This window comes from Nocardioides sp. (assembly GCF_004803405.1).
Classification (GTDB): Bacteria; Actinomycetota; Actinomycetes; order Propionibacteriales; family Nocardioidaceae; genus Nocardioides; species Nocardioides vastitatis.
Genome location: NZ_SSXI01000013.1, coordinates 1 through 55,925 on the forward strand (window position 1 = coordinate 1; position 55,925 = coordinate 55,925).

The 55,925-nt window shown below is 70.6% G+C and carries 54 protein-coding genes, 1 pseudogene and 1 riboswitch (1 of these 56 running past the window's edge); of the genes and pseudogenes, 15 read left to right on the forward strand and 40 right to left on the reverse strand.

Going from position 1 to position 55,925, the window contains the following annotated elements; all coding sequences use genetic code 11:
- Nucleotides 1-330: 330 nt before the first annotated feature.
- The 6 genes from E7Z54_RS00990 to E7Z54_RS01015 form a co-directional block, all read right to left on the reverse strand.
- Nucleotides 331-2,694 (reverse strand): ATP-binding cassette domain-containing protein, encoded by a 2,364-nt coding sequence (locus E7Z54_RS00990; protein ID WP_136430957.1) that lies wholly within the window; start codon nt 2,692-2,694, stop codon nt 331-333.
- 37 nt (nt 2,695-2,731) lie between these two features.
- Complete coding sequence (locus E7Z54_RS00995) at nt 2,732-3,142, reverse strand: VOC family protein (protein ID WP_136430958.1); 411 nt, start codon at nt 3,140-3,142, stop codon at nt 2,732-2,734.
- Entirely contained in the window at nt 3,139-3,609 is a 471-nt protein-coding gene (locus E7Z54_RS01000) for a helix-turn-helix transcriptional regulator (protein ID WP_136430959.1), read from the reverse strand. The genes E7Z54_RS00995 and E7Z54_RS01000 overlap by 4 nt, the downstream gene beginning before the upstream one ends.
- A gap of 88 nt (nt 3,610-3,697) precedes the next feature.
- Entirely contained in the window at nt 3,698-4,894 is a 1,197-nt protein-coding gene (locus E7Z54_RS01005; RefSeq protein ID WP_136430960.1) for an RNA polymerase sigma factor, read from the reverse strand.
- Entirely contained in the window at nt 4,891-5,232 is a 342-nt protein-coding gene (locus E7Z54_RS01010) for a YciI family protein (protein ID WP_168798098.1), read from the reverse strand. Before E7Z54_RS01010 ends, E7Z54_RS01005 begins: the two co-directional genes overlap by 4 nt.
- Nucleotides 5,229-5,645: a VOC family protein gene (locus tag E7Z54_RS01015; RefSeq protein ID WP_136430961.1), complete on the reverse strand. Its 417-nt coding sequence runs from the start codon at nt 5,643-5,645 to the stop codon at nt 5,229-5,231. The genes E7Z54_RS01010 and E7Z54_RS01015 overlap by 4 nt, the downstream gene beginning before the upstream one ends.
- A gap of 160 nt (nt 5,646-5,805) precedes the next feature.
- On the opposite strand from E7Z54_RS01015, the gene E7Z54_RS01020 reads away from it, so the two are divergent.
- Both E7Z54_RS01020 and E7Z54_RS01025 read left to right on the forward strand, forming a co-directional pair.
- Nucleotides 5,806-6,186, forward strand: a complete 381-nt coding sequence (locus E7Z54_RS01020; protein WP_136430962.1) for a hypothetical protein — start codon at nt 5,806-5,808, stop codon at nt 6,184-6,186.
- A gap of 42 nt (nt 6,187-6,228) precedes the next feature.
- A complete protein-coding gene (locus tag E7Z54_RS01025; protein ID WP_136430963.1) occupies nt 6,229-6,615 on the forward strand; it encodes a DUF1304 domain-containing protein in 387 nt (128 codons plus the stop codon).
- A 25-nt stretch (nt 6,616-6,640) separates the two neighbouring features.
- Here E7Z54_RS01025 and E7Z54_RS22790 read toward each other — a convergent pair whose 3' ends face one another.
- From E7Z54_RS22790 to E7Z54_RS01045, 5 genes are all read right to left on the reverse strand, one after another.
- On the reverse strand, nt 6,641-6,814 hold the full coding sequence (locus E7Z54_RS22790; RefSeq protein ID WP_168798099.1) for a hypothetical protein: 174 nt from the start codon (nt 6,812-6,814) through the stop codon (nt 6,641-6,643).
- A gap of 152 nt (nt 6,815-6,966) precedes the next feature.
- On the reverse strand, nt 6,967-8,169 hold the full coding sequence (locus tag E7Z54_RS01030) for an MFS transporter (RefSeq protein ID WP_136430964.1): 1,203 nt from the start codon (nt 8,167-8,169) through the stop codon (nt 6,967-6,969).
- Nucleotides 8,170-8,243: 74 nt separating this feature from the next.
- Nucleotides 8,244-8,468: a hypothetical protein gene (locus tag E7Z54_RS01035; protein ID WP_136430965.1), complete on the reverse strand. Its 225-nt coding sequence runs from the start codon at nt 8,466-8,468 to the stop codon at nt 8,244-8,246.
- A 10-nt stretch (nt 8,469-8,478) separates the two neighbouring features.
- The gene (locus E7Z54_RS01040) at nt 8,479-9,111 is read right to left on the reverse strand and encodes a PAS and ANTAR domain-containing protein (protein ID WP_136430966.1); all 633 of its coding nucleotides are present in this window, start codon (nt 9,109-9,111) and stop codon (nt 8,479-8,481) included.
- A gap of 106 nt (nt 9,112-9,217) precedes the next feature.
- Nucleotides 9,218-10,234 (reverse strand): zinc-dependent alcohol dehydrogenase family protein, encoded by a 1,017-nt coding sequence (locus E7Z54_RS01045; protein WP_136430967.1) that lies wholly within the window; start codon nt 10,232-10,234, stop codon nt 9,218-9,220.
- Between the two features lie 122 nt (nt 10,235-10,356).
- Here E7Z54_RS01045 and E7Z54_RS01050 point away from each other — a divergent pair.
- The 4 genes and pseudogenes from E7Z54_RS01050 to E7Z54_RS01065 form a co-directional block, all read left to right on the forward strand.
- A pseudogene (locus tag E7Z54_RS01050) lies at nt 10,357-11,892 on the forward strand (UDP-N-acetylglucosamine 1-carboxyvinyltransferase); the annotation flags it as partial.
- Nucleotides 11,893-12,753: a glycerophosphodiester phosphodiesterase family protein gene (locus tag E7Z54_RS01055; RefSeq protein WP_136430969.1), complete on the forward strand. Its 861-nt coding sequence runs from the start codon at nt 11,893-11,895 to the stop codon at nt 12,751-12,753.
- Nucleotides 12,753-14,147, forward strand: a complete 1,395-nt coding sequence (locus E7Z54_RS01060; protein WP_136430970.1) for an MFS transporter — start codon at nt 12,753-12,755, stop codon at nt 14,145-14,147. The genes E7Z54_RS01055 and E7Z54_RS01060 overlap by 1 nt, the downstream gene beginning before the upstream one ends.
- A gap of 150 nt (nt 14,148-14,297) precedes the next feature.
- Nucleotides 14,298-14,693, forward strand: coding sequence for an RNA polymerase-binding protein RbpA (locus tag E7Z54_RS01065; RefSeq protein WP_136430971.1), 396 nt, complete (start codon nt 14,298-14,300; stop codon nt 14,691-14,693).
- A 2-nt stretch (nt 14,694-14,695) separates the two neighbouring features.
- Here the strand turns inward: E7Z54_RS01065 and E7Z54_RS01070 are convergent, their stop codons facing one another.
- The 4 genes from E7Z54_RS01070 to E7Z54_RS01085 all read right to left on the reverse strand — a co-directional run bounded on the left by E7Z54_RS01070 (nt 14,696) and on the right by E7Z54_RS01085 (nt 18,405).
- Nucleotides 14,696-15,154: an FxsA family protein gene (locus E7Z54_RS01070; protein WP_136430972.1), complete on the reverse strand. Its 459-nt coding sequence runs from the start codon at nt 15,152-15,154 to the stop codon at nt 14,696-14,698.
- Complete coding sequence (locus E7Z54_RS01075) at nt 15,151-15,906, reverse strand: polyprenol monophosphomannose synthase (RefSeq protein WP_206055944.1); 756 nt, start codon at nt 15,904-15,906, stop codon at nt 15,151-15,153. Before E7Z54_RS01075 ends, E7Z54_RS01070 begins: the two co-directional genes overlap by 4 nt.
- Nucleotides 15,907-15,910: 4 nt before the next feature.
- Nucleotides 15,911-17,518 (reverse strand): apolipoprotein N-acyltransferase, encoded by a 1,608-nt coding sequence (gene lnt / locus E7Z54_RS01080; RefSeq protein WP_240769445.1) that lies wholly within the window; start codon nt 17,516-17,518, stop codon nt 15,911-15,913.
- 425 nt (nt 17,519-17,943) lie between these two features.
- A complete protein-coding gene (locus E7Z54_RS01085; protein ID WP_240769446.1) occupies nt 17,944-18,405 on the reverse strand; it encodes an Lrp/AsnC family transcriptional regulator in 462 nt (153 codons plus the stop codon).
- A gap of 49 nt (nt 18,406-18,454) precedes the next feature.
- Between E7Z54_RS01085 and E7Z54_RS01090 the strand changes: the two genes are divergently transcribed.
- On the forward strand, nt 18,455-19,402 hold the full coding sequence (locus tag E7Z54_RS01090; RefSeq protein WP_136430974.1) for a 5'-3' exonuclease: 948 nt from the start codon (nt 18,455-18,457) through the stop codon (nt 19,400-19,402).
- Here E7Z54_RS01090 and E7Z54_RS01095 read toward each other — a convergent pair.
- The 8 genes from E7Z54_RS01095 to pafA form a co-directional block, all read right to left on the reverse strand.
- Entirely contained in the window at nt 19,399-22,179 is a 2,781-nt protein-coding gene (locus E7Z54_RS01095; protein ID WP_136430975.1) for a DEAD/DEAH box helicase, read from the reverse strand. The genes E7Z54_RS01090 and E7Z54_RS01095 overlap by 4 nt on opposite strands.
- Nucleotides 22,176-23,048 (reverse strand): diacylglycerol kinase, encoded by an 873-nt coding sequence (locus E7Z54_RS01100; protein WP_136430976.1) that lies wholly within the window; start codon nt 23,046-23,048, stop codon nt 22,176-22,178. The genes E7Z54_RS01095 and E7Z54_RS01100 overlap by 4 nt, the downstream gene beginning before the upstream one ends.
- Before the next feature lie 26 nt (nt 23,049-23,074).
- On the reverse strand, nt 23,075-23,926 hold the full coding sequence (gene tatC, locus E7Z54_RS01105; RefSeq protein WP_136430977.1) for a twin-arginine translocase subunit TatC: 852 nt from the start codon (nt 23,924-23,926) through the stop codon (nt 23,075-23,077).
- A 26-nt stretch (nt 23,927-23,952) separates the two neighbouring features.
- On the reverse strand, nt 23,953-24,246 hold the full coding sequence (gene tatA, locus E7Z54_RS01110) for a twin-arginine translocase TatA/TatE family subunit (protein WP_136430978.1): 294 nt from the start codon (nt 24,244-24,246) through the stop codon (nt 23,953-23,955).
- A 54-nt stretch (nt 24,247-24,300) separates the two neighbouring features.
- Nucleotides 24,301-25,308, reverse strand: coding sequence for a helix-turn-helix transcriptional regulator (locus E7Z54_RS01115; protein WP_136430979.1), 1,008 nt, complete (start codon nt 25,306-25,308; stop codon nt 24,301-24,303).
- Nucleotides 25,305-26,264 carry a helix-turn-helix transcriptional regulator gene (locus E7Z54_RS01120; RefSeq protein ID WP_136430980.1) on the reverse strand — a complete coding sequence of 320 codons (960 nt, stop codon included), beginning with the start codon at nt 26,262-26,264 and terminating at the stop codon, nt 25,305-25,307. The genes E7Z54_RS01115 and E7Z54_RS01120 overlap by 4 nt, the downstream gene beginning before the upstream one ends.
- Nucleotides 26,265-26,291: 27 nt before the next feature.
- The gene (locus E7Z54_RS01125; protein WP_136430981.1) at nt 26,292-27,374 is read right to left on the reverse strand and encodes an FKBP-type peptidyl-prolyl cis-trans isomerase; all 1,083 of its coding nucleotides are present in this window, start codon (nt 27,372-27,374) and stop codon (nt 26,292-26,294) included.
- A gap of 89 nt (nt 27,375-27,463) precedes the next feature.
- Nucleotides 27,464-28,825, reverse strand: coding sequence for a Pup--protein ligase (pafA, locus tag E7Z54_RS01130; RefSeq protein WP_136430982.1), 1,362 nt, complete (start codon nt 28,823-28,825; stop codon nt 27,464-27,466).
- Between the two features lie 44 nt (nt 28,826-28,869).
- On the opposite strand from pafA, the gene E7Z54_RS01135 reads away from it, so the two are divergent.
- Nucleotides 28,870-30,294 (forward strand): FAD-dependent oxidoreductase, encoded by a 1,425-nt coding sequence (locus tag E7Z54_RS01135; protein WP_136430983.1) that lies wholly within the window; start codon nt 28,870-28,872, stop codon nt 30,292-30,294.
- Nucleotides 30,295-30,300: 6 nt separating this feature from the next.
- On the opposite strand, the gene prcA is transcribed toward E7Z54_RS01135, so the two are convergent.
- Genes prcA through dop form a run of 4 tightly spaced genes read right to left on the reverse strand, consistent with a single transcriptional unit; the run spans nt 30,301 to nt 33,753 of the window.
- Nucleotides 30,301-31,164 (reverse strand): proteasome subunit alpha, encoded by an 864-nt coding sequence (prcA, locus tag E7Z54_RS01140; protein ID WP_136430984.1) that lies wholly within the window; start codon nt 31,162-31,164, stop codon nt 30,301-30,303.
- Nucleotides 31,161-32,024, reverse strand: coding sequence for a proteasome subunit beta (gene prcB / locus E7Z54_RS01145; protein ID WP_136430985.1), 864 nt, complete (start codon nt 32,022-32,024; stop codon nt 31,161-31,163). Before prcB ends, prcA begins: the two co-directional genes overlap by 4 nt.
- Before the next feature lie 5 nt (nt 32,025-32,029).
- Complete coding sequence (locus E7Z54_RS01150) at nt 32,030-32,227, reverse strand: ubiquitin-like protein Pup (RefSeq protein ID WP_136430986.1); 198 nt, start codon at nt 32,225-32,227, stop codon at nt 32,030-32,032.
- 17 nt (nt 32,228-32,244) lie between these two features.
- On the reverse strand, nt 32,245-33,753 hold the full coding sequence (gene dop, locus E7Z54_RS01155) for a depupylase/deamidase Dop (protein ID WP_136430987.1): 1,509 nt from the start codon (nt 33,751-33,753) through the stop codon (nt 32,245-32,247).
- 79 nt (nt 33,754-33,832) lie between these two features.
- Between dop and E7Z54_RS01160 the strand changes: the two genes are divergently transcribed.
- The gene (locus tag E7Z54_RS01160) at nt 33,833-34,669 is read left to right on the forward strand and encodes a DUF1206 domain-containing protein (protein WP_168798100.1); all 837 of its coding nucleotides are present in this window, start codon (nt 33,833-33,835) and stop codon (nt 34,667-34,669) included.
- 16 nt (nt 34,670-34,685) lie between these two features.
- On the opposite strand, the gene E7Z54_RS22795 is transcribed toward E7Z54_RS01160, so the two are convergent.
- From E7Z54_RS22795 to E7Z54_RS01185, 5 genes are all read right to left on the reverse strand, one after another.
- Nucleotides 34,686-35,345 carry a hypothetical protein gene (locus tag E7Z54_RS22795; protein WP_168798101.1) on the reverse strand — a complete coding sequence of 220 codons (660 nt, stop codon included), beginning with the start codon at nt 35,343-35,345 and terminating at the stop codon, nt 34,686-34,688.
- On the reverse strand, nt 35,346-37,403 hold the full coding sequence (locus E7Z54_RS01170) for a hypothetical protein (RefSeq protein ID WP_136430990.1): 2,058 nt from the start codon (nt 37,401-37,403) through the stop codon (nt 35,346-35,348).
- A gap of 98 nt (nt 37,404-37,501) precedes the next feature.
- Entirely contained in the window at nt 37,502-39,256 is a 1,755-nt protein-coding gene (arc, locus tag E7Z54_RS01175; RefSeq protein WP_240769450.1) for a proteasome ATPase, read from the reverse strand.
- A 124-nt stretch (nt 39,257-39,380) separates the two neighbouring features.
- On the reverse strand, nt 39,381-40,322 hold the full coding sequence (locus E7Z54_RS01180; protein ID WP_136430992.1) for a tRNA (adenine-N1)-methyltransferase: 942 nt from the start codon (nt 40,320-40,322) through the stop codon (nt 39,381-39,383).
- Between the two features lie 25 nt (nt 40,323-40,347).
- Nucleotides 40,348-41,484: a site-2 protease family protein gene (locus E7Z54_RS01185; RefSeq protein ID WP_240769447.1), complete on the reverse strand. Its 1,137-nt coding sequence runs from the start codon at nt 41,482-41,484 to the stop codon at nt 40,348-40,350.
- 50 nt (nt 41,485-41,534) lie between these two features.
- On the opposite strand from E7Z54_RS01185, the gene E7Z54_RS01190 reads away from it, so the two are divergent.
- Nucleotides 41,535-42,422, forward strand: coding sequence for a RecB family exonuclease (locus tag E7Z54_RS01190; RefSeq protein ID WP_136430993.1), 888 nt, complete (start codon nt 41,535-41,537; stop codon nt 42,420-42,422).
- Here the strand turns inward: E7Z54_RS01190 and E7Z54_RS01195 are convergent.
- Nucleotides 42,406-43,104: an HAD family hydrolase gene (locus E7Z54_RS01195; protein ID WP_240769448.1), complete on the reverse strand. Its 699-nt coding sequence runs from the start codon at nt 43,102-43,104 to the stop codon at nt 42,406-42,408. The genes E7Z54_RS01190 and E7Z54_RS01195 overlap by 17 nt on opposite strands.
- A complete protein-coding gene (gene metH / locus E7Z54_RS01200) occupies nt 43,097-46,846 on the reverse strand; it encodes a methionine synthase (RefSeq protein WP_136430994.1) in 3,750 nt (1,249 codons plus the stop codon). Before metH ends, E7Z54_RS01195 begins: the two co-directional genes overlap by 8 nt.
- Nucleotides 46,847-46,860: 14 nt before the next feature.
- Nucleotides 46,861-46,941: riboswitch (S-adenosyl-L-homocysteine riboswitch) on the reverse strand.
- Between the two features lie 41 nt (nt 46,942-46,982).
- On the opposite strand from metH, the gene E7Z54_RS01205 reads away from it, so the two are divergent.
- Complete coding sequence (locus E7Z54_RS01205; protein ID WP_378527281.1) at nt 46,983-47,828, forward strand: PAC2 family protein; 846 nt, start codon at nt 46,983-46,985, stop codon at nt 47,826-47,828.
- Nucleotides 47,829-47,868: 40 nt separating this feature from the next.
- On the opposite strand, the gene mshC is transcribed toward E7Z54_RS01205, so the two are convergent.
- From mshC to E7Z54_RS01225, 4 genes are read right to left on the reverse strand one after another with little or no spacing between them, the layout of a single operon-like run.
- Nucleotides 47,869-49,104, reverse strand: coding sequence for a cysteine--1-D-myo-inosityl 2-amino-2-deoxy-alpha-D-glucopyranoside ligase (mshC, locus tag E7Z54_RS01210; protein WP_136430996.1), 1,236 nt, complete (start codon nt 49,102-49,104; stop codon nt 47,869-47,871).
- A 30-nt stretch (nt 49,105-49,134) separates the two neighbouring features.
- Nucleotides 49,135-49,878 (reverse strand): SCO1664 family protein, encoded by a 744-nt coding sequence (locus E7Z54_RS01215; RefSeq protein WP_136430997.1) that lies wholly within the window; start codon nt 49,876-49,878, stop codon nt 49,135-49,137.
- Nucleotides 49,875-50,447 carry a DUF3090 domain-containing protein gene (locus E7Z54_RS01220; protein WP_136430998.1) on the reverse strand — a complete coding sequence of 191 codons (573 nt, stop codon included), beginning with the start codon at nt 50,445-50,447 and terminating at the stop codon, nt 49,875-49,877. The genes E7Z54_RS01215 and E7Z54_RS01220 overlap by 4 nt, the downstream gene beginning before the upstream one ends.
- 9 nt (nt 50,448-50,456) lie before the next feature.
- Entirely contained in the window at nt 50,457-51,185 is a 729-nt protein-coding gene (locus E7Z54_RS01225) for an MSMEG_4193 family putative phosphomutase (protein WP_136430999.1), read from the reverse strand.
- Nucleotides 51,186-51,236: 51 nt separating this feature from the next.
- Between E7Z54_RS01225 and corA the strand changes: the two genes are divergently transcribed.
- Entirely contained in the window at nt 51,237-52,217 is a 981-nt protein-coding gene (corA, locus tag E7Z54_RS01230) for a magnesium/cobalt transporter CorA (protein WP_136431000.1), read from the forward strand.
- Between the two features lie 6 nt (nt 52,218-52,223).
- Here corA and E7Z54_RS01235 read toward each other — a convergent pair whose 3' ends face one another.
- The gene (locus E7Z54_RS01235) at nt 52,224-53,057 is read right to left on the reverse strand and encodes an undecaprenyl-diphosphate phosphatase (protein ID WP_136431001.1); all 834 of its coding nucleotides are present in this window, start codon (nt 53,055-53,057) and stop codon (nt 52,224-52,226) included.
- Between the two features lie 72 nt (nt 53,058-53,129).
- Between E7Z54_RS01235 and E7Z54_RS01240 the strand changes: the two genes are divergently transcribed.
- Nucleotides 53,130-54,080: an aldo/keto reductase gene (locus tag E7Z54_RS01240; RefSeq protein WP_136431015.1), complete on the forward strand. Its 951-nt coding sequence runs from the start codon at nt 53,130-53,132 to the stop codon at nt 54,078-54,080.
- On the forward strand, nt 54,077-54,310 hold the full coding sequence (locus tag E7Z54_RS24125; protein WP_136431002.1) for a DUF5703 family protein: 234 nt from the start codon (nt 54,077-54,079) through the stop codon (nt 54,308-54,310). Before E7Z54_RS01240 ends, E7Z54_RS24125 begins: the two co-directional genes overlap by 4 nt.
- A gap of 54 nt (nt 54,311-54,364) precedes the next feature.
- Here E7Z54_RS24125 and E7Z54_RS01250 read toward each other — a convergent pair whose 3' ends face one another.
- The gene (locus E7Z54_RS01250; RefSeq protein ID WP_136431003.1) at nt 54,365-55,690 is read right to left on the reverse strand and encodes a M20/M25/M40 family metallo-hydrolase; all 1,326 of its coding nucleotides are present in this window, start codon (nt 55,688-55,690) and stop codon (nt 54,365-54,367) included.
- Nucleotides 55,691-55,751: 61 nt separating this feature from the next.
- On the opposite strand from E7Z54_RS01250, the gene E7Z54_RS22800 reads away from it, so the two are divergent.
- A protein-coding gene (locus E7Z54_RS22800) for a hypothetical protein (RefSeq protein WP_168798103.1) crosses the window boundary here: on the forward strand, nt 55,752-55,925 show its beginning. Its footprint extends 495 nt past the window's final position; only the first 174 of its 669 coding nucleotides appear in the window; it begins with the start codon at nt 55,752-55,754; its stop codon lies beyond the right edge, outside the window.

A 55,925-nucleotide genomic window follows, 5' to 3' on the forward strand; every position in this document is an offset into this window, starting at 1 on the left:
AGGCGGTGGCGGCGGAGGTGCTGGTTCGGTCCTGGGCCGCGCCTCCCCCGCAGCCGCCGCATCCGGCGCGGTCCCGGGCGCGGTCGTGCTGCCGGCGGTCTGGCCGATCAGCGCGATCAGCATGAGGAACACAGCCAGCGCCGAGATAGCAAGGACAAGAGGTGATGGCGGCTGAAGGCCACGAAGACTCATGAGATATCAATCAGGAGAGTGCCGGGCCGACGAATCCTACAAGCCCATCAGGATTTCGTCGCGTTTCCGGGCAGCAGAGTCTCCCTGTCCTCGCTCCGACGACCGCTCCGTCGCGGACCACTGGCCGTCGGGTGACCCTCAGCCGCTGACGTACGCCGCCAGGTGCTCGCCGGTGAGCGTGGATCGGGCCGCGACCAGGTCGGCCGGCGTGCCTTCGAAGACGACGCGGCCCCCGTCGTGCCCGGCGCCCGGGCCGAGGTCGATGATCCAGTCGGCATGAGCCATGACCGCTTGGTGGTGCTCGATCACGATGACCGACTTGCCGGAGTCGACGAGTCGGTCGAGCAGACCCAGGAGGTTCTCGACATCGGCCAGGTGCAGGCCGGTGGTCGGCTCGTCGAGGATGTAGACCTCGCCCTTGTCGGCCATCTGGGTCGCCAGCTTGAGCCGCTGGCGCTCGCCGCCGGAGAGGGTGGTCAGTGGCTGGCCGAGGGACAGGTAGCCGAGCCCCACGTCGGCGAGCCGGTCGAGGACCCTGTGGGCGGCCGGCGTACGTGCCTCGCCCTCGGCTAAGAACTCCTCAGCCTCGGTCACCGACATCGCGAGGACCTCGGCGATGTTGCGACCACCGAGCGTGTACTCCAGCACGGACGCCTGGAACCGCCTGCCCTCGCAGTCCTCGCACGGGGACTCGACGGTCGCCATCACGCCAAGCTCGGTGTAGATGACGCCGGCGCCGTTGCACGTCGGACAGGCGCCCTCCGAGTTCGAGCTGAACAGTGCCGGTTTGACGCCGTTCGCCTTGGCGAAGGCCTTGCGGATCGGATCCAGCAGCCCGGTGTAGGTCGCCGGGTTGCTGCGTCGCGAGCCCTTGATCGCTCCCTGGTCGATCACGACCACGCCGTCGCGGCCGGCGACCGAGCCCTGGACCAGGGAGCTCTTGCCGGATCCGGCGACGCCGGTGAGCACGCACAACATGCCGAGTGGGATGTCGACGTCGAGGTTGTGGAGGTTGTTGGTCGAGGCGCCCCGGACCGCGAGCGTGCCGGTGGCGTCCCGCACCGACCCCTTCAGCGTGGCCCGGTCATCCAGGTGCCGGCCGGTGACGGTGTCGCTCCCCCGCAGCCCCCTGACCGTGCCCTCGAAGACGACCTCGCCGCCGCCGGTCCCGGCGCCCGGGCCGAGGTCGATCACGTGGTCGGCGATCGAGATCGTCTCCGGCTTGTGCTCCACGACGAGCACCGTGTTGCCCTTGTCGCGCAGCTGGAGCAGCAGGTTGTTCATCCGCTCGATGTCGTGGGGGTGCAGCCCGATCGTGGGCTCGTCGAAGACGTAGGTGACGTCGGTGAGCGAGGACCCGAGGTGACGGATCATCCTCGTCCGCTGCGCCTCGCCGCCGGACAGCGTGCCCGCCGGCCGGTCGAGGGAGAGATAGCCCAGACCGATCTCCGTGAACGCCTCGAACAGGTGCTGGAGGCCGGTGAGGAGCGGCGCGACCGACGGCTCGTCGAGCTCCCGAACCCACTCCGCCAGGTCGCTGATCTGCATCGCGCAGAGGTCCGCGATGTTCTTGCCCTTGATCCTCGAGGCGAGCGCCTCCTTCGTCAGACGCGTGCCGGCGCAGTCGGGACAGGTCTGGAACGTCACGGCCCGCTCCACGAACGCGCGGATGTGGGGCTGCATCGCCTCGACGTCCTTGGACAGGAACGACTTCTGGATCTGCGGGATCAGGCCGAGGTAGGTCAGGTTGATGCCGTCGACCTTGATCTTCGTGGCCTCGCGGTACAGGAGGTCGTCCCGCTCCTTCTTCGTGTACTTGCCGATCGGCTTGTCGGGGTCGAAGTAGCCGCAGCCGCGGAAGATCCGCCCGTACCACCCGTCCATGCTGTAGCCCGGGATGGTCAGCGCGCCCTCGTTGAGCGACAGGCTCTCGTCGTACAGGGCGGTCAGGTCGATGTCGCTGACGCTGCCGGTGCCCTCGCAGCGGGGGCACATCCCACCGAGGTAGACGGCGTCCCGTACGACGTCCTTCGCCACGCGCCCGCCCGCCTTCTCGGTGCTCATCACGCCGCTGGCCCTGCGGGTCGGGACGTTGAACGAGAACGCCGTCGGTGGCCCTACGTGCGGCCTGCCGAGCCGGCTGAAGAGGATCCGCAGCATGGCGTGGGCGTCGGTCGCGGTGCCGACCGTGGACCGCGGGTTCGCACCCATTCGCTCCTGGTCGACGATGATGGCCGTCGTCAGACCCTCCAGGCGGTCGACCTCCGGCCTGGCCAGCGTCGGCATGAACCCCTGCACGAATGCGCTGTAGGTCTCGTTGATCAGCCGTTGAGACTCGGCCGCGATCGTCTCGAACACCAGCGAGCTCTTGCCCGAGCCGGAGACCCCGGTGAACACCGTGAGGCGCCGCTTGGGGATCTCGACGCTGACGTCCTTGAGGTTGTTCTCCCGGGCGCCCTGGACCCGGATCAGGTCGTGGCTGTCGGCGGGGTGGGTGCTCATCGTGTCTCCGTCTTCGGGTTCCTACCGACGCTGCGGCTCAGACCAGTTCCTGGATGCGGATCTGGTTGCCGGCCGGGTCGCGGAAGGCGCAGTCGCGGACGCCGTACGGCTGCTGGGTCGGCTCCTGGACGACTTCGGCGTCGCGAGCCTGGACCCGCTCGAAGGTCGCGTCGAGGTCCCTGGTCGCCAGCAGGATCCAGCCGTAGGTGCCCTTGGCCATCATCTCCACGACGGTGCGGCGCTCGTCCTCCGTCACGCCGGGGTCGGCGGCGGGCGGGGCCAGCAGGATCGACACATCGGGCTGGTCGGCCGGCCCGACGGTGATCCAGCGCATCCTGCCTTCGCCGAAGTCGGTGCGGACCTCGAAGCCGAGGGCATCGCGGTAGAACGCCACGGACGCGTCCGGGTCGTCGTGTGGCAGGACGGTGGTGTGAATGGTGAGGCTCATGTCCGTGACGCTAGCTCCCGTCCTGCCGCCGATGCTTCTCGATTCCTGATCGGTCTGGTGATCTGCTTCGCCACGCACGGTGGCATGCCCTCGGTCGAGTGCGCCCCCTCACGTCGATAGACGCTGGGTGGCACGCCGACGAGCTCGGTGAAGCGGGTGCTGAAGGTTCCCAGGGAGGAGCAGCCGACCGCGAAGCACACCTCGGTGACGCTCAGGTCGCCGCGTCGCAGCAGAGCCATCGCACGCTCGATGCGCCGAGTCATCAGGTAGGAGTACGGCGACTCGCCGTACGCCTGCTTGAACTGGCGGCTGAGGTGCCCGGCGGACATGTGTGCGTCCCGTGCGAGAGCCTCGACGTCGAGCGGTTGGGCGTACTCCCGGTCGATGCGGTCGCGGACCCGACGCAGCCGGGCGAGGTTCTGCAGGTCGAGTGCAGCGGGGGGACTGCTGGCCACGTCTCTGATCATCTCACGATCACCGACAGGTGGGGGCTGAGCGCATCGAGGGGTCGACCTCGAGCTCGAGGCCGGGGCGCAGGACGTGCGAACGCGGTGATCAGGTCCAGTTGAGGCGCTCCCGCAGCAGTGATCGCTCGGCGGGATTCGCGGTCAGCGCGAGGGCGCGGGCGTCAGCCTGCTGGGCGTCGTCCCGCCGACCGAGCTCACGCAGGAGCTCGGCGCGGGTCGCGTGCCAGAGGTGGTACTCCGCGAGTGAGCTCTCGAGCTCGTCGACCGCTGCGAGCGCTTCCGCCGGACCCTGGACGTAGCGCAGCGCGATCGCACGGTGGAGCGCGGTCACGGGCGAGGCGGCCAGGTGGACGAGCATGTCGTAGAGCACGGCGATCTGGGTCCAGTCCGTGTCCTCCCAGCTGGGCGCTTCGGCATGGCAGGCGGCGATGGCGGCCTGCAGCTGGTATGGGCCGGGGCGCCGGTACGACGCGGCGCGTGCAATCGACCGACCCGCCTCGGCGATCGCCGCATGGTCCCAGAGCGACCGGTCCTGCCGCTGCAGCTGCACGATCTCGTCGTTCTCATCGAAGCGGGCCGCGGCTCGCGCTCGATGCAGTCGGATGAGTGACAGGAGGCCGGCAACCTCGGGTTCAGTCGGCATCAGGCGATGCAGCAGCGCGGCGAGGAACTCGGCGTCGTCTGTGAGGTCGCGCGACTGCGCCCGGTCGCCCCCGCTGGAGAGATAGCCCTCGTTGAACAACAGATAGATCACCGTGAGGACCTCGTCGAGCCGCGCCGGCAGTTCGTCGGGACCGGGGATGCGATACGGGATGGCGGCGTCGCTGATCTTCTGCTTCGCGCGGGTGATCCGTCGCGCTACCGCGCTCTCCCGGACGACGAGCGCTTTCGCAATCTGCGCCGTCGTCAGACCGCAGACCACCCGCAGCGTGAGAGCCACCTGCGCTGCCCGCGGAAGAGCGGGGTGACAGCACGTGAAGATGAGGCGCAGGCGATCATCGGGCTCCGGCTCGGTCGGCCAGGAGACTCCAGTCAGCTTCTCCCGGTGCCGCTTCTCGCGGCGGAGCACGTCGAGTCCACGGCGCCGCGCGACGGTGTACAGCCACGCGTCCGGTCGCTCCGGGATGCCCTCCACGGGCCACGTGCGCACCGCTGCCTCGATGGCCTCCTGCACCAGGTCCTCTGCGGCGGAGAAGTCGCCGACGAGGTGCACGAGCGATGCCGCGAGCCGGCCCGCGTGGTCGCGTACCACGCGGGCAAGCTCGGCGTCGACCGGTCCGCTCACGACCCGACCGGGCGGATCTCCACCACCGGGCACGCCGGCCACGACCTCGCGATGGCCAGCGCTTCGTCCAGGTCGTCAACCTCGACCACAGCGAAGCCGCTGATCACCTCCTTGCCCTCCACGAACGGCCCATCGGTGACCAGGGGTTCGCCTCGGTCCAGCCGCACCGTCGTGGCGGTGTTCGGCGGAAGCAGGTGCGTGTGGTGAGTGATCTTGTCTGAGTGGTCGGCGAACCACTGGTTCACCCGGTCGTAGGCGCGTGCGCGCTCGAGCTCGCTCATGCCGGCGAGCTCGGAGGCGAACTCCTCGGTGTCGACGAACATCAGCACATACTTCACTGGCAGGCCCCTCGGTCGTCGGTGTTGAGCGGCGCCCACAGGTCGACGCCGTTGCCGTCCGGGTCCAGCACGGTGGCGTACCGCATGCCCCAGAACGCATTCCACGGCTGGCGCTCGCCCCGGTAGCCGGCCTCCACGAGCCGAGCGTACTGAGTGTCGACCTCTGCGGCCGTGTCCATGCCGAAGCACAGGAAGACCGGTGGGCTTCCGGCGCCGCGGACCCATCCGGGCCGGGCCGCCGAGGTCAGCGTCTCCGCGTCGAGCATCAGGTGAAGGCCGTTCGGCAGGTCGCAGCTGGCGTGGTCGGGCATCGAGGGATCGACCTTGAGCTCCAAGCCGAGGTGGCGGTAGAACTCGATCGACTTGGGCAGGTCCGCGACGATGATGTCGAGGCTGTTCAGCGTCGGGCTCATCTTGGACTCCTTTCGCAGGTGGGCGTGCTGTCACCTACTAGACGTCCGGGCGCGGCGCCGATCGGACACCGCCGGGAGATTTCTCTTCATCCGGCCCATCGGGTGCCGACGCGGGTGCCGAAGCGCCCCGGGAACGCCGCCGGCGACGTACCATTGAGGCATGGCGACGATGCCGGATGACGTCGGGGTCGACGCGTTGCTGGACAGCTCGCCCGAACCGGGCGTCCACACTTCGGCTGCGGCCGAGCTGGCCTTTCTGATGGGCCTCGTCGCGGTGCTCTCGGCGCCGTTCTCGATCACCTCCGGGGTCTCCGTCGGCACCGGCGTCGCGGCGCTGGGACTGGGCGTGGTCGGCATGGTGATGACGAGCAAGAAGTACGTCGCCGGGAAGGCGCTGGTCCCCCTCAGCCTGGTCCTGGCCGTTGTCGCGATCGCGGTGGTCGGCCTGCGTTTCCTCGGCGTCGACACCGCCTTCGGTGACGCCTGGGTGCCGACGATCACGGGTTGGCTGGACGCGCTCAACGCCAAGATGGGCTACTAGCCGCGGCCCCTGCTAGCCTCCGGCGAGAGCCGAGGAGGCGGGATGACGGTCGTCGGACTGGTGCTGGCAGCGGTCGCCGCGGCGCTCCATGTGTACATCTGGGTGATGGAGTCGCTGACCTGGACCACCGAGCGGACCCGCGCCACGTTCGGCACCACCGCGCAGCAGGCCGAGGCGACCCGCGAGCTCGCCTTCAACCAGGGCTACTACAACCTGTTCCTCGCGCTGATCACCTTCGCGGGCATCGCGCTCTACTGGGCAGACGAGACCACGGTCGGTGCGACGATGGTGTTCTGCGGCGCCGGCTCGATGGTCGCCGCCGGTCTGGTCCTGCTCGTCTCGTCGCCGGACAAGGCGCGCGCCGCGCTGACGCAGCTCACTCCCCCGCTGATCGGTGTCGCCGCGCTAGCGATCGCCGTGCTGGACTGAGCGGGGAGCTCGACCGGGTCGCCGGTCAGCTGGCCTCGAGCCAGGACCCGGTACTGGAGATGACCACGAGCCGGTGGACGTCGCACATGCCGGCTTCGGTGACCGGGTCCCGGTCACAGCTCGGGAACGTGCAGGCCTCACCGCCGACGCGTGAGTGACCGGCGGCTCGACCCGCGCCGTGCGAGGGAACTGCGCCCATGGCTGACCTCCGATCCTGGTGGAGCTGATGGTGCTCGCTCCCCGCCGATGCAAACCTCGGCGCCGGTCGATCCACAGTCGCACACAGAGGCGCGCTGCGGAGCGGATCGCCGATGTCCCCGGGGGTTTTCCGGGAAGTGCGCCCGGCGGGGCTCACCCGGTCGGCTCGGTCCGCGGCGTGCGACGCTGCCCCACGACCGCCAGCGCCGACGCGGCGGCGACCAGCGTTCCCAGCCCCAGCAGCGTCGTCGCCCCCACGACCTGCTGGGTCAGCAGCACGAAGAGGTACGGCGCCGCGAATCCCAGGTAGGTGAGGGCGTAGAACACGGCATTGACCGTCGCGCGGTCGTCGGGCTTCGTCAGCACCTCGACCCGGCTCAGCCCTCCGACCATCAGCAGCCCATAGGCCCCGCCCAGCAGCGGTGCCACGAGGAAGAGCATCCACACGTGCGGCGCCACGAACATCACCGCGGTCAGGAGCAACCCGACGGCCGCCAGCGCCATCCCCACCCATAGCGTCCGCCCCCGCGCATGGTGCTCCATCCGCTTCCCGAGGGGCTGGATCCCGACGCCTGCGACGAGCGTCGTCCCGGTCACCACGGCGTTCGTCGCGATCGGCAGCGTCGCGACGTGCACCGCCGTCGGGGCGATCGCGAACGCGGTGGTCGCAGTCCCGAACACCCATGGCGCGGTCAGCGGGACCACGCCCAGGAACTCGCGTTGCCGGAGCACGGCACGCGCGCCCGCCCAGCGGCCCGGTCCCGCCACAGCACGCGGACAAGCGTCCCGCCGGGCGGGTTCGACAGGAGTCGACCACAACAGGGTGCCGGTGACAGCGGCGAGCAGCAGATGCACCGTGTAGGGCAGCACAGCCGGACTCGGCGACCACTGCGCGACCAGGCCAGCCACCAGCGGCCCGCCGCCGAAACCGAGGGACAGGGCGACGGTCGCGCGTCGTGCGCCGGTGCCCGAGCTGTCCGCGGGCGACAGGTCCATGAGCCACGCCGTGCCCGGCGCCAGCACCGCCCCCGTGGCGACACCCGCGACGAAACGACCGAGGAGGACGAGCCAGTCGTGCTCGGCCCCGGCCATGATCAGGACCGAGCCGGCGGCTGAGAGGAGCACCGACCACCGGACCGGAGTCCGCCGGTCGACCCGGTTCGAGATCGCCGCGACGACCAGGAGCGCCGGGATGAGTCCGGCCGCGTAGACCCCCACCGCGCTCGACACGAACGCCTCCGAGCGGTGACCGGTCCCCCGGTAGACCTCCAGCAGACCGGCGAACTGGTTCGCGCCCCACCCCACGCAGGTCATCGCCGACGCGACGCGCAGCCACGGTGCGAGACGGCTCGCCATGCCTCACCTCCTCCGGTCAGACCGGAGGCTACGGCGTGCCGGTGGCGAGCGAGTAGGCGGTCGGGCGGCTCGGTCTAGTCGAGATCGTCGGCCTCGCTCGGACGCTCGTCCGGGCTGGACGTCTGCACCGACCGGGCGCCGGTGCCCTCGGGGTCATCGACCCGCTCGTCGGACTCCCGCAGGATCTGCTCGGCCTGGTCGTGCGGATCCGCGCTCCCGGCAGTGTCCTCCTCGGGCAGCAGCTCGGCACGGGAGTCCACGCGGTCGTCGTCGGCCTTCTCGCCCTGGTGCTCGGTCATGCCCGGGGCATTACCCATTCGGCGGGGCTTCGGTCAGGTCGTGGAGCAATCCGTCCACGCGGAGGCGGAGGTCGGCGAACCCGATCCCGCCCTCCTGGACGACGCCGACGAGCCGGGCGGCCAGCTCCCGGACCTTCACGTTGCGGTTGCGCGACCACCAGCGAAGCATGGCGAACGCGGCGTCGGCGTCCAGCCCGTAGGCCAGCATGATCGCGCCCTTGGCCTGCTCGATGGTGCCCCGCGCCTCCACGGTGGCCTCGACGGCGTCGTGGATCTCGTGGCCGACGATCTGCTCGACGTCCGCGGAGAGGTCGATGTAGTAGCCCTGGACGAGCGTTGACTCGCCCGGGGCGCACACGCCGCCCTCTCCCACCAGCACCACCCGGCGCTCGGTGTCGTCGGCGCCCAGGATCCGGTAGGAGATCGCGAACGGGTCACCGGTGTGGGACGCCCGCTTCAGGTCGGCCAGCACCCGCTCGCGGTCGTCGGGGTGCTTGGCACCCATCACCAGGTCGGTGGTGGGCACGACGGCGCCGGGCGCATAGCCGTGGATCCGGAACACCTCGTCGTCCCAGTCCCATTTGCCGGTGGCTGCGTCGAAGGAGAACCGGCCCGTCGGGCGGCTGGGCAGTGGTGCCTGCATGGACTGATAGTGCCACCAGTCAGCCTGCGTGGGGGGCGATCCGCACGGCTGGCCGGACAAGCCTGGGTTCTGCCGAGTCAGGCCGCTCTGGGCCGACGTCCGCGCGTCAGGGGCGGAGCATCACCTTGATGGCACGGCGCTCGTCCATGGCCCGGTAGCCCTCGGGCGCCTCCTCCAGCGGGAGCGTCAGGTCGAACACCCGGCCGGGGTCGATCCGGCCCGCGACGACGAGCTCGAGCAGCTCGGGCAGGTAGCGACGCACCGGGGCCATGCCACCACGGACGCCGACGTTCTTCTCGAAGAGCTTGCGAATCGGCAGCTCGACGCCGTGCGGGACGCCGACGAAGCCGACCCCGCCGCCCGGGCGGGTCGCGCTGATCGCCGTACGCATCGCGTCGTCGGTGCCGACGCACTCGAGGGCGGCGTCGACACCGATCCCGCCGGTGATCTCGCGGACCTCGGCGACGCCTTCGCGCCCCCGCGCGGCGACCACATGGGTGGCGCCGAAGGCCCGGGCGAGGCTCTGCCGGGGCTCGTGCCGGGACATGGCGATCACCGTCTCGGCACCCATCACCGACGCGGCGAGGACGCCGCACAGGCCGACCGCCCCGTCGCCCACGACCATCACCGTCCCACCGGCTCGCACACCGGCCGCGACGGCCGCGTGCCAGCCGGTGGGCATCACGTCGGTCAGAGCCAGCACGGACGGCAGCTCGTCGGCGGACGGAACGCCATCGGTAACGACCAGGCTTCCGTCGGCCTGGGTGACCCGCGCGTACTCGGCCTGCCCACTGCTCGTGATGCCGAGGTTCACACAGGCCGAGTGCGCGCCGAACCGGCAGTTCGGGCACGAGTTGTCACAGTGGCAGAACGGCACGATGACGAAGTCGCCTGGCTTGACCGATGTCACTGCGCTGCCGACCTCCTCGACCACACCGACGCACTCGTGGCCGATCGTCGAACCGCCCCGAATCGGGTTCTCGCCACGGTAGGGCCACAGGTCCGAGCCACAGATGCACCCGGCCGTGACCTTGACGATGGCGTCCGTGGGCTGCTCGATGGCCGGGTCGGGGACCTCCTCGACGCGGATGTCGCCGGGGGCGTGAATTGTCGTGGCGCGCACGGTGTGCGATCCTGCCAGAGCTCCTCACGGCGCTGCCCACGGCCGCCAGAAACTCTCGACGCTCCTACCGGCTAGCCCGGTTTGCGTTATCTCATATATGAGTTACCGTCGATGGTATGACGCTCGACGACGACACCGGCGACTACAAGGGCCGCATCGGCAACCTGATCCGAGACGCCCGTAAGCACCGCGGGCTGACGCAGGCGCAGCTCGCCGAGCGCCTCGGCACCAGCCAGAGTGCGATCAACCGGATCGAGAAGGGGCATCAGAACCTCTCGTTGGAGATGCTGGCGCGGATCGGCAGTGCCTTGGACTCCGAGATCGTCGCGCTCGGTGCCGGACCGATTCACCTCCGGGTCAAGGGCCCGACGACGCTGACCGGCAGCATCGACGTGAAGACGTCGAAGAACGCCGGTGTCGCTCTGCTGTGCGCGTCCCTGCTGAACCGCGGCCGGACGACGCTGCGCAAGGTGGCCCGCATCGAGGAGGTCAACCGCCTGCTCGAGGTGCTCGCCAGCCTCGGCGTGCAGGCACGGTGGATCAACGCCGACAACGACCTCGAGATCGTCCCGCCCAAGGACCTCGACTTCTCCAAGATCGACGAGGAGGCGGCGCGCCGGACGCGCTCGGTGATCATGTTCCTCGGCCCGCTGCTGCACCGTGCCGAGACCTTCGAGCTGCCCTACGCCGGCGGCTGCAACCTCGGCACCCGGACCGTCGAGCCGCACATGTCGGCGCTGCGGCCGTTCGGCCTCGACGTGAAGGCCTCGGACGGCTGGTACCACGCCCAGGTCAACCGGGCCATCGTGCCGGGTCGCCCGATCGTGCTGACCGAGCGCGGCGACACGGTCACCGAGAACGCACTCATGGCGGCGGCTCTCCATCCCGGCACCACCGTGATCCGGAACGCGTCGTCGAACTACATGGTCCAGGACCTCTGCTTCTTCCTGCAGGCGCTGGGCGTCGAGGTCGACGGGATCGGTACGACGACGCTGACCGTGACCGGACGCGAGACCATCGACGTCGATGTCGACTACTCCCCCAGCGAGGACCCGATCGAGGCGATGTCGCTGTTGGCTGCCGCCATCGTGACCCGCTCCGAGATCACCATCCGCCGGGCGCCGATCGAGTTCCTCGAGATCGAGCTCGCGATGCTGGAGGAGATGGGATTCCGCTACGACCTCTCCGAGGAGTACGTCGCCGCCAACGGCCGGACCCGCCTGGTCGACATCATCACCCGCGCGTCGGAGCTCGTCGCGCCGCGCGACAAGATCCACCCGATGCCGTTCCCGGGCCTCAACATCGACAACCTGCCGTTCTTCGCGGTCATCGCCGCGGTCGCCGAGGGCCAGACCTACCTGCACGACTGGGTCTACGACAACCGGGCGATCTACCTCACCGAGCTCAACAAGCTGGGTGGCCGGGTCACGCTGCTCGACCCCCATCGGGTGATGATCGAGGGTCCGACCTCGTGGACCGGTGCCGAGCTGATCTGTCCTCCGGCACTGCGCCCGGCCGTCGTGGTGCTCCTGGCGATGCTGGCGAGCAAGGGCACGTCGGTGCTGCGCGGCACCTACGTCATCCACCGCGGCTACGAGGACCTCGCCGAGCGGCTCAGCTCCCTGGGCGCGGACATCGAGACGTTCCGGGACATCTAGATGGTCCGGGCGCGCCTGCGGACCGGACGGCGCCGCAAGCCGACGCCGAGTCCTCCCGTCGCGCTGCCCGTCTGGAAGTACCTGCCGGAGGGCAAGGTGCTCGCGTTCGCTCATCGCGGCGGTGCCTACCACCCCGAGATCGAGGGCCTGGAGAACACGCTCGCGGCGTTTCGGCACGCGGCCGAGCTCGGCTACGACTACCTGGAGACCGACGTCCACCTGACGAGGGACGGCGTGCTGCTGGCCTTCCACGACGCCGTTCTCGACCGGGTCACCGACCGCGTGGGCGCCGTGCGGGACCTCACCCTCGCGGATATCCGACGGGCACGGATCGCAGGACGGGAGCAGGTGCCCACCCTGGTCGACCTGATCGACTCGTTCCCGCAGTCCCGGTTCAACATCGACATCAAGTCCGAGGCCGCGGTGGCCCCGCTCGCCGCGCTCGTGCGCGAGCGCCAGCTGTGGGACCGTGTGCTCGTCGGGTCCTTCTCACGGAGCCGGATCCGCCGCTTCCGGCGACTGACCGAGGGCCGGGTCCCCACGGCGGCGGACCCGTGGGAGACGATCATGTTCCGATTCTCCCCCTCTGCCCGGCTCGCGACCCTCCTGGCCGGCGGTTCCTTCGCGGCGTTCCAGGTGCCGCACCGCCGCGGTCCCTTCGTCGTCGTCACCCCGGGCTTCCTCCGGCGGGCCCATGCCACGGGCCACCAGGTGCACGTATGGACCGTGGACGACCCCGCCGAGATGGCCGAACTGCTCGACCGCGGGGTCGACGGCCTCTTCACGGACCGCACCGACCTGCTCAAGGATGTCCTCCAGGCGCGAGGCCAATGGTGGCCGGCGCCGGGAGGGAACGCCTGATGAATCCGACTGATGGTGGTCCGACGGGCATCGCGGACCTCGCGCCGCTGCACCGCTCCAAGGAGCAGCGGGCCTGGTTCTTCTACGACTGGGCCAACTCGGCGTTCGCGACGACGATCGCGGGTGTCCTGTTCGCGCCCTACCTGATCTCCGTTGCCGAGCAGGCCGCGTGCGGCTTCGTCGGCGATGACGACCGGAGGTGCCGCGAGAGTCTCGAGCTGCTCGGGCTGGCCATCTCGCCGGGGTCGCTCCCGTCGTACGTCATCACCCTGTCGACGGTGCTCGGCGCCCTGCTCTACCCCTTGATCGGGGCGATCGCCGACCGCACCGCGAACAAGCCGGGAATGCTCGCCGGCTTCGCCTGGACCGGCGCGCTCGCGGCCGCGATGCTGTTCTTCCTGGTCGGCGACAACTGGCTGTTCGGCAGCCTGGTCTTCATCGTCGCCAACCTCTCGTTCGGCGCCTCGACCGTCATCAACGACTCGATCCTGCCGCTGATCTCCGAGGAGTCGGAGCGGGACCGGGTCTCGTCGATTGGCTGGGCCTACGGCTACGCCGGCGGAGGGCTCCTGCTCGCGGTGAACTTCGCCGTGGTGACGTTCAACGACACCCTCGGGCTGAGCACGGCGACGGCGGTGCGTCTCTGCATGCTGTCGGGCGCGATCTGGTGGGCGGCGTGGACGATCATCCCGTGGCGCGGCATCCGGCCGCGGGACCCCGCCGCTGTCGAGCAGGTCGCGGGTGGACTGCTGGCCCGCTCCTTCGGCCAGCTGTGGGCGACGCTGAAGGACCTGCGCAACTACCCCATGGCGCTGACGTTCCTGGTCGCCTATCTGTTCTTCAACGACGGGATCCAGACCGTGATCGCCTCGGCGGCGATCTTCGGCGAGAAGGAGCTCGGCTTCGCCACCGGCACCGTGTTGGGGGCCTACCTCCTGGTCCAGTTCGTGGCCGTGTTCGGCGCGGTCGGCTTCGGCAGGCTGGCCGGCCGGCTGGGCGCCAAGCGCGTGATCTTGACCGGTCTGGCCATCTGGATGGTCATCGTGACCGTCGCGCTGTGGATCCCCGAGGAGAGCCTGGTCCCGTTCCTGCTGCTCGCGGTCGCCATCGGCATCGTGCTCGGCGGGACCCAGGCGCTGGCGCGCTCCTACTTCTCGCTGTTCATCCCACGTGGCAAGGAGGGTGAGTACTTCAGCCTCTACCACGCGATGGACCGCGGGACATCCTGGCTGGGCACCCTCACCTTCGGCCTGGTCTACCAGTTCTCCGGCTCCTATCGGCCGGCGGTCTTCGCGCTGATCGCGTTCTTCGCGCTGGGTGCACTCCTCCTGCTGCGGGTCGACACCGAGCGCGGGATCCGCGAGGCGGGCAACAAGCGGCCCCCGGTCATCTGAGGCTGCCGATTTACGGTTGGAACCTTTTACCCGCGGGTAGCGTTGATGGGTAAGGCGGCGTCGGTCCTCGACGTCCGGGGAGATCCCTCGGCGACCTGCCGCCTGTCCCCTCAATCATCCGGGGGCAGAGAACGTGAGGGAGAGGTAGCCATGGCCGAACGCACGTTGCGCGGCGCCCGTCTGGGTGGCCAGTCGTTCGAGGACGAGCGGGGGATCGAGTTCGCCGCCCGTCAGCAGGTCGGGTACCGCTGTCCGCAGGGACACGAGTTCGAGATCACCATGTCGATCGAGGCCGAGGTGCCGGCGGTCTGGGAGTGCCCGCGGTGCGGTCTCGAGGCCGAGAGCACCTCGGGGATCGAGCGCGAGGTGAAGGCTGAGAAGCCTCAGCGCACACACTGGGACATGCTTCTGGAGCGCCGCTCGGAGAAGGAGCTCGAGGAGATTCTCACCGAGCGGCTCGAGCTGCTCCGCGGCGGCGAGATCGGCCCGGCGCACCTGCACCGAGCCAACGCCCGCAAGCGGAAGGCCGCCAGCAAGACCTCCTGAGGCTACTCAGGCGGGTCGATGACCTCGCCCCGGACGACGGCTCCCCCGCCCGTCGGTCCGGGGCTGGTCTTTCTCACCACGCTGTTCGTGGCGTACGACGTCAGCAGCCTGCGGAACAGCGGCCGGGTCGCGGGAAGGATGAGCAGGATCCCGAGGCCGTCGGTGACGAAGCCGGGGGTGAGCATCAACGCGCCGCCGAGCACGATCAGGGCCCCGTCCGCGAGCTCCCGGTGCGGCATCCGCCCGGTCTCGATCCGGTCCCGCAGCGCTGCCCATGCGCGCCGTCCCTCGCGTTTGATGAGCCAGGCGCCGATGATGCTGTCGAGGACGAGCAGGAGGATGGTCCACCAGGGCCCGATCACCTGGCCGACCTGGATCAGGACGACGATCTCGACGATCGGCATCACCACGAACGCCACGAAGAGGACGACCGCCCACCGACGACCCCGGCCTCGGCTCATGGCTGGCCCGCGCGGACGTTCCTGTGGAGCAGCTGCTGCCACCGCTCGCGTATGCCCCAGTAGGTGATCCGCTTGAGCGACTCCACGGCGACCTGCCCGCTCATCTTCGACTCGCCGCGGACCCGCTCGACGAACTCGATCGGAACCTCGCGCACGGTCAGCCCGGCGCGGAGCGTGCGCGCCACCAGATCGGTCTGGAAGACGTAGCCGGTGGAGCGCACCTCGTCGAGCTGGATCTTCTCGAGTGTCGCGCGTCGGTACAGCCGGAAGCCCGCCGTCGCGTCCCGGACACCGATGCCGAGCAGCAGACGCACGTAGAGGTTCCCGCCGCGGGAGAGCACCTCACGCTGCCACGGCCAGTTGACCACCGATCCCCCCCGCACCCAACGGGAGCCGATCACGAGGTCGGCCTCGCGCAGCGCGACCCGCAGCCGGCGAAGCTGCTCCGGCTGGTGGGAGCCGTCGGCGTCCATCTCCCCGATCACGTCGTACCCCCGTTCGAGGCACCATCTGAACCCGGTCAGGTACGCGGCGCCGAGCCCGCCCTTGGCGGTTCGGTGCAGCACGTGGACCTGCCCGTCGGCGGAAGCCAGCTCGTCGGCGATCCGACCGGTTCCGTCGGGCGAGCCGTCGTCGACGACCAGCACGTCCACGTCGGGCTCCGTGCGTCGCAGCCGGTCGATGATCAAGGCGATGTTGCCCGCCTCGTTGAAGGTGGGGAGCACCATCACGGTGCGATCGGGGTCGTGCATCTGCTCAGGCAACAGGAGCCTCATTCGGGGTCGGGGACGGCGCGGGCGTCTCCTCGTCCGGTTCGACCCGCGCGGGCCCGGCAAACTCTCGCTCTCGACGGTACGCGACGATGCCAGCGACGAGAGCAGCAAGCGTCAGGACGGTGAACAGGCGTGACGGCCACACGCCCATCCGCATCGCCGGCGTCAGACCCGCGCTGAGCTCCACCCGCTCCACGAGGACGGCGGTGGTCCGCGGGTCCGCGGACGCCACGACGGTGCCGTCCGGGGCGATCACCCCCGTGCGTCCGTTCGTCGAGGCCACGACGAGCCAGCGGCCCGCCTCGATCGCCCGCAGCCGGGTGATCGCGAACTGCTGTTCCACCTGGTGGGTGAAGATGAAGCTCGCGTTGCTGGTCTGCACGGTCAGCAGGTCGGCGCCGGCACGCACCTGCTCGCGCATCACGTCGTCGTAGGCGATGTCGAAGCAGATCGCGTCGGCCACCTCGATCCCAGCCACCCGGAGCGGCGCGGTCCGGGTGCCGCTCTTCATGTCCCGCGTGATGAGGGCGAGCTGGCCGAACTTCGGCTCCCAGTAGCGGCGGTACGGGATGTACTCGCCGTACGGCACCGGGTGCTGCTTGGTGTAGCGGTCGCCGGGACCGGTCACCGGGTCCCAGACGATCCCCTGGTTGAGCACGTGATCGCGGCCCTCGTCGACGATTCCCCCGACCATGACCGGCACCCCGACCGCGGAGACCGCGGTGCGGATGCCGTCGTTGACGGCGACATCGGTGAACGGGTCGACCGCAGTGGAGTTCTCGGGCCACACGACGAAGTCAGGGCGTGGCTGCTCCCCGGTCGCGACATCGAGGGCCAGGCGCACGGTCGCGTCGACGTGGTTCTGCGTCACGCCTCGGTGGTCCCAGAGGATGTCGTTGCCCGGTCCGGGCACGTCGCCCTGCACGGCCGCGACTGTCGCCGTGCCGTCCAGTGGAGGGTCGTAGGGCGCCACCGCCGGGACCATGAGCAGCGCCAGCAGACCGACCAGCGCGGCGCCCGTCGTGCGCGCAGGCCTCGCGTCGACGACCCGACGATCGCCGCCCCGAGGCCGGACGGCCGGTGCGAGGGCCTCGACGAGTCGGGCGACCAGGAAGCCGGTGAGGGCGAGCAGGAAGGAGAGACCGGTCAGGCCGACGTAGGCCGCGGCCGGTGCGACGGGAGTGTCGACCGCGGCGAAGGAGAGCCGCCCCCACGGCATGCCGCTGAAGGGCCAGCCGCTCCGGACGGTCTCCATCGTGGTCCACGCGGCGGCCAGCCACAGCGGCCAGGCGGGGAGCCTTCGGATCACCGGGACGGCGAGTCCGAGCAGCCCGTAGAAGACCGCCTCCACGGCGGCCAGTGCCACCCAGGCGTCCGGCCCGACCGAGCCGCGCATCCACTCGATGTGCGTGAAGTAGAAGCTGACCCCGAAGACGAGCCCGACCGCTCCGGACCGCCAGACGCTGAGACCGCGGGTGGCGAGCGCATACAGGGCGACACCGAACGGCAGCAGCCAGGGCAGGGTGATCGGCTCGAAGGAGGCGGTCACCAGGAGTCCCCCGAGGACCGCGATGAGCGAGCGGATCAGCACGGACAGAGCGTAGTCGCGTCGTGCACCTCGGCGGGGAGTGGAGGTCGATCAGGCGCGGAAGGGTCCGAGCCGCCTTCGGACCATCCCGACTCTCGACCGGGTGCCGACGCCGGGATGTTGTCTAGGGGGACCCGAACCCTTCCGGCTCGCTCTCGAGGAGCGAACCGACCTCCGCGAACCGTTGTCGGGCGGAGCTGGTGCTACTCCCCCATCGGACGGCCACTCGGACGTCGGTCCGCCTGCCACGACCTGCACGAGCGAACGTCTCCGTACTCTGATCAGACGTGGCGCCGCTGTCAACCGCCCGCTGACCTGCGCAGACGTGTGTTGTCGCAGGTCAGGATGGGGCACCGGGAACGGCAAAATGACGAGAAAATCAGCGCGCGCCCGGCGTGTCGCCTGCGGCACGCCGGATCGGGTGTTCGTCAGCTGCTGACGGGTCGGTTCTCGTAGTACGTCGAGAGCACGATCGTGGTGCGCGTGGAGACGTTCGCGACGGTGCGGACCCGTGCGAGCAGCGCTTCCAGCGCGGCCGGGGTCGTGGACCGCACCTTGAGGACGTAGGACTCCTCACCGGCCACCGACCAGCAGGACTCGATCTCCGGCATGTCGACGAGCCGGTCCGGGCAGTCGTCGGGCTGTGAGGGGTCGATCGGGCGGATCGCGATGAACGCGGTCAGCGGCATGCCGATCTCGGCGTAGTTGACGGTGGCGCCGTAGCCGAGGATCAGGCCTCGCTGCTCGAGCCGCTTCACCCGCTGGTGCACGGCAGAGGTGGAGAGCCCCGTGGCCCGGCCGAGATCGGTGTAGGACATCCGCCCGTCCTTGGCCAGGAGCTCCAGGATCTGCCGGTCGATCACCTCGACCGCCTGACTGCTCTGACTCACGCAGTCACACTAGGGCACGCACGGCCCGGGAGCCGTAGGCTGTCTCGCGATGACCGGACGCCTGCTTCTCCTCGACACCGCGAGCCTCTACTTCCGCGCCTACTTCGGCGCGCCGGAGATCCTCGCCCCCGACGGCACCAACGTGAACGCGGTGCGTGGCCTGCTCGACTACATCTCCCGGCTCGTTGAGCAGTACCAGCCCACCGACCTGGTGTGCTGCTGGGACGACGACTGGCGACCCCAGTGGCGGGTGGACCTGCTGCCGACCTACAAGGCGCACCGGGTCGTCGCCGAGGTGGCGGGCGCCCCCGACATCGAGGAGGTGCCCGACCCGCTCGAGGTGCAGGTACCGATCATCCGTGAGGTGCTGAGGGCATTCGGGATCGCGGTCATCGGTGCCCCCGGCTACGAGGCCGACGACGTGATCGGCACCCTCGCCACCGACGCCGGTCAGCCGGTCGACGTCGTCACTGGTGACCGTGACCTCTTCCAGCTCGTGGACGACGAGGCCGAGGTCCGGATCCTCTACGTCGGCCGTGGCGTCGGCCGCCACGAGCGCGTCGACGAGGCGTGGGTCGTCGAGAAGTACGGCGTGCGCCCCGGGCAGTACGCCGACTTCGCGACCCTGCGGGGCGACCCGTCGGACGGGCTCCCCGGGGTCAAGGGCATCGGGGAGAAGACTGCCGCCGCGCTCCTTCAGAAGTACGGCGACATGTCCGGTATCCGCGCCGCCGCGCTCGACCCGACCAGCGACATGGGCCCGGCGCCCCGGCTGCGGATCAACGAGGCCGCTGCCTACCTCGACGTCGCGCCCACGGTCGTCGCCGTGGCCCGTCACCTGGATCTCCCCCGCGACGGCCTGGCGGTCCCGCGGGTCGCCGTCGCGGCCGCGGACCTCGAGGAGCTGGCCGAGCGCTGGGGGCTCACGACGCCGGTCAGCCGGCTCACAGCCGTGCTCGCGGGACTGCCTGCGCCCGAGGAGGTGGACCCGGTCTAGTCGCTCGCGACGATCCCGCGGCGGAGCAGCCTCACCAGGGCGCGCGCGGTGTCGCGGACCGGCGTGCCCGAGGCTGCGTCGGCGATCTGGCCGGCGAAGTCGATCAGCTGCTTCATCTGCCGCACGAAGTCTCCGGCTGTCTGGTCGTTGCGAAGGAGCACCTCGTCGAGGTCCTCCCCGCCGGCCCACCGGAAGGCGGTCCAGGCGAAGCCCGGGTCGGGCTTGCGGAGGAAGTCGAGGCGGTGTGCCCTCTCCAGCGCCTCCAGCTCGCTCCAGAGCCGGATCATCGCGTCGATGGTGGTCGAGATCGCCCCGCCGGGCAGGTTGGCCGGTCCCTCCTCGGGACGTCGCGCCTCGTAGACCAGCGCCGACAGGACCGCGCCGAGCTGCTGCGGCGTCAGGTCGTCCCAGAGGCCGGTGCGCAGTGACTCCGCGGCCACGAGATCGAGGTCGGAGTAGATCCGCATCAGACCGCGGCCGCGATCGGTGACCCTGTCGCCGTCGAGGTACTCGAGGGCCTCCAGCACCTCGCACACCCGGTCGAACGTCCGGGCGACCGTGTTGGTGCGCCGCTCGATCCGCTGCTCCAGGGTCTTCGCATCCTTGTCGAGCTTGGCATGGCGATCGGCCCAGCGTGCATGGTCCTCCCGGTCCGCGCAGCCGTGGCAGGGGTGCTCCCGGATCCGGGTCCGCAGATCGGCGACCTGTCGCGCCGTGTCGGCGTCCATCGTGCCGCGCTCTGCCCTCGGCTTGGTGACCGAGAGCGGCAACGTCCGGACCGCCTCGCGGACCGCCTGCGCGATGTCCTTGCGCTGGTGCGGGTTGCGGGCGTCGACCCGCTTCGGGAGCCGGATCCGAGCGACCGGCTCGACCGGCACTGGGAAGTCCATCATGGCCAGCCGGCGGCCCTGTCGCTCTGCGGTGATCACCAACGGCCGGTGGCCCTGGTCGGAGAGACCGGGGTCGACCACGACGGCCGGGCCAGCGAACTTCCCGACCGGCACCACGATGACGTCTCCCGGCCGCAGCCGCTCGAGCGAGGCCTCGGCCTCGCCGCGGCGGTCGTGCCGTCGTACCTTGCTGGCGGCCTTCTCGAGGTCGGTGACCTGGCGCCGCATCGCGGCGTACTCCATGAAGTCGCCCAGGTGGCACTGGGCCGCCTCGGCGTATCCCTGCAGGGCGTCCTCGGCCTTGCGCAGCTGGCGGGCCAGGCCCACCACCGCGCGGTCGGCCTGGAACTGCGCGAACGACTGCTCCAGGAGCTCACGGGCGGTGTGCCGGCCGTAGGAGTGCACCAGGTTGACCGCCATGTTGTACGACGGTCGGAACGACGAGCGCAGCGGGTACGTGCGGGTCGAGGCGAGCCCTGCCAGCTCCCGCGGGTTCATGCCGGGCTGCCACAGCACGACGGCGTGGCCCTCGATGTCGAGGCCGCGGCGGCCGGCTCGGCCGGTCAGCTGGGTGTACTCCCCCGGCGTGATGTCGGCGTGCGTCTCGCCGTTCCACTTGCTCAGCTTCTCCAGCACGACCGTCCGAGCCGGCATGTTGATGCCGAGGGCGAGCGTCTCGGTCGCGAAGACCACCTTCACCAGTCCACGGAGATACAGCTCCTCGACGCACTCCTTGAACGCCGGCAGCATGCCGGCGTGGTGCGCGGCGACGCCACGCGAGGTCGCGTCGAGGAACTCGTGGTAGCCCAGCACGTGGAGGTCGTCCGGGGGCAACCCTCCCAGAGCGCGCTCGACGATGGCGATCGCCTCGTCGCGCTCCTCGGGTGTGGTCAGGCGGACGTTGGCGTCCAGGCACTGGCGCACCGCTGCGTCACAGCCGGCGCGGCTGAAGATGAAGAAGAGCGCTGGAAGCAGGTTGTCGCGCTCCAGGCGGTCGATCACGTCGAGACGCCCGGGTATCCAGATTCGGCGCCCGCTGCCGACGTTGCGGCTGCCAGGTCCCCCCTGGCGGCTGCCCCGGGGGGTGCGTCGGTCCTTGAGCCGGGACGACGCCCAGTCGTCGCGCGCCAGTCGCATCAGCTCGTCGTTGACCGGCGCACCCTCGCGGACGAAGCCGGCAGCGGCGTCCACGTCGGAGGACGCGAAGAGGTCGAGCAGCCGGCGCCCCACCATGACGTGCTGGAACAGCGGCACCGGCCGCCGCTCCGCGACGATCGTCCGGATCGACCCACGGACGGTCTCGAGCCACTCGCCGAACTCCTCCGCGTTGGAGACCGTTGCCGAGAGCGAGATCACCGACACCGACTCCGGCAGGTGGATGATCACCTCCTCCCACACCGCACCACGCGCGCGGTCGGCGAGGTAGTGCACCTCGTCCATCACCGCGAAGCCGAGCCCGACGAGCGTCCGAGACCGGGCGTAGAGCATGTTGCGCAGCACCTCGGTCGTCATCACGACGATCGGCGCCTCACCGTTGATCGAGGTGTCACCGGTCAGCAGGCCGACCCTGTCGGCACCGTACCGCTCGACGAGGTCGTGGTACTTCTGGTTGGAGAGCGCCTTGATCGGTGTCGTGTAGAAGCACTTCCGGTCCGTCTCGAGCGCCAGGTGGACGGCGAACTCGCCCACCACCGTCTTGCCGGCGCCGGTCGGTGCCGCGACGAGCACCCCGTGCCCCTCCTCCACCGCCCTGCAGCCTTCGACCTGGAACTCGTCCAGGTCGAAGGGGAATCCGCTAGCGAAGTCCCGGAACACCGGATGCCCCTTGTCTCGCTGGTACGCGGCGTACCGCTCCGCGGGCGTCGGCTCGCCGGCGCCGGTCGTCATGCCCACACCTGTGCGGCGCCGGGCACGGACTCGACCGTCAGCGGGAGCGGCCCGAACCGCTCGCCGTCGGCGTACCCGACGATTCCCGCGCACGCGACCGTCACCGTCCGCACCCGGTGTCGCTCGTACTGCGGGTGGGTGACGTGGCTGCCGTCGTACAGCTTCGGAAAGGTCCTCACCAGCTCCATCTTGCCCATCGGCTTGATGAGAACCACGTCGAGGAGGCCGTCGTGCAGGTCCGCGCCGTGCGTGATGCGGAGTCCGCCGCCGAACGACGGACCGTTGCCGACGGCGACCAGCATCGCGTCGACACGGCGTTGGACGCCGTCGAGCTCGAGGACATAGTGGAGCGGCTCGAAGACGCGGAGCTCTGCGAGGGTGGCCAGGTTGTAGCGCATCCGCCCCCGGGGCCAGGACATCCGGTTGGCGCGCTCGTTGACCACCGCGTCGAATCCGGCGGCCAGCACGTTGCCGAAGTAGCGGTCGCCGATCCGGGCGAGGTCGACCGCTCGTGGGGCGCCGCGAATGAGCCGGCCGGCGGCCGCTACGGCGTCGCGCAGCGGGATGTCGAGGACCCGGGCGAAGTCGTTGCCCGTGCCTGCCGGAAGGATCCCGAGCGGCACCGGCGTGCCGGCCACCGCCTGCAGGCCGAGGTTGACCATCCCGTCCCCTCCGCACACGACCAGCAGGTCCGGCTCCTGCCCGACCGCCGTGCGGGCGAGGTCTCCGGCCTCGTCGGCGTCCCGGCCGCTGAGCGACGTCGTCCGCCACCCGGCCCCATGGAGCCGGGGCAGCGCCGCATCCCGCACCCGAGCGCCGCGCCCCTTGCCGGCGGTGGGGTTGGTCAGGACGACGGCGTGGCGAGGCACAGGTGAAGGCTAGGGCAAGGCCGGGCCTACAACGGGCTCGCCTCGTCCGGCGACAGGCCGGCGTTGATCGAGCGGCGCTCGCGCCGGCGGTCGTTGAACCGAGCGATCGCCTCGGAGATGAAGAACAGGATGACCATCGGCCCCGCCATGAACGTCATGGTGAACGGGTCGCCCGACGGGGTCGCAACCGCGGCGAAGATGAAGGAGCCGACGATGATCCACGGGCGGTGAGCGCCGAGGGACTTGCCCTTGACGATCCCGGCCAGGTTGAGCAGGACGACGAAGACCGGGATCTCGAACGCGATGCCGAAGACCAGCAAAGTCCGCGTGAAGAACGTCAGGTACTCGTTGAACTCCACCAGGTTGGTGAGGTCGCTAGGCGTGAACCCGATGAGCAGCTCGAGACCCTTCGGAAGGGTCAGGTAGCCGAGCGCGATGCCGGCGAGGAACAGCGGGCCGGCGATGACCGCGAAGATGCCGGTCCAGCGCTTCTCACTCGCGTGCAACCCCGGGAGGATGAAGGCCCAGATCTGGTAGAGCCAGAACGGGCTGGTGCCGACCAGTGCGGCGAGCCCGCAGAGCTTCAGGTACAGCAGGAAGCCGCCGGCGGCGCCGCTGGTGGTCGCGATCGTCCGCTCCTCGCCGAGCGCCTCACGTGCGAGCGCCTCACGTGCCTGCTGGTAGGGGCTGTTGACGATCGCGAAGATCGGGTCGAAGAAGAAGAGCGCGACCACGAACCCGACGACGAGGACCAGGGCGGCCTTGAGCAGGCGCGCCCGCAGCTCGCGCAGGTGGTCGGACAGCGCCATCCGGCCGTCCGTGCCGATGGGATGGACCGGCTTGCCGACGAAGAGCTGAACGACTCCGGACAGTGACACCGACGAGGACCTTGACGGTGCCGCGATCAGGCGTTGCGCTCGTGGTGCTCGTCGACGATCTCGCCCTCGGCCACCTCGTCACGAGCGGGCGCGTCGGTGCCGGCGTCCGCAGCGGGAGGCAGCTCTGCGGTCGGCGTGGCCTTCTTCGGCTTGTCGTCGTCGTCGCGCAGACCCTTGGTCTCCGACTTGAAGATGCGAAGCGCCTGACCGGTGCCGCGGGCCAGCTCGGGCAGCTTGGCGGCGCCGAAGACCAGCACCACGATCGCCAGGATGATCAGCCACTCGGCGCCCTGGGGCATTCCGATGAGGGGCAGGGACATCGGGGAACCAACTCTCGCTTCGGTGGGTGCTGACTGCTCCATCGTACGCCGCGCTCACTGGTAGAGCGTCAGCGTCTCCTGTGCAGCGGCTGTGAAAGATTCGGTGAACTCCCGGGGACCGACCACCGAGGCGTGGGGTGAGAGCCGCAGGAGGAGCCGGGTGAGCCAGCGCCGGTCGGCCACGACCAGGTCTACCTCGGCAGCGCCGTCCGCCAGGGGCCGCACCGCGCGCACCGGGTAGTACTCCGTCGCCCAGCGCGCCTGGGCGCCCAGCCGGAGGGTCACCAGCGTGCTGCCGTCGTCGCCCGCGGTCGTGAAGAGGCCGTCGCTGAGGTCGCGCGGGGGCCGCGGCTGGCTCGCGATCGGGCTGTCCAGCACGTCGGCACGCGTGATCCGGTCCAGCCGGAACAGGCGGTCGGCCGCGGCGAGGTGACACCAGGCGTCGAGGTAGGTGAAGACCCCGTGGACGACGACGCCACGCGGGTCCACCACGCGCTCGGAGAGCTCGTCCCGGGAGGGGACGAAGTAGGTCAGTCGCACCTGCCGGCGCGCGGCGGCGGCGTCGTTGAGCACGCGGGTCAGCCCGGCGACCCGGAGCAGCTCGGCGTCGCGCGGCGAGGGAGCCACGTCCACCTGGCCGGCACCCGCGGTCGCCGCAGCCGCCTCGAGCTTCGCGAGCACCCGGTCGACCAGCGCGACCGTCTCCCCGGTCGACGCCTCCCGCAGCGTGCGGAGCGCGACGATGATCGCGGAGGCCTCTGTCGGGCTCAGCCGCAGCGGACGGGCCAGGTAGTCGGCGTTCTCCACCCGGATCACCCCGTCGCCGACCGGGCTCCCCTCCGCGCTCTCGATGGCGTCGAGGTCCACGTCGATCAGGTCGTCCGGCAGCCCACCCGGCAGACCGCACATGAAGAGCACCTTGAGGTCGCGCAGCACCTGCTCGGGAGTGGTGCCCAGCAGCTCGGCAGCCTCCTCCAGCCGCACGCCGTCGCGGTGGTGCAGGAACGGCACCAGGGTCAACAGCCGCGCGACCTGGTCGCGCGCGCCGGGCCCGGTGCTCATGCCAGCACCTGCTCGAGCCGGTCCACGATGCGCTTGCGCAGCGCCGCCGGCTCCAGGAGGACGACGTCAGGCCCGTGTGCGAGCACCTCGTCCTCGAGGCCGACCGATGGGCGGATCAGCTCGACGCGGTCCCAACCCGTGCGCGTGTCGGGTCCCGGCACTCCCGGCTCGACGCGCGTCGCACCCCGGCGGAGCGTGTGTCCGGTGCCCTGGCGGATCAGCAGCACGGCGTTCTCCGTGGACGTGGGCGGGGCCAGCCGGCGCGCGATCGCCCGGATGTCGGCGTCCGACGGCACGTCGTAGGCACCGGACGGGCCGATCCTGTGCACCTCCCCGACGACCCGCGACAGCCGGAAGACGCGCTCGTCCTGACGGTCGGTGTCGTAGCCGACGACGTACCACCGACCGGAGTAGCGCACGACGCCCCACGGCTGGAGGTGGCGGGTGCGGGGGACGGAGCCGACGCGCTGGTAGTCGAACTGGATCGCGTTGCGCTCACACACCGCCAGCCAGCAGGTCTCGAAGGCCGGCTCGTCGGCAGTGAGCAGCGGCTGCGCGATCTCCAGCGCCTCCAGATCGACGTCGATGCCCGCGGCCGTCAGCTTTCGCACGGCATCGGAGGTCGCCTGCGCCATCGTCGCGTGCTGCCAGACTCGCGAGGCGAGGCCGACGACGGCAGCCTCCTCGGGCGTGAGCTCGATGTCGGGCAGGGCGAACTGGTCGACCGGCACCCGGTAGCCCACCTCGTCGTCGAAGAAGGGGTCCACCGAGGCGACCTCGACCGGCACACCCAGGCTGCGCAGCTCGTCCTTGTCCCGCTCGAACATCTTCTCGAACGCGTCGGGGCGCGAGTCGGGGTAAAGGAGCTGGCGGATACGGTCCTTGGCGATGGGGCGCCGCTGCACCAGGAGCATGATGAGCAGGTTGAGAAGCCGCTCGCTCTTCGGTACCGGCATGAGGATCGATCCTGCCCGCGACGGGCGCTAGTCGGAGGGTGAAGGAGATGCGGTGTCGCTCGGCGTCTCGGCCGGCGTCTCGGTCGCGGCGGGGGTCGGCTCGGGAGTCGGCTCCGGGTCGGCCGCGTCGAGGATGTCCACCACGAAGTACAGCGTCGACTTCGCCGGAATGTCCCCCTGCGCCTTGTTGCCGTAGCCGAGCTTCGGCGGGATCTGGAGGATCACCCGGCTGCCGACGGGCAGGCCGACCAGGCCCTGCGACCAGCCCTTGACGACGGAGGCCGCCTGCCCGCCCACCACGGCCTCGAGGCCGCGGCCGGTGCTGTAGCTCTCGTCGAAGGGCTTCTTGCCCTTCCACACCTGTCCCAGGTAGCTGGCGAGGATGGTCTGGCCGGAGCGGACGACCGGGCCGTCGCCCTTGACCAGGGTCGCGACCTGCAGAGTGCCGCTAGGGGTGGCGGCGCCGGCGAAGTCGAGCCCGGTCGGCACGCCGTCCTTCTCGACGATGGCCGGTGCCCAGCCCGGAGCCTTCTGTGCGGTGCCGGCAGGCTGGGCGAGCGCGGTGAGGTCGGCGACGAACAGCAACCCGTCCTCGTTGCCGATGTCGAGACTTGCGAGCAGGGTCGCTGCCTGGGTCGCCAGGTAGTCCCCGAACACCACGTCGCTGCCGGCGGTGACCGCGATCCTGCTGCCCAGGGTCTGACCGGGCTTGATCTGGCCGGCGAAGCCGGTCGCGAGCAGGTCCGTCACGCTCTGCGGCTCCTTCTCGGTGCCGACCGTGACCAGGACGCTCAGACCGGTGGCGTCGTAGCTGCTGAAGTGCTCCTCGTGGGTCCAGCCGTTGGCGACGGTGAAGTCCACGCGGACGACGTCGCCCTCCTTCAGTGCCGCGCCGTCGCCCTTCTCGACCACGGTGGACTCGGCCTTCTCCGGCTTGAGGCGGCCCTTCCAGTCCAGGTTCGGCGTCGTGCCGGGCTCGCCGGACACGGTGACGGCGTCCAGGCCCTCCAGCATGTCGTCGTCACCGCCTCCGCACGCGGCCAACGCGAGGCTTGTCGGCAGCAGGGTGGCGATCAGGAGGGTGGCGGGGCGGCGCAGGTGGTCGAGCACGCGCAAACCTTACCGACCGCGTCTGAGCCGCGTCTGAGTCGGGGCTGAGCCCGGTCTGAGCCCGGTCTGAACCGCAGCGGGCCCCGGGGTCACATGCCGTCGATGAGGCGCTGCACGCGCTCGTCGTACGCCCGGAAGGGGTCCTTGCACAGGACGGTGCGCTGCGCCTGGTCGTTCAGCTTCAGGTGCACCCAGTCGACGGTGAAGTCGCGTCGTCGCTCCTGGGCCTTGCGGATGAACTCCCCGCGGAGGCGGGCTCGGGTGTTCTGCGGGGGGACCGACTTGGCCTCGAAGATGCGGAGGTCGGTGGTCACCCGGGCGACCGCACCCCGCTTCTCCAGCAGGTAGTAGAGGCCTCGGCCGCGGTGGATGTCGTGGTAGGCGAGGTCGAGCTGCGCGATCCGCGGGTGACTCAGCGGTAGTCCGTGCTTGGCGCGGTAGCGGTCGATCAGCTTCCACTTGATCACCCAGTCGATCTCGCGGTCGACCAGGCCGAGGTCGTCGGACTCGACCGCCTTGAGGCCGCGCTCCCACAGGTCGAGCGCACGCTCGATGGTCGGCGTGCTGATGCCGCGGCGGTCCACGAAGTCGCGGGCCTTGCTGAGGTACTCGGCCTGGATCTCCAGGGCGCTGGCCTCGCGGCCGTTCGCGAGCCGGACCTTGCGGCGCCCGGTGACGTCGTGGGAGATCTCGCGGATCGCGCGGATCGGGTTCTCCATCGTGAGGTCGCGCATCACCACGCCCTCCTCGATCATCCGGAGGACCAGGTCGCACGAGGCGACCTTCAGCATCGTGGTCGTCTCGCTCATGTTGGAGTCGCCCACGATCACATGGAGCCGGCGGTACTTCTCGGCGTCGGCGTGCGGCTCGTCCCGGGTGTTGATGATCGGGCGACTACGGGTGGTCGCGCTGGAGACGCCCTCCCAGATGTGCTCGGCGCGCTGGCTGACGGAGTACGACGTGCCCCGAGGTGTCTGCGTGATCTTGCCGGCGCCGACCACGATCTGGCGGGTCACCAGGAACGGGATCAACACGTCGGCGAGCCGGCTGAACTCGCCGGCCCTGCTCACCAGGTAGTTCTCGTGACAGCCGTAGGAGTTGCCGGCGGAGTCGGTGTTGTTCTTGAACAGGTAGATCTCGCCGGCGATGCCCTCGTCGTGCAGCCGTTGCTCGGCGTCGAGGAGGAGTCCCTCGAGGACCCGCTCCCCCGCCTTGTCGTGCGTCACCAGGTCGACGACGTCGTCGCACTCGGGTGTGGCGTACTCCGGGTGGCTGCCCACGTCGAGGTAGAGCCGGGCGCCGTTGCGGAGGAAGACGTTGCTCGACCGACCCCAGCTGACCACCTTGCGGAACAGGTAGCGCGCCACCTCGTCCGGGCTGAGCCGCCGCTGGCCCCGGAACGTGCACGTGACGCCGTACTCGTTCTCGATGCCGAAGATCCGACGGTCCATGCCTGCACACTACTGTCCGGAGCCGCATGGGGTACCGGACTGCCATGGCCGCACCCGAATCATTTTCCCTCCGCCCCGTCGACAGCGAGCCGGTGTGGTTCGCCCGACCCCGACCGGACCCGAGACCACCGCTGACCAGCCCGGCGTCGTACGACGTCGTGGTGGTCGGTGGCGGCCTGACCGGGCTGCTCACCGCGCTGCTCGTGGCGCGCGCCGGGCGGTCGGTCGCCGTGCTCGAGGCCCGCAGGATCGGCGACGGCACGTCGGGCCACACCACCGGCAAGGTGAGCCTGCTGCAGGGCACCAAACTCAGCCGCGTGCTGCAGTCGAATCCGCCGTCGGTCGCGCGTCTCTACGTGGAGGCCGGCCGGGAGGGCCAGGCGTGGCTCCGGCACTACTGCGAGCACCGCGGTGTCACCGCGGAGGAGCGCCACGCGACCACCTACGCAACAACGCGGCCGGGCATGGTGCGCGCTCGTGCGGAGCTCGCGGCCGGGAAGGTGGCCGGGCTCGACGTGGCGTGGACCGACCACACCGAGCTGCCGTACGACGTGCTCGGGGCGGTGCGCCTGGACGGCCAGTTCCAGGTGCACGCGATGGAGCTGCTGGCCGCCCTGCTGGCCGATGTCGAGGCGGAGGGCGGCACCGTGTTCGAGGAGTCCCGCGTGGTCGACGTGGACCGGGGTGCCAGCCGGGTCACGGTGCGCACCGACCGCGCGACCGTCGACGCCGATGCCGTGGTGCTCGCGACCAACCAGCCGATCATGGACCGAGGCGCCTTCTTCGCGCGGCTCAAGCCGCAACGCTCGTACGCGGCGGCGATCAGCTCGACCTGGCTGCCGCGCGGGATGCACCTGTCCTCGGACCGCCAGGTCCGGTCGCTCCGGTCGGTGCGCGCGACCGACGGCGAGGAGCTCCTGATGATCGGCGGGTCCGGCCACGTGACCGGGCGGAGCTCGCCGTCGAAGCGGCTCGACGAGCTGCTGACCTGGGCGCAGGAGACGTTCCCCGGCGGCGAGCTGCGTCACGTGTGGTCCGCCCAGGACCAGTCCCCCGTCACCGGGCTGCCCTACGTCGGCCCGCTGCTCCCCGGAGACCACCGGGTCCAGGTGGCCACCGGCTTCGACAAGTGGGGATTCAGCACCGCGCCCGCCGCTGCCCTGCTCCTCGCTGCGGACCTCCTCGACGGGAGGCCGCCGGCGTGGGGGCGGTCGATGCGGAGCTGGACTCCGCGCGAGGCGCTCGCAGGAGGACGGGCGGCGCTGTTCAACGCCGAGGTCGGCTGTCACCTGGCGTACGGCTATGCGAGCAAGCCGTTCCGCAAGGACGACGCACCGACCTGCACCCACCTCGGTGGCGTCCTGTCGTGGAACCCCACCGAACAGTCCTGGGACTGCCCACTGCACGGGTCGAGGTTCGCGCCGGACGGCGAGGTCCTCGAGGGTCCGGCGACGAAGCGGCTGTCCTGATCCCGTCTACAGCGGCGGTGCGACGGGCGGCTCGCCCTCGTCCTCACCGGAGTCCGGCGGCGTGACCTGCTCGCGCCTGCCCGGCTGCGCCTGACCCGGCGCGTCGGGTGAGGCCGAGCTCTCGGCGGGAGCCTCGTCCGGAGCGTGCTCCGCGGGACCCCGGTCGCCCAGCATCTGCTCGAGCCTGGTCGGCAGGATCCGGCGGAACTTCCGAGGCTGCACCCTGGTCCGGTCGAGCACCGCGACCTCGAGGTCCTCGACGGGGATCACCCGGTCCTCGGTCTGGCCGCGTTCGTTCGACGAGTGTCCGAGGGCGGCCACCGCGACCCGGAGCGCCTCGTCGAGGGGCGCGCCGGCGGTGTAGTGCTCCTTGAGGTAGGACGCCACCGTGTCGGCGTCGCCGCCCATCACGGCGTAGCCGTGCTCGTCGGCGACCCGGCCCTCGTAGGTGAGGCGGTAGATCTGGTCCTCCTCGGGGCGGTCCCCGACCTCGGCGACGAAGATCTCGACCTCGTAGGGCTTCTCCCCTCCGGCGGAGAAGATCGTGCCGAGGGTCTGGGCGTAGGCGTTGGCCAGCCCCCGGCCGGTGACGTCGCGCCGGTCGTAGGCGTAGCCGCGCATGTCGGCCAGCCGCACGCCGGCGATCCGGAGGTTCTCGAACTCGTTGTAGCGGCCGACCGCGGCGAACGCGAGCCGGTCGTAGAGCTCGGAGACCTTGTGCAGCGCCTGGGAGGGGTTCTCCGTCACGAGTAGTACCCCGTCGGCGAACTGCACCGCAGCGAGCGAGCGGCCACGGGCGATGCCCTTGCGAGCGAAGTCCGCCCGGTCCTTCATCAGCTGCTCGGGCGAGACGTAGAACGGCATGCTCATGCGCGGAGGTCCTCTCCTGTGTTCTCGCCGCCGGGCAGCTCGGCCACCGGTCCGTCGGGTCGCAGCATCCGGGCGCCGACGACCTGGTTGGCCAGCTCGCCGATCCGGAGCTCGTCGAGCCGGACCGCGCCGTCGTCGGTCACCACCCAGACCACCGGGAAGATCCGGCGCGTCAGGTCCGGCCCGCCGGTCGCCGAGTCGTCGTCCGCGGCGTCGTACAGGGCCTGGAGGCACACCCGGACGGCGTCGTCCTGGGAGAGGTCCTCGCGGTAGAGCTTCTTCAGCGCGCCCCTGGCGAACAGCGAGCCGGAGCCGACGGTGAAGAAGGCAGCCTCCTCGTGCCGCCCGCCCGTGACGTCGTACCCGAAGATCCGACCGATCCCGCGCTCGAGGTCGTAACCCGCGAACATCGGGACCACTGCGAGACCCTGCATCGCCATGCCGAGGTTCGCGCGGATCAGCGCGGAGAGGCGGTTGGCCTTGCCGTCGAGGGACAGGATGCTGCCCTCGATCTTCTCGTAGTGCTCGAGCTCGACCTGGAAGAGCCGCACCATCTCGACGGCGAGGCCGGCGGTGCCGGCGATGCCGACCACGGAGTACTCATCGGCCGGGAAGACCTTCTCGATGTCGCGCTGGGCGATCACGTTGCCCATCGTGGCGCGGCGGTCGCCGGCCATGACGAGGCCACCGGGGAAGGTCGCCGCCACGATCGTCGTGCCGTGCGGCGCGAGCTCGGCGGCGCTGCCGGCGGGCAGCGAACGGCGCGCGGGAAGCAGGTCGGGGGCGTTCTCGGCGATGAAGTCGCTGAAGGACGAGGTGCCCGGGCGCAGGAATGCGCCCGGGATGCGTGCGTCGTTCACAGGGGCTACTCCCCGCCCTTCTGGATGAACGACTTCACGAAGTCCTCGGCGTTGGACTCGAGGACGTCGTCGATCTCGTCGAGGATCGCGTCGACGTCGTCGTCCATCGCCTCCTTGCGCTCGGCGACGTCGGACTCGGGGGCGACCTCGGTCGACTCCTCGGCCTCACCCGACTTGCGCGGTTGCTTCTGCTCCTGGGCCATGCCTAGAGCCTAGCCACTCAGCGGCTGAGTGCGCGGACCAACGCCTCTGCGGTCTCGCAGCTGTCGATCAGCCGCCCCACGTGAGCCTTGCTCCCGCGCAGCGGATCGATGGTCGGAACCCGCTGGAGCGACTCACGGCCGGGCAGGTCGAAGATCACCGAGTCCCACGAGGCCGCGGCCACGTCGGGTGCGTACTTCTCGAGGCAGCGCCCGCGGAAGTAGGCCCGCGTCTCGTCCGGCGGGTTGGTCATCGCCGACTCGACCTCGGCGTCGGTGAGCAGGCGCTGGATCCGACCCGCCCGAGCCAGCCGGTGGTAGAGGCCCTTCTCGGGACGGATGTCGGAGTACTGGTAGTCGATCAGCTGGAGCTTGGCGTCGTCCCAGGCGAGGCCGTCCCGGGAGCGGTACTGCTCGAGCAGCTTGAGCTTGGCGACCCAGTCGAGCTGGTCGGCCAGTGACATCGGGTCCGACTCCAGGCGGTTGAGGACGTCCTCCCAGCGCGCGAGCACGTCCTTGGTCTGCGGGTCGGCGTCGGCGCCGTACCGGTCCTCGACGTACTTCTTCGCGAGGTCGAGGTACTCCAGCTGGAGCTGGATACCGGTGAGCTTGCGACCGTCCGCGAGGGTCACGGTCTGTCGGAGCGTCGGGTCGTGGGACACCGAGCGGAGCGCGGCCACGGGCGTGTCGACGGTCAGCTCGCGGTCGATGAACCGCTCCTCGATCATGGCCAGCACCAGCGACGTCGTCCCGAGCTTGAGGTAGGTGGAGATCTCGGCCAGGTTCGCGTCGCCGATGATGACGTGGAGTCGGCGGTACCTCTCGGGATCGGCATGCGGCTCGTCGCGGGTGTTGATGATCGGGCGCTTGAGCGTCGTCTCGAGGCCCACCTCGACCTCGAAGAAGTCCGCACGCTGGCTGAGCTGGAAACCCTGCTCGCGGCCGTCCTGCCCCTTGCCGACCCGCCCGGCGCCGCAGAACACCTGTCGGCTCACGAAGAAGGGCGTCAGGTGCCTGACGATGTCCGCGAACGGCGTGGACCGGCGCATCAGGTAGTTCTCGTGCGCGCCGTAGGACGCGCCCTTGTTGTCGGTGTTGTTCTTGTAGAGCACGATCGACGGGCTGCCCGGGAGCTGGTGCGCGAGCCGTGCCGCGTCGAGCATCACCAGCTCCCCGGCCTTGTCCCAGCGGACGATGTCCAGCGGCGAGACCACCTCCGGCGTGGAGTACTCCGGGTGCGCGTGGTCGACGTAGAGCCGAGCGCCGTTGGTGAGGATGACGTTGGCGAGCCCGAGGTCCTCGTCGGTGAGCTGGCTGGGGTCGGCGATCTGTCGCGACATGTCGAAGCCGCGCGCGTCGCGCAGCGGCGACTCCTCCTCGAAGTCCCACCGGGCGCGCCGAGCCCGCACCGTCGCGGAGGCGTACGCGTTCACGACCTGGGAGGAGGCCACCATCGGGTTCGCGGTGGACTGCCCCTGCACCGAGATCCCGTACTCGACCTCGGTGCCCATCACGCGGCGCACGCTCATGCCCCCCAGCGTACGGCGTGCCGTTTCCGCGCTCGGGATGCCGCGACCCCGGGCGGGTACTGGGCTCTCAGGAGGAGCCATGGTCGCGCAGCAGGATCCGGCGTCGAAGGACTCCGCCGGGGAGGCGGCGCGGGAGGCGCGCGACCACCCGGCGCTCGACTGGTCCGCCCGCGCCGGAATGCTGGCCTACGGCGTCGTCTACCTGCTGGTCGCCTGGCTCGCCGCGCAGCTCGCGCTCCGGGAGCCGGCTGGATCGGCCTCCAGCGAGGGCGCGCTCCAGGAGCTGGCGCAGAAGCCGCTGGGCTCGGTGGCGCTCTGGCTCGCCGCCGCCGGCCTGTCGGCGCTGACCGTGTGGGAGGCGTGCCAGGCGGTCGGCGGCCACCGCGCCGAGGAGGGACTGCGTCGATGGGGCGCCCGCGCCGCGTCGGCCGGACGCGGTGGCGTCTTCGCGGTCCTCGTGGTCCTCGCCGTGCGTACCGCGGCCGGGGCGTCGTCGGGCGGCGGCGAGCAGACCATGACCGAGCGCGTGATGAGCCTTCCCTTCGGCCCAGCGCTCGTGATCATGGTCGGCATCGCCCTCGCCGCCCTCGGGGTGTTCAGCATCGTCCGCGGGCTCGGCGACCGCTGGCGCAAAGGTCTCGACGTCGAGGGACGCATTGGCAACGTGGGCACGGTGGTCGAGGTGCTGGCCCGCCTGGGGTACCCCAGTCGGGGTGTTGCCTTCCTGGCCATCGGCGGCCTCTTCGGATGGGCCGGCCTGACCCATGACGCGGACAAGTCCGGCGGACTCGACCAGGCGATCGTGCGGCTGCGCGACGAGCCCTTCGGGCCGTGGATCCTCGTCGTCGTGGCTGTCGGTCTCGCCTGCTACGGCGCCTTCCACGTCGCGCGGGCCTGGTATCTGCGAGGCGCGTGATCCGTCGCTGTGGTGGTCACGCCAGGGGCGCCGCGGCAGTGCGGACCCGGAACGGCCGGACGTCCGCCTCGTCGCCGGCAGCGTCCCGCAACCAGCCGGCGAAGCCGATCGAAACCTGCGTCGCGCCAGGATCCGCCGGCGCGTCCAGGGAGATCCCGCCGTACTCTCCGCCGTGGATCAGGGTCGGACTCCGCACACCGCCCAAGTTGTGGGCTTCCGGGGAGGTGAACCCGGTGACCAGCGGTGGCACCGGGTGCCACGCGAGCTCGCTGCCGTCAGCCCGCTCGAGGTGCACGACCAGGGACGCGGGATCGAGCTCGACGCCGGCCGGAGCCGAGCCGTCGCCGACGGCGAGGAGCACGACGCGGCCGTCCGGGAGGGGGTTCACGGCGAAGGCCAGGACCGCCACCGGCTCCTTGACCTCGGCCGCGAGCCGGTCGGCGGCAGCTATGACCTCGTCGTCGACCGGATGCAGCAGGTCGACCTCGACGTCCCGGCCGTCCAGCACGGCGAGGTCCGCGGGGGACGCGGTGCCGCGCCAGGTGCCCACGACCGGGTCGCCGCGACGCGAGGTGCGCACCACCAGGAGCGCGGTCCCGTCCGGGAACACGAGCAGGTGCTCGTCCACAGCGGTCGGTTCGGGAGTGGTCCAACGGATCCGCGCGATGTCGGGCATCTACTTGACCTTCGCCTCGAACGGCTTCTCCAGGATGGACTTCAGCTTCTCGTTGAACTGACCGACGAGGGGCTCGACCTGGTCTGCTCGGAAGCTCGTGTCCTTGCTCGATCCCATCAGGCTCTGCACGCTGTAGGTGACGTGCTGGTCCGGGGCCGCCTTGGCGTTGCCGAGGGGTGACTTGCCGCCACCGGCGGCGGCGGTCTTGTCGGCGTCGAGCTGAGCTTTCATGTGGCCGACCAAGGCGGTGAGCTGCGGGCTGCCGGCCGCCGCTGCCGCCATGGCCCCGGGACTGGTCCCCATCGCCTTGTCGGTCTCGGCGCCGATCGCCGCCTGCAGGTCCTTGACCGAGTCCGCCAGCACCGGTGTCAGGACCTGGTCGAGCAGGTCGGCGACCAGCTGCTCCCCGGCACCGACGGCCGCGGCGTTCATGATCTCCAGTGCCTTGCGGTAGAGCGCGCGCGACGTCTGCAGTGCGGCGGCAGGCGGTGGGGCGCCGGTGATGATGGCGCCCAGCGCCGCGACGGCGGCTCGGGACGCCTCGGTGGCGGCCGCGTCGTCGACGATCTTGGTCATCCGTTCGGCGAACGCGGCCGGCGTCATCGCGCTCTCAAGGGCCGAGCCCGCCGTGCCCCAGGTCGCGGGCAGACCGGTCAGCGCGGCGACCAGGCCTGTGGGTGGGACGGTGAACTGGGCGCCGAACAGATTGACCAGCTGGGCAGGGGCGCCGATGGCCGCTGCCGCCGCGCCGGCGGCGTTCGCCTGCTGGGCTCCCCCGGCCGCCGTCATGTTCGACACCGAGGTCGCGACGTTGATGCTGGTCGCCCCGAGCGCCGGCAGCGTGATCGGCGCGCCCTGGGCGGCGTCGAAGGACCTCCGGTAGGCGCCGTCGATCTTCGGCACGATCCGGGCGGCTGTGAAGCCGGAGGCGACCGCCGAGTCTGCGATGGTGAGGTTGCCGAAGTTCCGCGTGGTCTCGAACGCGACGGCGCCAGGGACCGACGGCTTGACCTTGGCGGACGCCGCCGCCGCGAGCCGCTTCTCCAGTGCCGCCTTCACCGAGGCCTCGCGCACGCCGGACCGGGCGACCGCCGCGAGACGCGCCCGGACCGCCGCCCGCTTCGACTCGAACGCTGCGGTCACCGCCGGCATGACGGCGGTCAGGCGGGCGAGCAGCGGCGCCCTGAGGGAGACCAGGGCCATCCTCTCGATCGTCGCCTTGTCCAGCGGGGCCTTGGCGCTCGGCGCGTCCTTCGGCGCGGCCTGGTGCAGCAATGCGTTGAGCATCTCGTTGCTCTGGCTGTACTCGTCGTCGACCCCGATCAGGTGACCGAACTCGTGCGCTGCGATGACCTTGTCGTCCGCGGAGTAGCTGCCCTTGTTGAGGTAGTAGTTCCCGGCGTCGATGGGGTTCCCGGTCGCCCTGCTCGCTCGGGTCGCCTTGGGATGGACCGCGATCGTCTTGTCGTGGTCGGCGTTCAGGTCGAAGACCGCGACCGCCTTGAAGGTGACCGGGAGGAGGATCTTCCGCGGCGGATCGTCGCTGAAGGGCAGGGTCCGGGTCTCCCCGTGCAGGGTGAGCTTGCCGTTCCACGGCTTGACCTGCTCGGTGACGATGCCCTGGCACCAGGATCGCCGGTCGTCCGGGTCGTTGGCGGGAATCGCCGTCGGCTCCCCCACCGGGGTGCCGTCGGGCTTGCGCGGTGAGTTGACGAACCTGATCCGGACCGTGACGGTCACGCCGGTGTCACCGTGGCGGTCCATCTGGAACTTCTTCGGGCTCCCGTACTTCGAGGCGGTGGCCTTGCCGGTGCCGGCGGTCTCATCGTTGTAGAGCGTCTCCCGCGGCCGGTCGAGCTCGACCGGCACCCGCTGCACTGCCGGCGCACCGGCGGAGGCACCGGTTTTCGCCACCAGCGCGGTGACGGCGTTCGCCACCGCGCGGTTGCCGGCACGTCGCTGCAGGTCGACGGTGCCCGTGGGGTCGGCTGCGGGACGGGTCGCAGCGGCTCTGGGTTTCGGCGCGGCTCGTTGTGGGCGGGACTCCCGCTCGAGCATGTTCCGAGCGTTCCATCGTTTCGCTCTCGGCCGGTGCCGGAACGGGCAGCCGATCGGGCAGCCATCCCCGCGCCCGTCCACAGGCGTCCTGGGGCCGGCTACAGGTACTGGCCGGTGTCCGAGACGGTGTCGATCGACCTGCCGGGCTCGGTGCCCTGCTTGCCGGTGATGAGCGTGCGGATGAACACGATCCGCTCGCCCTTCTTGCCGGAGATCCGCGCCCAGTCGTCGGGGTTGGTCGTGTTGGGAAGGTCCTCGTTCTCCTTGAACTCGTCCACACAGGCCTGCAGCAGGTGGGAGACCCGCAGGCCCTTCTGGTCGTGCTGGAGGAAGTCCTTGATGGCCATCTTCTTCGCGCGGTCCACGATGTTCTGGATCATCGCTCCGGAGTTGAAGTCCTTGAAGTACAGGACCTCCTTGTCCCCGTTGGCGTAGGTGACCTCCAGGAAGCGGTTCTCCTCGGTCTCGGCGTACATCCGCTCGACGGCGGCGCGGATCATGCCGTGCACGGCGGAGTCGCGGTCGCCACCGAACTCGGCGACGTCGTCGGGGTGCAGCGGCAGGCTGGTGGTGAGGTACTTGCTGAAGATGTCGCGCGCCGACTCGGCGTCCGGACGCTCGATCTTGATCTTCACGTCGAGCCGTCCGGGACGCAGGATCGCCGGGTCGATCATGTCCTCGCGGTTGGAGGCACCGATCACCAGGACGTTCTCCAGCAGCTCCACGCCGTCGATCTCGCTGAGCAGCTGCGGGACGATGGTGTTCTCCACGTCGGAGGAGACGCCGGAGCCCCGGGTCCGGAACAGCGAGTCCATCTCGTCGAAGAACACGATCACGGGGGTGCCGGTGCTGGCCTTCTCCCGCGCGCGTTGGAAGACCAGCCGGATGTGGCGCTCGGTCTCGCCGACGTACTTGTTGAGCAGCTCGGGGCCCTTGATGTTGAGGAAGTAGGACTTCCCCTCAGCTCCGGTCTTTGCGGCGACCTTCTTCGCCAGCGAGTTCGCGACGGCCTTGGCGATCAGCGTCTTGCCGCAGCCCGGCGGGCCGTACAGCAGGATGCCCTTCGGCGGCTTGAGCTCGTGCTCGGCGAACAGCTCGGGGTACAGGTACGGCAGCTCGACGGCGTCCTGGATCATCTCGATCTGGTTGCCGAGACCGCCGATCGTCTCGTAGGTGATGTCCGGAACCTCCTCGAGGACGAGCTCCTCGACCTCGGACTTCGGGACCCGCTCGTAGACGTAGCCGGCGCGCGAGTCGAGCAGGAGCGAGTCTCCGGCGCGGAGCGTATGGCCCAGCAGCGGCTCGGCGAGCCGGACCACCTTCTCCTCGTCGGCGTTCGCGATCACCAGGACCCGCTCGCCGTCGGCGAGGAGCTCCTTGAACATCACGACCTCGCCGACCGTCTCGTAGTCGAACGCGGCGACCACGTTGAGCGCCTCGTTGAGCATGACCTCCTGGCCCCGCCGGAGTGCGTCGATGTCGACGGCGGGGCTCACGCTGACGCGAAGCTTGCGCCCACCGGTGAAAACGTCGACGGAGTCGTCCTCGTTGCGCTGCAGGAAGGTGCCGAAGCCGGCTGGCGGCTGGGCGAGCCGGTCGACCTCCTCCTTGAGCTTCATGATCTGGTCGCGGGCCTCGCGGAGCGTGCCGGCGAGCCGCTCGTTCTGCGCGGTCACGGCCGCCAGCGACCGCTGCGCGTCGGCAAGCCGCATCTCCAGGGCACGCGATCCTCCCCCGGGGACCTCGACCAGGCGGCGGCGCAGGTCGTGGACCTCGCTCTCGAGGAACCGGACCTGCTCCTCCAGCTCCTCACGGCTCGGGGACTGGTGGCTTCCGGGAGTGCCTTCACCCATGCTCGTCATTCAGCACACCTCCTTGGGATCTGACACTACTCGGCGGGGTGTTACATGGAAGTCGTTCCGGCCGCGCGCCTGCAACGTTTCCGTTGCGACCTCATCTCGGCGTTGGTGCTCGGCGTCAGTCCTCGGCGGGAGTCTCCGGAACACCGGGGGGCCGCGGACCGGCGTAGTCGGGGCCGTAGGCACCCGGTGCAGGGCGGCGCTTCTTCAGCGGCGCGCGCTGCCCGGGCGCCATCCGCCGGGCGGTCACCAGGAAGGCGGTGTGTCCGATCATCTTGTGACCGGGCCGCACCGCGAGGCCCTCCACGTGCCAGTCGCGGACGAGCGACTCCCAGGCGCCCGGCTCGGTGAAGCCGCCGTGGACCCGCACCCCCTCGACGAACCGGGAGAGCTGGGTGGTCGTGGCGACGTAGGCGCAGAGGATCCCGCCGGGCAGGAGCGCGTCGGCCGCCGCGTCCAGGCAGTCCCACGGTGCGAGCATGTCCAGGATGATCCGGTCGCACCGGCGACCCGACGCGGGGAGCATCTCCGCGAGATCGCCGATGGTCAGGGACCACGCCGGGTGGTCTCCCCCGAAGAACTGCGTGACGTTGCCGCGCGCGACCTCGGCGAACTCCTCGCGTCGCTCGTACGACGACACGCGGCCGTGCGGCCCGACCGCTCGCAGCAGTGAGCAGGTCAGCGCACCGGAGCCGACGCCCGCCTCCACGACGTGGGCGCCGGGGAAGATGTCGGCCATCGCCACGATCTGCGCGGAGTCCTTGGGGTACACGACAGCGGCGCCGCGCGGCATCGAGACGACGTACTCGGACAGCAGCGGCCGGAAGACCAGGTACTCACCGCCGGCCGACGAGGTGACGGTGAAACCCTCCTCGCGCCCGATCAGCTCGTCGTGCTCGAGGTGACCGCGGTTGGAGAAGAACCGCTTGCCCGGCTCGAGCGGGAAGTTGTGCCGACGGCCCTTGCCGTCGACGAGGCGCACCCACTCCCCGGCCCGCAGCGGTCCGCGGTGGACACCCGACCAGGCCTCCGGTGGCACATCTGAACTGGCGTCGGTCACCGGCGCAATCTATCGGGGGCGCCGATCAGCCGGCCTGGCGGATCGCCCGCGCGACGTCCGCGGTCGCCAGCACACCGAACACGCTGCCGTCGTCGGCCACCAGGACGTACTCCGAGGCGGGGGTGCGGCGGATCGCCTCGACCAGCTGGCTGCCGGTGATGGAGGCGGGCAGGGTGACGCCGTCATCGAGACCGCGGGCCACCATGGAGACGGGCACCCACGGCCTGCGGTCCTCCGGCATCGCCTTGACCGCCTGCTCGTCCACGACACCGATCGGCCGTCCGTCGGAGGTGATGGTGACGATGCTCCCCGCCCGGGCCTCCTGGGCGCGGCGCACGGCTTCGGCAAGCGGCAGGTCGTCGGGGACGGCGAGCGTGCGGCGAGCCAGGTCGCTCGCCACCACCGCGGACAGCCGCCCGACCACCTTCGCGGAGTGCAGCGACTGGGTGGCCCCGGTCCAGAGGAAGACCGCGACGACGCACAGCAGCACTGGGTTGACCACGCTGCCGGCACCGGCGCTCCAGACCGCCCAGAGGACGACCAGCACGGCGGTCACCCGCCCGCCCCACGCCGCGACGACGGTACCGGTGTGCACCCGGCCGGTGGCGGCCCAGACCCCCGCCTTGAGCACGCGGCCGCCGTCGAGCGGCAGGCCTGGCACCAGGTTGAGGACGCCGATGATCAGGTTGGCGCCGGCGAGTCCCTCGACCACGAGTCGCAGCAGCCCCGGTGGGGTGACGAACCAGAGGCCCAGCGCGGCCGCGCCGACGAGCAGGGAGGTGATCGGTCCCACGACGGCGATCCAGAACTCCTGGCGGGGCCGCTTGGCCTCGCCCTCGATGGCGGTGGCACCGCCGAGGAAGTGCAGCGTGATGGAGTGCACGTGGAACCCGTACCGGCGGGCCGCGACCGCGTGCGAGGCCTCGTGAAGCAGCACCGCAAGGTACAGGGCGATCGCGAAGGCCAGCCCGACGACGTACTTCCAGCCGCCGAGGCCCGGTTGGACCTGGTCGACCCGGGGCCCCATCAGGTAGGCGATCAGCGCGGCGATCAGGAACCAGGAGGTCGACACGTGCACCTCGGTCCCGGCGATCCGGCCGATCCGGATCATGCCGCGCGGTGCGGGCGCCGGTCGGGCAGGCGGCAGATCGGGTCCGGACACACCCCGAGGCTATCCGGGACTGTGTCGGAGGCCTCACCTAGTGTCGTCTCATGACGACCCACGTGACGCTGCCGTCCCCGGCCGGGGACCCGTCACCCACCGACGGGCTGTCGACGCCGGTGGACGGCGTCGACGTGGTCGGAGCGCTGTCGCCCTCGCGGGTCGGAGACTTCCTGGCCTGCCCGCTGCTCTACCGGTTCCGCACCATCGACCACCTGCCCGAGCCCCCGTCCCCCGATGCGGTCCGGGGCACGGTCGTCCACAAGGTGCTCGAGGACCTCTTCGACCTCCCGGCCGCCGAGCGCACGCCCGACCAGGCCGCGTCGATGCTCGAGCCGGCCTGGGCGGCGCTGCAGGAGGTCGAGCCCGACCTCACCGCGATGTTCGGCGAGGGTGGAGGCGAGATCACCTCCTGGCTCGCCTCCTGCCGCGCCGCGCTCGACCAGTACTTCCGGCTCGAGGACCCGCGCTACCTCGAGCCCGCCGAGCGGGAGCTCTACGTCGAGACGCTGACCGACACCGGGCTGCTGCTCCGCGGGTTCGTGGACCGGCTCGACATCGCGGCGGACGGGTCGATCAGGGTGGTGGACTACAAGAGCGGCCGCGCTCCCGGCGAGGGCTGGGAGGGCAAGGCGCTCTTCCAGCTCAAGTTCTACGGCTTGGTGATCTGGCGGATGCGGGGCGTGATCCCGACCCGGCTCCAGCTGATGTACCTCGGCAGCGGCGAGATCCTCTCCTACGACCCGGACGAGGACGACCTCCTCGCCACCGAGCGCAAGGTCGAGGCGGTCTGGCGGGCGATCGCCACGGCCCGCGACTCGGGTGACTGGCGTCCGCGGCGCAGCGCCCTGTGCGCTTGGTGCGCCCACCAGGCGGTCTGCCCGGAGTTCGGCGGCACCCCGCCGCCGCTGCCCGAGCAGGTCACACCAGCAGACTGAGCTCCGCGAGGGTCGTGCCGACGAGGGACTCGCGGAAGCTTCGGGCAGGTCCCGGCGGAACCGGCACGTGGTTCGGTACGACGAGCACGCGGCAGCCGGCCGCCTCTGCCGACTGCGCCCCGGTCGGGGAGTCCTCGATCGCGACGCAGTGAGCCGCGTCGACACCGAGCGCGGCGGCCGCGGTCAGGTACGCCTCCGGATGCGGCTTGCCGGTGGTGACCTGGTCGCCGGTCACGATCACCCGGAAGGTCTCCGGCGGCAGGTGCTCCAGGATCGGCGCGACGAACCGTTCGTAGGACATCGTCACCAGGCCGCAGGGCACCTCCGCCTCCCGAAGCTGCAGCAGCAGCTCGCGGGCGCCGGGGCACCACGGGACGGCGTGCCGGACCTGTTCGACGACGCCGTCGAGCAGCATCTCGACGACCTCCTCGGGTGACTGCGGCAGGCCCAGCTTCGCCTTCATGTAGCGCCCGGACACGAGCAGGTCGTTGCCCACCAGGCTCATCGCGTCCTCGTGGGTCCAGGTTCCGCCGTAGGCCTCCGCGATCGCCGACTCCGTGGCCATCCAGTACGGCTCGGTGTCCACGAGGGTGCCGTCCATGTCCCACAGGACTGCTGCCGGTGCTGCGGGTGGCGCCAGGCGGCGCGGGGTCTGCCGAGCCGGCTCCGTCGGCTCAGTCATCCGGGTCGTATCCGAGGTTCGGGGACAGCCACTTCTCCGTCTCGGTGACGCTCCAGCCCTTGCGGGCCGCATAGTCCTCGATCTGGTCGCGGCCCAGGCGGCCGACCACGAAGTACTGCGCCTCGGGGTGGCTGTAGTAGATGCCGGAGACCGCGGCGCCGGGCCACATCGCCATCGACTCGGTCAGCTGGATGCCGGTGGTGGCCTCGACGTCGAGCAGCGACCAGATCGTCTGCTTCTCGGTGTGGTCGGGGCAGGCCGGGTACCCGGGCGCGGGGCGGATCCCGGTGTACTTCTCCGCGATCAAGTCCTCGTTGCTCAGCTGCTCCTCGGGCACGTGTGCCCAGAACTCGGTGCGGACCCGCTGGTGGAGCCGCTCCGCGAACGCCTCGGCCAGCCGGTCGGCGAGCGCCTCGAGCAGGATCGCGTTGTAGTCGTCGAGCTGCTCGCGGAACGCCTTGACCCGCTCGTCGAGGCCGACGCCGGCAGTCACCGCGAAGGCGCCGACGTAGTCGCTCGCGTCCGCGTCCACGGGCGCGACGTAGTCGGCCAGGGAGCGGTTGGGGATGCCCCCGCGGTGCTCCCCCTGCTGGCGCAGCTGGTGGAGCGTGGCCCGCACGCTGGTGCGCGAGTCGTCGCCGTAGACGAGCACGTCCTCCCCCGTGCTGGCTGCCGGGAACAGGCCGTAGACGCCGTTGGCGCTGATCCACTTCTCCGCGATCAGCTGGTCGAGCATGGCCTGCGCGTCGTCGTACAGCTTGCGGGCGACCTCGCCCGTGGTGGGGTTGTTGAGGATGTCGGGGAACCGCCCCTTCATCTCCCAGGCGTTGAAGAACGGCTGCCAGTCGATGTACTCCCGCAGCTCGGCCAGGTCGTAGTCGGTGAGGACGTGGACCCCGGGCTTGGCCGGCACCGGAGCGTCGTAGCGGCTCCAGTCGATCGGGCTCCTGTTGGCCTTGGCCGCCTCGAAGGACAGCAGCTTGCGCTCGGACTTGCCGGCGTGGCGCGTCCGGAGCGAGTCGTAGTCGGCCCTGGTCGCCTCGAGCAGGGCCGGTCGCTGCCGGTCGTCGAGCAGGGCGGCCGCGGTCGGCACCGATCGGGATGCGTCCTTGACCCAGATGACCGGGCCGTCGTACTTCGGGTCGACCTTGACCGCGGTGTGGGCGCGCGAGGTGGTGGCACCCCCGACCAGCAGCGGGATGTCCATGCCGATCCGCTGCATCTCCGTGGCGAAGCCGACCATCTCGTCCAGGCTCGGCGTGATCAGCCCGGAGAGGCCGATGATGTCGGCACCGACCTCCTTGGCGGTGTCGAGGATCTTCTGCGCCGGCACCATCACGCCGAGGTCGATCACCTCGTAGTTGTTGCAGGACAGCACCACGCCGACGATGTTCTTGCCGATGTCGTGGACGTCGCCCTTCACCGTGGCCAGCACGATCGTGCCGTTGGTGTCCTTCGCGGTCGCCAGCGCGGGGTTGTCGAGCTTCTCCTGTTCGATGTACGGGATCAGGTACGCCACGGCCCGCTTCATCACGCGCGCGGACTTCACGACCTGTGGCAGGAACATCTTGCCGGCGCCGAAGAGGTCACCGACGACGTTCATGCCATCCATGAGCGGGCCCTCGATCACCTCGATCGGGCGGCCGCCCCGGGCTGCGATCTCCTGGCGAAGCTCCTCGGTGTCGGCCTCGACGTGGGCGTCGAGGCCCTTCACCAGGGCGTGGGTGATCCGCTCGCCGACCGGCAGCGAGCGCCACTCCTGCTCGGCGACGTCTCCGCCGTCGCTCGACCCGGCACCGCGGTACCGCTCGGCGATCTCGAGCAGCCGCTCGGTCGCGGCCAGGGAGTCGTCGGTGCGGTTGAGGACGACGTCCTCGATCGCATCCCGCAGCTCGGGGTCGATGGTGTCGTAGGGCACCAGCGCACCTGCGTTGACGATGCCCATGTCGAGTCCGGCCTCGATGGCGTGGAACAGGAACACCGCATGGATCGCCTCACGCACGGCGTTGTTGCCACGGAAGCTGAACGACACGTTGGAGATCCCGCCCGACACCTTCGCGCCGGGAAGGTTCTCCTTGATCCACCGGGTGGCCTCGATGAAGTCCATGCCGTAGGTCGCGTGCTCCTCGATCCCGGTGGCGACCGCGAACACGTTGGGGTCGAAGATGATGTCGTCGGGCGGGAAGCCGACCTGGTCGACCAGGATCCGGTACGCCCGCTCGCAGATGGCCTTGCGGCGCTCGAGGTTGTCGGCCTGGCCGTCCTCGTCGAAGGCCATCACGACCGCTGCCGCGCCGTACTTCTTGCACAGCCGGGCGTGCTCGATGAACTTCTCCTCGCCCTCCTTCATCGAGATCGAGTTGACGATCGGCTTGCCCTGCACGTTCTTCAGGCCCGCCTCGATGACCTCCCACTTGGAGGAGTCGATCATCAGAGGGACGCGGCTGATGTCCGGCTCGCTGGCGATCAGCTTGAGGAACCGGTCCATCGCGGCGACGCCGTCGATCATGCCCTCGTCCATGTTGACGTCGATCACCTGCGCACCGGCCTCGACCTGCTGCACGGCGATCGACAGGGCGGTGTCGTAGTCACCGTCCTTGATCAGGTTGCGGAACTTCGCCGAGCCGGTGATGTTGGTCCGCTCGCCGACGTTCACGAACAGGCTGGCGTCGGTCACGGCGAACGGCTCGAGTCCGGAGAGTCGCAGCGCCGGCTGTACGTCGGCGGGCCGGCGCGCCTCGCGGGCCTCCATCACCCGGGCGATCTCGGCGATGTGGTCCGGGGTGGTGCCACAGCAGCCCCCGACCAGGTTCACGTACCCGGACTCGGCGAACTCGACGAGCACCGAGGCCGTGTCGGCCGGCGCCTCGTCGTACTCCCCGAAGGCATTGGGAAGCCCGGCGTTCGGGTAGACCGACACGAAGGTGTCGGCGAGCCGCGAGAGCTCCGCGACGTAGGGCCGCATCTCCCGCGCGCCGAGCGCGCAGTTGAGCCCAACGGCCAGCGGCTCGGCGTGGCGCACGGAGTCCCAGAACGCCTCGGTGACCTGGCCGGACAGGGTCCGGCCGGACGCGTCGGTGATCGTCCCGGAGATGACGACCGGCCAGCGCCGGCCGGTCTCGTCGAACAGCGACTGGACCGCGAAGATCGCGGCCTTGGCGTTGAGGGTGTCGAAGATCGTCTCGATGAACAGCAGGTCGGACCCGCCGTCGACCAGGCCACGTGCGGCGGTCAGGTAGGCCTGGACCAGCTCGTCGTAGGACACGTTGCGCGCTGCCGGGTCGTTGACGTCGGGGCTGATCGAGGCGGTCCGCGTGGTCGGCCCCAGGGCGCCGGCGACATACCGCTTGCGCCCCGTGCTCGCGCCGACCTCGTCGGCGATGCGCCGCGCGAGCTTCGCCGACTCGAGGTTGAGCTCGTAGCCGAGCTCCTGCATGCCGTAGTCGGACAGGGAGATCGAGTTCGAGCTGAACGTGTTCGTCTCGATGATGTCGGCGCCGGCCTCGAGGTACTCGCGGTGGATGCCGGCGATGATGTCCGGTTGCGTGATCGAGAGGAGGTCGTTGTTGCCCTGCAGCTCCGAGGGCCAGTCGGCGAAGCGCTCGCCTCGGTAGCCCGCCTCGTCGGGGCGGTCCCGCTGGATGGCGGTGCCCATCGCGCCGTCCAGGATGACGATGCGTTCACGCAGGAGCGAGGCGAGCTCGTCGGTCGCGTCGGGCTGCCAACGGGTGTCCTGAGCCATGTCACATCCTTCCGTGATGGAAGGCGCCCTTGGTGGTCCGGCCGAGCGTGGCGAACCTCCTCGGTGGACGGTCCGTTGCAACGCCTCTCGGCTGGTGCCGATCCTACCGGGCCTGCCGACTAGGCTCAGCAACGTGATGGAGATCGAGACGGTCCCCGAGCTGGTCCGGCCGGTGGTCATCGCTGCTTTCGAGGGGTGGAACGATGCCGCGGAGTCGGCGACGGCGGTCGTCGATCACCTGATGAAGGCCTGGGGCGCGAAGGTGGTCGCCGCGATCGACCCGGAGGAGTTCTACGACTTCCAGGTCAACCGGCCCAACGTCGGGATGGACGAGCACGGTTTCCGCAAGATCACCTGGCCGAGCACGCACGTGGCGGTCGCCTCTCCCCCGGACCTGGACCGCGACGTCATCCTGATCCGAGGCATCGAGCCCAACATGCGGTGGCGACAGTTCACTGCCGAGGTGCTCGCCACCGTCGACGAGCTCGGCGGCGAGCTGTTCGTCACACTCGGCGCCCTGCTCTCCGACAGCCCGCACACCCGGCCGATCCCGGTCTCCGGCTCCTCCACCGAGCCGGATCTGCTGGAGCGTCTCTCGCTGGAGCAGTCGACCTACGAGGGCCCGACCGGGATCGTCGGCGTGATCCAGGACGCCTGCGTGAAGCTCGACATGCCCGCGGTCTCGTACTGGGCGGCGGTTCCGCACTACGTCGCGCAGCCGCCGTGCCCCAAGGCGACGCTCGCCCTGCTCGGCCGTCTGGAGGAGCTGCTCGAGACGCCGCTGCCGCTCGGTGACCTGCCCGAGGAGGCTCGGGCGTGGGAGCGCGGCGTGGACGAGCTCGCCGAGGAGGACGAGGACATCGCGGAGTACGTCCGCGAGCTCGAGGAGTCCCGCGACACCGCTGACCTGCCGGAGGCGTCCGGGGAGGCGATCGCGCGGGAGTTCGAGCGGTACCTCAAGCGACGCGACGAAGGTGACTAGCTAGACAGGCTGTCCGCCGCTGCGTGGGACGGCCGGTCGCTCAGAGGGCCAGGCCCAGGGCGGCGTCGAGCACCGGCAGCAGCGTCGTCGCGGCGTCCGGGTCGCTGGTGTCGGCGAGGCCGTCGGTGCCCAGAGTCGCCCTCACCCAGCCGTCGACCGCGGCCACGGCCCGGGGCGCGTCGAGGTCGTCGGCCAGCGCTACGAGGATCTCCTCCACCACGGGTGCGGCCGGCGCACCGGCGCCCAGCGCGAGCGCCCTGCGCCAGTCGGCCACCTCGTCCACCGCCTCCCAGAGCTGGTCGTCGGTCCACTCCCAGTCCGCCCGGTAGTGGTGGCGCAGCAGGGCGAGCCGGATCGCCATGGGGTCGATGTCGCTGTTGCGGAGTGCCGAGACGAACACCAGGTTGCCGAGCGACTTGGACATCTTCTCGCCGTCGTACCCGACCATCCCGGCGTGCGCGTACACCTGGGCGAACCGCTCGCCGGTGGCCGCCTGGACGTGTCCCGCTGACATCTCGTGGTGCGGGAACACCAGGTCGCTGCCGCCAGCCTGCACGTCGAAGGAGGTGCCGAGATGGGTCTCCGCGATCGCGGCGCACTCGACGTGCCACCCCGGACGGCCCTTGCCGAAGGGGCTGTCCCACGACGGCTCACCCTCCCGCTCGCCGAGCCATACGACGCAGTCGAGCGGGTCCTTCTTGCCCGGGCGGTCGGGGTCGCCGCCGCGCTCCCCGAAGAGGCGGAGCATCGTCTCGCGGTCGTAGCCCGACTCCAGGCCGAAGGCCGGGTCGGCGGTCACGGAGAAGTAGAGGTCGTCGTCGACCCGGTAGAGCGCGCCGGCGGCGTCGAGCCGCTGGAGCAGCTCGATGACGAGCGGGATCGACTCGACGGCGCCGACGTACTCCGCAGGCGGCAGCACCCTGAGCGCCTCCATGTCCTTGCGGAACAGCTCGGTCTCCCGCTCGGCGAGCTCGACCCAGTCCACGCCCACCTTGGCGGCGCGCTCGAGCAGCGGGTCGTCGACGTCGGTGACGTTCTGGACGTAGCGGACGTCGTAGCCGGCCGCGCGCCAGGCCCGGTAGAGCAGGTCGAACGCCACGTAGGTGTTGGCGTGCCCGATGTGCGTGGCGTCGTAGGGCGTGATGCCGCAGGCGTACAGGCGGGCGGTCCCGTCAGGGCGCGTCTCGACCCGGCCGCCGGTGGCGGTGTCGTGGAGGACGACAGGGGGGCCGGTGACCGGCAGCACCGGGACGTCCGGTGCAGACCATGAGCGCATGGCACCGATGCTAACGAGCCGAAGGCCGGGTCAGAACGGGGGCCACGGGATGGGCGGCCAGCCGCCGGACGGACCCGGCAGCTCGCCGGCCGCGAGCAGCCGCTCGGCGCGCCGCTCCAGCGCGTGGACCTCGTGCTCAGTCAGGTGGAAGCCGAGCTCCGCGCCCAGCTCGCCGCGGACGGCCGCGAGGACGCTCCGAACGACGGCGACCTCGGCCTGAGCGAGCGGCGACCCCGCCCAGCCCCAGAGCACCGTGCGGAGCTTCGGCTCATGGTGGAAGGTGACGCCGTGGTCGACCCCGAACCGGTGGCCGCCAGGCATGGCGAGCACGTGGCCGCCCTTGCGGTCGGCGTTGTTGACGAGTACGTCGTACACGGCGAGTCGGCGGAGCTCGACAGTGTCCTCGTGGACGAGGGCGACCGGGTGGTCACGGTCGTCGAAGCCCTCCAGGACCTGGAGCCAGCCATCCAGGACAGCCCCCGGTCGGACCAGGGCGACCGCGTCCTCGTCGGGGTCGACCTCCTGCCACTCCTGGACCATCCCGGGACCGTGGGGACCCTCGCCCCACCACGTCCGGGGCACGAGGTCCCATCCGGTCGCAGCCGCAACCAGGTAGGCGGCGATCTCTCGGTCCGCGAGGGTGCCGTCGGGGAAGTCCCAGAGGGGACGCTCCCCCGCGACCGGCTTGTAGACGACTTCACGGCCTTCGATCTCGGCGAGGAAGGTCGCATTGGAGGCCGGCATGATCCGGCCCTTCAGGGTCAGTGAGCTCACGGCTCGCGGCGCTTGAAACCGTTGGCCCGGACGCACAGGTGGCCGTCCGGGTCGATCGGCTGGCCACAGAACGGGCAGGTCGGGCGCCCCGCGCCGATCACGGACTCCGCCCGCTTCACGAACGAGCGGGCGAGGCCGGGCTCGAGCCGGACGAGCAGGACCTCGACGGGCTCCTCGGCCGCCACGTCCTCGACAGCCTCGACCAGCTCCAGCGGCTCCTCGCCCACGGGGAAGACCTCGATCACGACCCGTTCGTCGTCGGGGTCCCAGGAGAGGGTCATCGTGCCGGCCCGGAACTCCTCCTCGATCGGTTGCTCGAGAGGAGCGTCGTCGACCAGGTCGAGCGGCGCCACGGCCGGGATCACCGAGCGGGTGGTGCCCTCGGCCATCACCTCGTCGAGCAGCTCGTCGACCCGCTCCGCGAGCGCTGCCACCTGCTGCTTCTCCAGGGACACCGAGACGACCCGTGCCCCGGCGCGAGCCTGCAGGAAGAAGGTTCGGTTGCCCGGCTCGCCGACGGTGCCGGCGACGAAGCGCTCGGGCGGGTCGAATCCGTGGACGATCGGCATGGCCCCAGCCTAGGAGTCGTCGCCAGGGGGGCCGTCGCCGCCGCCCACGACGGCGCCCGCCGAACGGCGCCTCGGTCGCTTGCCCGGGCGCGGGGCGACCCAGGAGAGGTCTCCGTCGTGGGTGTTGCTCGCGAGCACGTACGGCCGGTCCGGCGTGTACCGGATCACGGAGACCGAGGCGGGGTCGACGTGGACCCGCTGGAACAGGTCGAGGTGCAGGCCCAGGGCGTCGGCGATGACCGACTTGATGATGTCCCCGTGGCTCACCGCGACCCAGACCGCTCCAGGCCCGTGCTCGGCCTCGATCGCCGCGTCCAGGCGTCGCACGGCGGACACCGCGCGCTGCTGCATCGCGACCATCGACTCGCCGCCCGGAAAGGTCGCGGCCGACGGGTGCTGCTGGACCGTCCGCCAGAGCTTGTGCTTCGCGAGCTCGCGGATCGGCCGGCCCTGCCAGTCGCCGTAGTCGCACTCGGCGAGGCCCTTCTCGGTCACCGCCCTGGTCACCGGGTGACCGGCATGCCGCTGAGCCTCGCCGACCGCCGAGGCGGTCTGCCGGCAGCGCTCCTGCGGGCTGGTCAGGAGCCCGCTGATCTGCACCCCGGCGATCCGGGCGGCGGCCCGGGCGGCCTGCTCGGCTCCTCGCTCGTCGAGGCGCACGCCCGGCGTGCGTCCCGCCAGGATGCCGGACGCGTTCGCGGTGGTCCGGCCGTGGCGCAGCAGGAGCAGGGTGGCCATGGCGCGAGCGTAGGGCGTGTCTCCCAATCCCGTCCTAGTAGCGTGCCGGTCGTGATCGTCGACAGCGCGGTCTACCGCGGAGGCCGTCGCCTTCCGGTGGCCTGTCACCCCCAGGACTACGCCGCGTTGCGGACTGCCGCGTCGGAGCACCACGACTTCGTCTGGGTCGGCCTCTACGAGCCCAGCCTGGCCGAGCTCTCCGACATCGCCGAGGCGTTCGCACTGCACCCGCTGGCGGTGGAGGACGCCGTGGTCGCGCACCAGCGGCCGAAGCTCGAGCAGTACGAGAACAGCCTGTTCCTCGTCCTCAAGACGCTCTGGTACGTCGACCAGGACGACGCGGTCGAGACCGGCGAGATCAACGTGTTCATCGGGCCGCGGTTCGTGATCACCGTCAGGCACGGTCGCGGCTCGCCGCTCAGCGACGCCCGGCACGCCCTGGAGGCACAACAGGCGGTCCTGGACCACGGCCCCTCGGCGGTCGTCTACGCCGTGGTCGATGCCGTCGTCGACGGCTACACGGCGGTCGTCGCCGACCTGCAGACCGACGTCGACGAGGTGGAGACGTCGGTGTTCTCCGATCGCCGCACCAACGACGCGAACCGGATCTACACCCTCAAGCGGGAGCTGGCCGAGGTTCGACGATCGGTGCTTCCCCTTCGCGACCCGATGCGGCGCTTCGCCGGCGGTGCCGTCGAGCTGATCTCGGCGGACGCGGGGCCGTTCTTCCGCGACGTCAGCGACCACCTGCAGCTGGCCGCCGACGAGCTCGAGTCACTCGATGGCCTGCTCTCGACGGCGTTCGACGCCCACCTGGCCCGGGTGGCGGTCCAGCAGAACGACGACATGCGCAAGATCTCGGCAGGAATCGGACTCGCCGCGGTCCCGATGCTGATCGCCGGGGTCTACGGGATGAACTCCGACAACATGCCCGAGCTCCACTGGACGCTGGGCTACCCGTTCTCGGTCCTGTTGATGGTGGCGAGCTGTGCCGGGCTGTTCTGGTTCTTCAAGCGCTCCGGCTGGCTCTGAGATCTGTCAGACCGGCTGGGCGTGCAACACGTCGACGGCGAGCAGCACCAGCACGGCCGAGCCGAGCAGCACCCGGTAGAGCACGAACGGTGTGTAGGAGTGCCGCGACACGTACCGCAGCAGCCACGCGATCGCGGCATAGCCGACCACGAACGACACCACCGTCGCGGTGATGGTCGGACCCCAGCCGAAGTCGTTGTGCCCGTGTGGGATCTCCTTGAGCTCGAACAGCCCGGCTCCGACGACCGCCGGGATCGCGAGCAGGAACGCGAACCGGGTCGCGGCCTCGCGCTCGTAGCCGAGGAGGCGGCCCATCGAGAGCGTCGCTCCCGAGCGGGACACCCCGGGGATCAGGGCCAGCGCCTGCGCCCCGCCCATCATGGCCGCATGCCGAAGGGTCATCTGCTTGATCTGGCGGTCGGTCCGGCCGATCCGGTCGGCCAGCCCGAGCAGGACGCCGAGCACGATCAGCGTGGTGCCGATGATCCAGAGGTTGCGGAAGTCCCGCTCGATGATGTCCTTCAGAAGCACGCCCAGCACCACGATCGGCAGTGAGCCGACGATGATGTACCAGCCCATCCGCGCGTCCAGGGAGCCCCGGTACTCCGGCCTGGCCAGGGAGAGCACCCATGTGCGCGCGATCCGCCAGATGTCCTTGCGGAAGTAGATGAGCACGGCCAGCTCGGTGCCGATCTGGATCACGGCGGTGAAGGCGGCGCCCGGGTCGCCCCAGCCGAACAGCTCGGGGAAGATCCGCAGATGGGCACTGCTCGAGATCGGCAGGAACTCGGTCATCCCCTGAAGGGTGCCGAGGAAAACCGCCTTCAGGAAGTCCGCCACGACGCTGGATCCTAGGAGGCACGCGGCGTGGCCAAGCACGCGGCCTACCCGGAGCCGGATACCTTGTGGCCCATGCAGCAGCGGTACGTCGGCGCCAGTGGACTCCGGGTGTCGCGCCTCGCCCTCGGCGCGATGACCTGGGGCAAGGACACCGACGAGCACGAGGCGCGCGACCAGCTGATCGCCTTCGTCGAGGCCGGCGGCACCCTGGTCGACACCGCGCACATCTACGGCGACGGCGCGTCCGAGGAGCTGCTCGGACGGCTGGTCGGCGACGTGGTGACCCGCGACGACGTCGTGATCGCTACCAAGGCCGGCTTCGGCGTCCGTCGGGGGCATGCGACGTACGACGCCTCGCGCGGCACCATTCTCGCGGCGCTCGACCTGTCGCTGCGACGCCTGGGGGTCGACCATGTCGACCTGTGGCAGATGCACGTCTGGGACGACCGCACGCCGCTCGACGAGACGCTCGCAGCCTTGGACACCGCCGTGAGCAGCGGCCGGGTCGCCTACATCGGCATCTCGAACTACTCCGGCTGGCAGACCGCGCAGGCCGCCACGTGGCAGCGCGCAGTGCCCGGTCGCGCGCCGATCACGTCCACCCAGGTGGAGTACTCGCTCGTCAACCGAGCCGTCGAGGACGAGGTGCTGCCCGCGGCACGCGCCACCGGACTCGGCGTGCTGCCCTACTCCCCGCTCGGCAAGGGCGTGCTGACCGGCAAGTACCGGACCGGGACCCCCTCGGGGTCGCGCGGCGCGTCCGAGCACGCAGGCATGCTCGAGGAGTACCTCGACGACCGCGGACGCGGCATCGTGGAGGCTGTGGTGCGCGCTGCCGACGGCCTGGGCTGGACCCCGCTCGAGGTCGCTCTGGTGTGGGTGCGTGACCGACCCGGTGTCACCGCGCCGATCGTCGGCGCACGGACCGCCGCCCACCTCCGCGCGGCGCTCGCGACCGAGGCCAAGGAGCTGCCGCCGGAGATCCGGGTGGCGCTGGACGACGTCTCCGGGAGCGGCGAGTGACCAGTTCTGCGCTGCGGTCCTCCCTCGTCCGCGGGCTCGGCCGCGGCGTCGAGTGGGAGTTCGAGCAGATCACGTTCGACCGTGAGTTCTCGCGCAACATGGTCACGCGGCTGCTCGTCGAGCGCGCCGAGCACGGCGGCTGGGAGCTCGACCGGGTGCAGATCGGCCCCGACGGCAAGCGGCGCGTGGTGCTCCGCCGCAAGATCATCCGGGCGGTGCGGACCGCGTAGGTCCCGAGACGGTAGCGCTGCGCAACCTCCTCGACCACCGGCGGTGCGCTGCGCTCACGCGAGGTCCAGGAAGCGGTCCATCACGCGCGCGCCGAACTCCAGCGCGTCGACCGGGACCCGCTCGTCCACGCCGTGGAAGAGCGCGGTGAAGTCGAGATCCTCCGGAAGCCGAAGCGGCGCGAACCCGTAGGCACGCAGCCCCAGCTTGTTGAAGTGCTTCGCGTCGGTGCCGCCGCTCATGAGGAACGGCGCGACGACCGCGCCGGGGTCCTCGGCCAGCAGGCTGCGGGTCATCGCGTCGACGAGGGGGCCGTCGTACGGCGTCTCCCAGGGCGGCTGGTTGGAGACGAAGTCGACGCTCACGTCGTCTCCGGTCAGCTCGGCCAGGGTCGTGAAGAACTCGTCCTCGAAGCCCGGCAGGAAACGCCCGTCGACGTACGCCGTCGCCTCGGTCGGGATCACGTTCAGCTTGTAGCCGGCACCGAGCATCGTCGGGTTCGTGGAGTTGCGGAGCACGGCGCCGAGCATCCTGGCCGCGCCACCGAACTCCTGCACCAGCTCCTCCGCGTTCTCAGGCGTGGCCTCGGTGCCCGCGAGGTCCGCGACCGCCGCGAGCAGCGTCTTCATCGTGGGCGTCAGCCGGACCGGCCATTCGTGCGCGCCGATCCGCGCGACCGCCGTCGCGAGCCGGGTGACGGCGTTGTCGTCGTTGATCATCGAGCCATGGCCGGCTCGGCCGCGGGCGGTCAGCCTCATCCACGCCATGCCCTTCTCGGCCGCCTCGATCAGGTACAGCCGCCGGCCGCGGACCGTGGTGCTGAAGCCGCCGACCTCGCCGACGGCCTCCGTGCATCCCTCGAACCACTCGCGGTGGTCGCGAAGCAGCAGCTCGGCACCCTGGTGACCGCCGGCCTCCTCGTCGGCGGTGAAGCAGAGCACCACCGGCCGGTCGGGGACCCGGCCGGCGAGCTGGCGGGCGCGGACGACCGACAGCAGCATCGCGTCGAAGTCCTTCATGTCCACCGCCCCACGACCCCAGACGTAGCCGTCCTGGACCTCACCGCTGAAGGGATGGACCTGCCAGTCCTCGGCGGCCGCGGGCACCACGTCGAGGTGGCCGTGCAGCAGCAGGGCGTCGTCGCGGTCGCCGGCACCGCCCCAGCGAGCGAGCACGTTCGCGCGGCCGGGGGCCGTCTCCACCACCTCGGCGGCGATGCCGACGTCGTCGAGCAGCCCGGCGACGTACTCCGCCGCCTTCCTCTCCCCGGGGCCCTCCTCGCTGCCGTAGTTGGAGGTGTCGATCCTGATCAGCTCGCGGCAGATGTCGACGACCTCGGCCGCCACGCCGGGCGCGCCTCCCTGGTGCTGCGGACCGTCCATGCGGCCATGGTCGCACGGCGATCGCGGCGAGGGCCGCCGCCCTGGCGCTACCGTGCTGGCTGTGACGCCCCCCGACTGGCACGTCTACTCCCCCGGATGGAGCACCTACTCCGGTCGCGGGGACTCGCAGCCGGACGGCACCGCTCCCGTCGCGCCTGGCTCGCGCCGACGCCGCCGCCTGGCAGGGGCGCTCGTCGGCCTGGCGGTCGTCGGAGGGGCCGGTGCAGGGGGTGTC

Coding starts and splice junctions, on each gene's coding strand:
- E7Z54_RS01015 (WP_136430961.1), bottom strand. CDS start 5,645: ATGAGCCCGACGCTGAACAGCCTCGACATCATCGTCGCGGACCTGCCC.
- E7Z54_RS22795 (WP_168798101.1), bottom strand. CDS start 35,345: ATGCCCGACATCGCGCGGATCCGTTGGACCACTCCCGAACCGACCGCT.
- E7Z54_RS01030 (WP_136430964.1), bottom strand. CDS start 8,169: ATGGCGAGCCGTCTCGCACCGTGGCTGCGCGTCGCGTCGGCGATGACC.
- E7Z54_RS01195 (WP_240769448.1), bottom strand. CDS start 43,104: ATGACTGAGCCGACGGAGCCGGCTCGGCAGACCCCGCGCCGCCTGGCG.
- E7Z54_RS01150 (WP_136430986.1), bottom strand. CDS start 32,227: ATGGCCCAGGAGCAGAAGCAACCGCGCAAGTCGGGTGAGGCCGAGGAG.
- E7Z54_RS01170 (WP_136430990.1), bottom strand. CDS start 37,403: ATGCTCGAGCGGGAGTCCCGCCCACAACGAGCCGCGCCGAAACCCAGA.
- E7Z54_RS01040 (WP_136430966.1), bottom strand. CDS start 9,111: ATGCAGGCACCACTGCCCAGCCGCCCGACGGGCCGGTTCTCCTTCGAC.
- E7Z54_RS01020 (WP_136430962.1), top strand. CDS start 5,806: ATGGCGACGATGCCGGATGACGTCGGGGTCGACGCGTTGCTGGACAGC.
- E7Z54_RS01060 (WP_136430970.1), top strand. CDS start 12,753: ATGAATCCGACTGATGGTGGTCCGACGGGCATCGCGGACCTCGCGCCG.
- E7Z54_RS00995 (WP_136430958.1), bottom strand. CDS start 3,142: ATGAGCCTCACCATTCACACCACCGTCCTGCCACACGACGACCCGGAC.
- E7Z54_RS01095 (WP_136430975.1), bottom strand. CDS start 22,179: ATGACGACCGGCGCCGGCGAGCCGACGCCCGCGGAGCGGTACGCCGCG.
- E7Z54_RS01160 (WP_168798100.1), top strand. CDS start 33,833: ATGGTCGCGCAGCAGGATCCGGCGTCGAAGGACTCCGCCGGGGAGGCG.
- tatA (WP_136430978.1), bottom strand. CDS start 24,246: ATGTCCCTGCCCCTCATCGGAATGCCCCAGGGCGCCGAGTGGCTGATC.
- E7Z54_RS01240 (WP_136431015.1), top strand. CDS start 53,130: ATGCAGCAGCGGTACGTCGGCGCCAGTGGACTCCGGGTGTCGCGCCTC.
- E7Z54_RS01070 (WP_136430972.1), bottom strand. CDS start 15,154: ATGAGCCGAGGCCGGGGTCGTCGGTGGGCGGTCGTCCTCTTCGTGGCG.
- pafA (WP_136430982.1), bottom strand. CDS start 28,825: ATGGACCGTCGGATCTTCGGCATCGAGAACGAGTACGGCGTCACGTGC.
- E7Z54_RS01120 (WP_136430980.1), bottom strand. CDS start 26,264: ATGCCGGTACCGAAGAGCGAGCGGCTTCTCAACCTGCTCATCATGCTC.
- arc (WP_240769450.1), bottom strand. CDS start 39,256: ATGGGTGAAGGCACTCCCGGAAGCCACCAGTCCCCGAGCCGTGAGGAG.
- metH (WP_136430994.1), bottom strand. CDS start 46,846: ATGGCTCAGGACACCCGTTGGCAGCCCGACGCGACCGACGAGCTCGCC.
- E7Z54_RS01250 (WP_136431003.1), bottom strand. CDS start 55,690: ATGGACGGTCCGCAGCACCAGGGAGGCGCGCCCGGCGTGGCGGCCGAG.
- E7Z54_RS01025 (WP_136430963.1), top strand. CDS start 6,229: ATGACGGTCGTCGGACTGGTGCTGGCAGCGGTCGCCGCGGCGCTCCAT.
- dop (WP_136430987.1), bottom strand. CDS start 33,753: ATGAGCGTGCGCCGCGTGATGGGCACCGAGGTCGAGTACGGGATCTCG.
- E7Z54_RS22790 (WP_168798099.1), bottom strand. CDS start 6,814: ATGGGCGCAGTTCCCTCGCACGGCGCGGGTCGAGCCGCCGGTCACTCA.
- E7Z54_RS01090 (WP_136430974.1), top strand. CDS start 18,455: ATGACCGGACGCCTGCTTCTCCTCGACACCGCGAGCCTCTACTTCCGC.
- E7Z54_RS01115 (WP_136430979.1), bottom strand. CDS start 25,308: ATGAGCACCGGGCCCGGCGCGCGCGACCAGGTCGCGCGGCTGTTGACC.
- E7Z54_RS01055 (WP_136430969.1), top strand. CDS start 11,893: ATGGTCCGGGCGCGCCTGCGGACCGGACGGCGCCGCAAGCCGACGCCG.
- E7Z54_RS01035 (WP_136430965.1), bottom strand. CDS start 8,468: ATGACCGAGCACCAGGGCGAGAAGGCCGACGACGACCGCGTGGACTCC.
- E7Z54_RS01000 (WP_136430959.1), bottom strand. CDS start 3,609: ATGATCAGAGACGTGGCCAGCAGTCCCCCCGCTGCACTCGACCTGCAG.
- E7Z54_RS01075 (WP_206055944.1), bottom strand. CDS start 15,906: ATGCACGACCCCGATCGCACCGTGATGGTGCTCCCCACCTTCAACGAG.
- E7Z54_RS01065 (WP_136430971.1), top strand. CDS start 14,298: ATGGCCGAACGCACGTTGCGCGGCGCCCGTCTGGGTGGCCAGTCGTTC.
- mshC (WP_136430996.1), bottom strand. CDS start 49,104: ATGCGCTCATGGTCTGCACCGGACGTCCCGGTGCTGCCGGTCACCGGC.
- E7Z54_RS01205 (WP_378527281.1), top strand. CDS start 46,983: ATGGAGATCGAGACGGTCCCCGAGCTGGTCCGGCCGGTGGTCATCGCT.
- E7Z54_RS01190 (WP_136430993.1), top strand. CDS start 41,535: ATGACGACCCACGTGACGCTGCCGTCCCCGGCCGGGGACCCGTCACCC.
- E7Z54_RS00990 (WP_136430957.1), bottom strand. CDS start 2,694: ATGAGCACCCACCCCGCCGACAGCCACGACCTGATCCGGGTCCAGGGC.
- E7Z54_RS01225 (WP_136430999.1), bottom strand. CDS start 51,185: ATGGCCACCCTGCTCCTGCTGCGCCACGGCCGGACCACCGCGAACGCG.
- prcA (WP_136430984.1), bottom strand. CDS start 31,164: ATGAGCATGCCGTTCTACGTCTCGCCCGAGCAGCTGATGAAGGACCGG.
- E7Z54_RS01220 (WP_136430998.1), bottom strand. CDS start 50,447: ATGCCGATCGTCCACGGATTCGACCCGCCCGAGCGCTTCGTCGCCGGC.
- E7Z54_RS01135 (WP_136430983.1), top strand. CDS start 28,870: ATGGCCGCACCCGAATCATTTTCCCTCCGCCCCGTCGACAGCGAGCCG.